Source organism: Arenibacter flavimaris (assembly GCF_030291335.1).
GTDB lineage: Bacteria > Bacteroidota > Bacteroidia > Flavobacteriales > Flavobacteriaceae > Arenibacter.
Genome location: NZ_JASWIM010000018.1, coordinates 57,672 through 115,342 on the forward strand (window position 1 = coordinate 57,672; position 57,671 = coordinate 115,342).

Genomic DNA, 57,671 nt, shown 5'->3' on the forward strand with positions numbered 1-57,671 from the left:
CGTTGTAATTACTGGTATTGGAAACAGAATTAACCCCAATAAACTCACGTACATCCCTAAAGTGGATTCCGTTGTACAAACGAACATCTGCCCCGAAATTGAAATTAAGGTTTTCATTGATCTGCTTATTGAAGTTGGTTACCAAACCTCCCCAGTTATGGTTGTTGTTGGAACCCCTGGCATAAAGGGCCTCACCAGAGCTCGTTATCAACTGTGCAAAACTTCCCCTACCTATTGAACCGTACAATACGGTAGACAAAGAGGCCGTATCGTTAAAAGTCAAGTCCCAGCTCAAGTTGGCTACCGGTTTGTGGTAAATATTTCTACCACCAGGGTAAGCGCCTCCATTTAACGTATTTGGGCTGTTAACGTTTGCTGTATTCCAGGAATTGTACTTTCTACCATTGTCCAAAAATGTCCTAAGATCATCAGATCCAGCAGCAGCATGCCATTGTGGAGCACCAGTAAGAATAAAGTTGAAAATGTTATTTTCATTGGGCACATACCCAAAGGACAAGAAATAGGTTTGACCTTGACCTCCGGTATTATTCACATAACCATCTCCTTGCCAATGACCCAACATTGCAGCAACGGACAGGCCGTTATCCATTAAACCGGTAGAGTAATATCCGGTAGTCTTAATATAATTGTCATTGCCAAGCATCGTTTGAAAAAAGCCTCCTTCACGTTTGTCCAAGGTTTTGGTCACAATGTTTACGGTACCTCCAACAGATGAAATGGCCAATTTGGAAGATCCCAATCCTCTCTGTACCTGAACAGCATTGGCAATATCCAATACCCCGGACCAGTTGGACCAGTACATTTTCCCATCTTCCATTCCGTTGATGGGCTGTCCGTTTAGCAGGAATGCCGTATTGGTCTGGTCAAATCCCCTCAAGAACATTTGACCATCCCCAAAGGCACCTCCCTTGACGTTCTGTACGGAAGGGGTTGACTTTAACAATTCGGGTAAATCCCAATTTCCTGTTTTCTCCCTTATTTCCCTTGCTTTTATGGTAGACACTGCTATGGGCGTTTGTCTGTCGTCGGCCAAATCTATAATTCCGGAACCTACAATAACCACCCCTTCCAACTCCTGTGCGTCCGGTTGAAGGGTTATAGTACCAATATTGCCGGCCGCGGTGAAATTTACTTTCTTACTTATAAATCCGATATAGGAAATTACCAAAGTTCCTGAACTTTGGGATACCTCGATGGTAAAGTTTCCATCAAAATCTGCGGCAACCCCGTTTGTAGTGCCCTGAACCGTAATATTCGCCCCCGGCAAGGGATCGCCAAAATCGCCATCTACTACGGAACCAGTAATAGTTCCTTGAGAAAATCCTGTTGCCGTTAACAAAAATGCGGCAATAACGAAGTACATTTTTTTCATTTTTCTAAGAGTTAATTAGTTACAAATAATCGCCGCAAAAGTGAGTATATTTTTACAACAATACATTACTATAATGTTAAATTAGCATATGCAAATTTAACACTAAAAACCTTAATAACTCCTGAAAGACAATAAGTTAATGTCGTTTATTAGGATTTAGCAAAATTGCCAATTATTTCTTAAATAAATTTAATAGATTTAACGTAGAAGCATCATGATTCGCAATGGCAGGCCCTTCAATATCGTTTAATATGGCAGTAGCCAACTGCTTGCCCAATTCCACACCCCATTGATCATAACTGTAAATATTCCAAACTATGCCCTGTACAAATATTTTATGTTCGTACATGGCTATAAGGGACCCCAAACTACTGGGAGTCAGCTTGTCTATAAACAAGGTGTTGGTAGGTTTGTTCCCTTCAAAAACCTTAAATGGCATGATTTGGGCAATCTCTTTTTCTGAAATATTTTTATTCTCCAATTCCTTTTTAACCTCTTCAGCAGACTTTCCGTTCATTAAAGCCTCGGTCTGGGCAAAGAAATTGGCCATTAATTTATTGTGATGGTCCTTGTCCCCATGTAAGGATTCCTTAAACCCAATAAAATCGGTAGGGATCAATTTAGTCCCTTGATGGATCAATTGAAAAAAGGCATGCTGGGAATTGGTACCGGGCTCTCCCCAGATTATGGTTCCTGTTTCATAGGAAACCCTATTGCCTTTCCTGTCCACACTTTTTCCATTACTTTCCATGATCCCTTGCTGCAGATAGGCAGAAAACCTACTTAAGTATTGGGTATAGGGTATAATGGCTTCTGTCTCGGCACCGTAAAAATTATTATACCAAACACTTATAAGTGCTAGAATTACCGGGATGTTCCCCTCAAAATCAGCAGTTGCAAAATGGTGGTCCATTTCATTGGCACCAGTTAGCATGGCCTCAAAATTATCGTATCCTACTGCCAAGCCAATGGATAGCCCAACGGCACTCCACAGTGAAAATCTTCCTCCAACCCAATCCCACATAGGGAATACATTATCTGCATCAATTCCAAATTCCGAAATTTTCTCGGCATTGGTAGAGACGGCGGCAAAGTGCTTGGACACATCCGCTTGCTTAGCGTGTTTTAGAAACCATTTCTTTATGGTAGTAGCATTACTAAGGGTTTCTTGGGTAGTAAATGTTTTGGATACCACCACGAACAATGTTGTTTCCGGATTTAAACCTTTAAGTGTTTCATAAACATGATCGCCATCCACATTGCTTACAAAATGCATTTTTAAATGGTTGCCGTAAAATTTTAAGGCTTCCACTACCATGGCAGGACCGAGATCCGAACCTCCAATACCAATATTGACCACATCGGTAAAGGCCTTGCCTGTAAACCCTTTTTTTGATCCGGAAATTACGGAGTCCGTAAAGGATTTTATCTTCTTTTTAACCTCGTAAACTTCTGGGACGATATTTACCCCGTCTACTTTGATGATATCCGATTTCTTAGCTCTCAAGGCCGTATGAAGAACAGCCCTTCCCTCCGTTTTATTTATAATATCGCCTTCAAACTGTTTCTTGATAGCATCCTTCAAACCAACCTCACTTGCCAATTGTAGAAGTAGTTCAAGGGTTTCTTGGGTAATCCTATTCTTTGAGAAATCTACAAAAAAATCATTCCAGCGAATGCTGTGTTTCTTAGCCCTCTCGGAATCCTTTGCAAATAAGTCCTTTATGGAAATACTCTTATTCTCTTTAAAATGTTGTGAAAGTTTATTCCAAGCCTCTGTTTTGGTCGGGTCGGTATTCTGTAAAGCCATGTTATTCGTTGAGTGTTAGCAAATCTTCTTCCGGTAATTCTATGTATTCAATACAATCCAATTGACTTTTCTTAGGCCCAACAAAATCCAAGTAAGCTGTTTTAAGGCTATCGGCTATGGGTTCGGCAGCCGGTAATTTTTCCCTTAACGGATCTACCTGTCGCCCATTTTTCCAGAAACGATAACATACGTGCGGACCTCCAGTATTACCGGTCATTCCGATCCAACCTATAACATCGCCCTGTTTCACAAAATCCCCTTTCTTCACCTTCTGGTTCTTCATATGGAGATACTGGGTGCTATAGGTGCCATTGTGCTGAATCTTAACATATTTACCATTGCCGCCTCTTCTGGTAGATTCTATAACGGTACCATTGGCGGTAGCTAGGATGGGGGTCCCAATGGGAGCTGCATAATCCGTTCCTTTATGGGGCCTTACCTTATATCCATAGTAGGCTATCCTTCTGTTTAAATTATACCTGGAAGATATTCTACTGAACTGAACAGGTGACTGTAGAAATGTACGTCTCAGGTTTTTGGCCTGATCATCGTAATAATCATTGATATTCTTTGTGGAATCCGACACAAAATTAAAGGCGTAAAATGGCTCACCATTGTGCTCAAAATAAGCCGCCTCTATACCACTTGCACCGGCATATATAGTATCGTTTATATACTTTTCCTTATAGATGACCTTGAACCTGTCACCCTTCTGAAGTCTAAAGAAATCTATGGTCCATGCGTAAATTTCAGAAAGACTATTGGTGACGTTGTAATCAATACCCTGTTTTAATATTGCTTCGGACAACGAGGATTCAATAATCCCGGAAGCTTCCCGTTCCACATATTTTACCTTCTGTTTTTTCTTATAGGCCAAGACACTGTCCCTAAAATCGACCACCGTATAGTTAATGGGATCATTTTGATATATAAAAACCTGTGCATTATTAATGGTGTCCTTGGACTTTAAAATAAGGTAAGGCTTGCCAACAACTATTTTCCTAACATCAAAAGTATCCCGGAAGTGTTCCGATACTCTCGCAATTTTTGGGTATTCCACACTATTTCTCAACATTAGCTCACCAAAGCTGTCCCCGTTTTTGACGGTGTCCCGTAAGACCTCAAAATCATCCAGATTAAATCCGAACTCTTTTACCACAACAGGTTTTTCTATGGTTACCACCTCTGCAATTTCCTCTGTAACCGTCTTATCCTCCTTACATGAAACAATAAATAATAAACTAAAAAATAGGCCCCAATATTTTTGCATGGTTATTCTAAACTTTTTCTGGGTTAAAGATATGGTCTACCCATTGTTTTCCCCAATTATTTAACTCTTGTTTTGTATACAATTCTGGAAAAAATACAACTTTCTGAAAACTTGGAGGCAAATATTCCTTCCAATTTGTTCCTCCAGTAGCATCAATTTGCGCATCGTCTTTCGTCAAATAGCGATATGCCGACCCCATGTGCATCAAGGGCCAATTTATGTTGGCATTAACGTCCAATGCCTTTAACGCTTCAACCAAGGTTTTATTATCCTTACTTTTTTGAGGCAATTGCTGGTATTTATGGTATATGGTACTGTTCTGAACCTCATTGGCGATACGTATCAACCTGGGCGTGTAACGATATTCGAACTGCTTTAAGGTTAATGTTTTCTCCCCTGTAACCACATCCGTAGCCCCTTTTTTCCAATATATATGCTCGTACAATTCCTCAATTGAATTCTTTGAGGATAATTTACCCCTTTCCGAAAAATGTGCAAGGTTCTCCATGGGGGTCGCATAAAGCTCGATCATTCTATATTGGGCAGATTGGAATCCACTGGCCGGAAGCAGTGCCATTCTGTACTGCATAAATTGTTCCCGCTGCATACCCTTGATCATCACACTAAATGAAGATATCAAAACTTTGTAGTAACTATTGATCCTCTCTGCCTTCTCTATAAAGAAATCCACATCCTGGGTCTTATCGTCCACAATTTGCTTTTGCTCGTGCAGGATAAGCTTAAAATACAATTCAGTAATCTGATGGTACATTATGAAGATTTCCTCGTCAGGAAAATGGGTCCTGGGCACTTGGATACTGAGAAGGGTATCTAGATGGATGTAATCCCAATAAGTAAGATAGCGCTGATATAAAAGACCGTCCAAATAAGAGCTTAAGTCCTGTCCAGAATCCTTATATTTTTCTTCTAGTTTGGAAATCTGGGAATCAATATGCTCTTTATTCATTTTAATCCATTATTATTTTAAATTGATGTTTAAGTCCGTTATATCCGTCCAAATCCGCCTTTATGGAGCCAACACTCAATTCTGCCTGTATCCTAATGGGAATTCTATTATCGTCGTTGGAGACCCAAAGGGACAAACTTTCCTGTTCCTTGAACACCCTTCCGGATTGCACATAAGGCCTGAACTTTAAACATTCCACCTTCCCGTACTTGGTCCTTAAAACCTCCTTGCCCAAGTATTTAAGTTTAAACTTAAAAACCCCATCATCATCATACAAAAGATTTAATTCTATGGACTTCCCTTCAACCAGTTCTTCAACTTTATAGTTGTTACGGAGAAAATAAAAGGCCGAAACCAAATCCTGAATACCCTCTTGAATGGTAAAATTAAACTTTTTATCCTTTTTTTTATCGTTTAATACCGCAATATCCTTCTCGTGGTCAAAATTTACCTCAATATCCTTGGTATATCCACCTTCATCTATCTTTCTTATAAATTTATAGGGCTTGCCATCCTTTTTATCAAAATAGCTTTCATAGGTGTCATCTACCTTAAAAAATATACTGGCAAAACCGGTTGTTTTTCCATTCCCTACTACGTGATAGACAGGAACACCGTCCAATTCATGGGATTTTACTTGAAGCGTAGCGTAACTGGCATTTAGAAATCCATAATGTATCCTAAACTTTAACCATTCCCCTATTTTAAAGGCAGATGTGTTTTCGTTATTTTCAGGCAAGTGGACCTCCCCTTCATTTTCCAGCTGTTGAACCTGGGAATTGATTGTAAAACCAAAAATTAAAACCAGTACAATGCAAATCTTTTTCATCTGTATAAATTCATCTGATTACCGTAGGCATTGATGTACTTACTGCCTATCAAATGCATAGGCGATCTTGATTTTGATGGCTATGCCATAAATGGCAATAGCCTATGTAACACCTTATTACTACTGTAAAATTAATAAAAACGATTTTACTTTTCGTTTATTTGATATTACTAAAACAAAATTTGTTCCAAAAATTAGCTCACAAAAAAAGCCCAGTCGCAAAACTGGGCTTTTCCTAAATAACCAACCAAACTTTAAATTATGAAAAACCAATACTTAAAGTTGTAAGGGAACCACCCCTTACGAGTACAAATTTAATACAAGATTCGCTTTAAAAATAAGATTTAACTTACTTTAACGATTCTGTTAACACTATTTAATAATTAGATAGTCAAAATTGGCAAAAAGTTAAGAAAAGGGGCCGTTTATAACGTTCCTCGGGACTCTTGTTCCCTCTCTATTGCTTCAAACAATGCCTTAAAATTTCCCTTCCCAAAAGATCTTGCACCTTTCCTCTGGATTATTTCAATAAACATGGTTGGCCTGTCTAAAATTGGCTTGGTAAATATTTGGAGCAAATACCCCTCATCATCCCGATCTATTAGTATCCCCAGCTCCCTTAAAGGCGCCAAATCCTCGTCTATTGCACCAACTCTATCCAGCACGTCCTCATAATAACTTGAAGGTACGTTTAGGAACTCGACTCCCCTATTTTTTAGGGCGGTCACCGTTTCAATAATATTGTCGGTTGCCAATGCCATATGTTGTACCCCCGCACCGTTATAAAATTCTATATACTCCTCAATTTGGGATTTCTTTTTTCCATCCGCAGGCTCATTTATAGGAAATTTAATCCTACCGTTCCCATTGCTCATTACCTTGCTCATTAAGGCGGTGTATTCCGTTGAAATATCTTTGTCATCAAAAGAGACCAATTGGGCAAACCCCATCACTTTAGCGTAGAACTGGCACCATTTGTTCATTTCGTTCCAACCTACATTCCCTACCATGTGGTCTATATATTTCAATCCAACATCCGTTGGTCTATAAAAAGGATTCCAAGGCCTAAACCCCGGCATAAACGCTCCTTTGTAGTTTTTGCGCTCCACGAAGACATGCACCGTTTCCCCATAGGTATGGATCCCGGATACAACCACTTCCCCATCCTTATCCCTTTTGGCTCTGGGCTCAAAATAACTTTCGGCCCCACGTTTCATTGTTTCCACATAACTCTCCCTGGCATCATCTACCCACAATGCAATTACCTTTACCCCATCACCATGGGCATCTATATGCCTATTGATATCCCCACCAGATTTTAATGGTGAAGTCAAGACCAGTCTAATCTTGTCCTGTTGTACCACATAGGAAACCCTATCCTTTATTCCTGTTTCCAATCCAGAATATGCCAAGGGCTGAAAACCCCATGCGGCCATATAGTAATATGCAGCCTGTTTTGCATTGCCTACATATAATTCTACATAGTCGGTGCCAAGAAGTGGCAGAAAATCCTGGGCATCCAGATTTTCCTTTGTTAATTTTAACGATGTTTTATCGGTAGTTGCCATAGAAATAGATTTTTGAATTGATATAATACATAAGTAGCCAAATCCTTGGCCAATAGTGGAAAGTAGCCCAAAAGCTTCAAAACAACCTGGGCTACATCCAAATACCGTTTAATTACCACATAGCCCTGAGATGGGCCATAATATCTATTCTAAATTGTAGCATGATCAAAATCCTGTATAACAAATATCGGAATAAATCTTGGCTTAAAGTGTTAAGAATTATCGCTTTGATTACAAAAAAACCCAAAGACGATATTAAAACCAATAGCCAATACTAAAAAAGAAGTGGTTTTCCTTAATTTCAGGGGAATAGGAATATATCACCTGAATCGGTCCAATAAAGGATTCGAACCCATAACCAAGTGCATAACCGGAAAACTGGGGCGCTTTGAACCAATCTGCCGTTCTAAAAAGGTCATCGCCCACATTGGCAAAATTTGCCGCGAACAACATATGGTTCTTAGGGACAAACTCAAAATCCAGTCTGCCATAGGCCTTAACATAACTATTCCCTACCAAGCTTAAAAAATCGTATCCATAAAAGGGCACAAAATTATTTATTAAATGGTTCCCAAAGCCTCCCAACACAAAATCGAGGGAGGTAATGGGCGATATGCCCCACTTAAACCCTCCTTCTGTTTCCAGGTTAAGATATAGGTTTTTAGTCAAAGAAAATGCTCCGCCCATCTTGGCCTTACCAATAGAAAATTCCTTGAAATTATCGTTAAAATCGGATGATAGCACGTAAAAATGAAAGTCCCCGTCAAAGAATAATCCTTTGGTGGGGAAATAGATATCATCATAGGTATCAAAGGTAAGCTGTCCGTAGGTACTGTAATAATTACTATTTTCAAAATAGGTTCTCTTATTTGCCGAGATAGGTGCACTAATGGAGTCTAGCTGGCCTAATGTTTTGGTGCTTAATTTCTGTAGTTTATGTTCCAGCCCAATGGTAAAGGCAAACTCTTCCTCTATTACGGTCTGTAAATACACCTGATTGGTCAGATCTGAAGCGCTTAGGTTTATTTTTCTAATATTGGAACTATTATCAACATCAAAATTGGATTTTATCAGATCAAAATTTATTTCCTTATTAAAATCGTCGAACCTTGAATTTATTCCAAAACTCCAATAAAAACCTTTATCCACATAATATTCCAAATTATACCTTAGGTTGTCCCCAATAACAAAATCTACCGAGGCTACATCATCATCCATTAAAACATTCTTCCTGGTGAGGTTTACAATTCCCGCACTTTTGTAGAGATCATCAAAGTGAACCCCAAGGCGTATGAACATTTTATCCGGATTTTCCTTAACGTTCAACAATAACCCTACGCCTTCCCCATTATCGAGCAATTCGTACTTAATGGATCTAAAGTTTCCGGTAGCGGACAAATTGTTGATTCCCTGCTGTAATTTTTTAAAGGTTATCTTATCATCTACATTAAATCTCAATTTACCCTTTATATAGGCCCTGGAATAATTATAATTCCCTTGGATTGTTAATTCATTGATCAACAGCGTATCCTTTATCCCCGCAGCAATAATTTGCGGTCTCCTAAGATTGGGGTCTTTGGAAATTTTCAACAATTCGTCCATACGCAATCTAGCCGCTTCCTCTCCCTTGTCTATAATTGCACTTCCCATATCAAAATCGATTACCGAGTAATCCTTGATATCCGGGGTAATATAAATATCTGTAAGGGCCGATTTCTTTTGCATATCCCTAACCGTCCTATAATTATTGATCTGCAGAAGTATTTCCGTTGCGCTCAACAAAGATTCCCTATCGGACAGCCCATGCTGTACATCTACCCCAATAACTACATCGGCCCCCATCTTCTTCAATTCACCTATGGGATAATTATTTACCACACCGCCGTCTATCAACACTCGTCCATTAATCTCCACAGGTCTAAAAAGTGAGGGAAAGGTACCACTGGCTAAAATTGCCTCGGGCAAATAGCCTTTATCCAACAATATCTGATCACCTGTCTCTACATCAGTGGCAACACACAAAAAAGGGATTGGAAGTTTACTAAAATCATTAACATCCTTAACATGGTACAACAGCCTAACAAACTCGTTGTAAATACTTTGCCCTCCCGATATGGCCTGGGGAATTGAAATTTTAAACTTGTTGAAAGGAAGTGTCAGGGCATATCTTTCAGAATCTTCCTTCTCATAAAAAGTTTTGGCACTCCTGGGTACATTATCTTGAATCAATGACTCAAAATCCGTATTTTTAAAAATAGAATCCAGCTCTTTTGCAGAATAACCCGAGGCGTAAAGTGCCCCGACAATAGCACCCATACTGGTTCCTGTTATGTAATCTATTTTTACCCCAGCCTCTTCAATTACCTTTAGGGCACCAATATGTGCCAATCCTTTGGCACCGCCCCCACTCAAGACCAGTCCAACTTTTACATCCTCATTGGCCAACCGTTCCTGGGAAAGGATCAGCAGGGGAAAGATCAACGCACAATATATAAGAAGCGACTTTAACATAAGGTTATTACAACTGTTTAATGAAAGGTTCCATAAATCTTCTTGGCTTTAGACATTCCAATGGCTTGGGCCAAATTCTCCAAACTGGCTTCTTTTATCCTTTTTACGGATTTAAAGTTTTTCAACAACTCTTCCACGGTTTTACCCCCTATCCCTTCAATACTTTCCAATTCCGAATTAATGGCGGCCTTACTTCTCTTGTTTCTGTGAAAGCTGATCCCAAATCTATGGGCTTCATTTCGCAATTGTTGAATTATTTTCAAAGATTCGGACTTTTTATCCAAATATAAAGGAATAGGATCTTCGGGGAAGTAAATTTCCTCCAATCTTTTGGCAATGCCAATAATGGCTATCTTTCTCCTTAACCCAAGGGCATCCAAACTTTTAAGGGCGGATGACAGCTGGCCCTTACCCCCATCAATAACAATAAGTTGGGGCAATGACCGCCCCTCGTCCAAAAGTCTCCTATACCGTCTAAAAACAACTTCCTCCATGGAGGCAAAGTCATCCGGACCCTCTACGGTCTTAATATTGTAATGTCGGTACTCCTTTTTTGAAGGTTTTCCATCCTTAAACACCACACACGCCGCCACAGGGTAGGTACCTTGAATATTGGAATTATCAAAACACTCAATATGCCTCGGCTCCACGGAAAGTCGCAAATCCTTTTTCATTTGTCCCATTATCCTATTGGTATGCCTGTCCGGATCAATAATCTTTATTTGTTTAAACCTATCCTGTCTAAAGAATTTAGCGTTGCGTTCCGATAGTTCCAGTATCTTTTTTTTATCCCCCAATTTAGGCACTACTACCTTAAGGTGCTGTTCCAAAGTAACCTCAAACGGCACGTAGATCTCCGTTGAACGGGAATTGAAGCGCTGTCTTATTTCAATTATAGCCAATTGAAGCAAATCCTCATCCGTTTCATCCAATTTTTTCTTGATTTCCATGGTATGGGAGCGTATAATGGAGCCATGGGACAATTGCAGAAAATTAACATAAGCAAAAACCTCATCGGAAATTATGGTAAACACATCCACATTATTGATCTTGGGATTTACAATAGTGGTCTTAACCTGATAATTTTCCAGGACATCTATCTTTTCCTTTATAAGCTGTGCCTCTTCAAATTTCATCTCCTGGGCCAAGAGTTTCATCCTACTTTTAAAGTATTGGAGGGAGGACTTAAAATTACCTTTTATAATTTCCCTTATTTCCTGTATTTGACGATTATATTCCTCCTCCAGTTGATATCCTTCACAAGGACCCTTACAATTTCCCAAATGGTATTCCAAGCAAACCTTGTATTTCCCGGCGGCCACTTTATCTTGGGCAAGATCATAATTACAGGTGCGCAGAGGGTAAACACTCTTAATCAGGTCCAGTAAGGTATGAATGGTTTTCATACTGGTATACGGTCCAAAATATTCGGACCCATCCTTAATAAATTTCCTGGTAGGAAAAATTCTCGGGAACTTTTCGTTTTTTATGCAAATCCACGGAAATGTCTTGTCATCCTTGAGCAAAACATTGTACCTGGGACGGTATTTTTTAATTAGATTATTCTCCAACAGCAGCGCATCGGATTCGGTAGGCACAACTATATGCCTAATACTTCTAATTTTCTTTACCAGTACACGGGTCTTACCTTGCTCATGAATTTTATTGAAATAGGAGCTAACCCTTTTTTTTAAATTTTTCGCCTTTCCAACATATAATATCTTGTCCTCCAAATCATAAAATTGGTATACCCCGGGAGTAGTAGGAAGCGAACTTAATTGTACTTCAATTGGTATATGGGACATGTATTTGGTCAAATTTTACTTTACTAAGGAAAATTACTGTGTTTTTCCCAAAGGACATAAAGATTATAGTTTTTTAACTCCCAGACCAGTTTCACCGCTATAAAGTTTTTGTAAATGTACCATTTGGAAATTGTACCTCCATTGCCAAAAAACAAACCCGGCCCCTAGGTTAAAATTAACATTCAATCCAATAAAATTCGATATGTCCAAAAAAAACATCGATTAAATACCCGATTCCCAAAAATTAACGTTAGCCATCGCTGTTTTGCAATTTACTGATAAACAACATTTTATATGAAATTAACATGAATTCAAAATCAACAAATAAATCAAAATCCAAAATATTTGTTAAAAATGATGTATTTCGTCGATAAAACGATACCCTTTGTGGAGCATTTCATATTTTTTTATTTATATTTAGAAAATTAAAATTTATTTAACGCATGGACAACTATATAATAACCTTGGGAACATATTTAATTCTTATGCTTTTTTTCAAAATTTATTATGCAGTGGCCTCCAAGGAATAGTTCTCCTATTAAACCCTGCCCCCAAAAGCCCCGATTCAGCCCATCCTTATGTTGAAAAAAGATTTGCGTTTAATCTACTCTGAACGTCGAAAAAATCTTACTTCACAAATTGTATCAGATTCAAGTTTACTGATAGCCAACCAACTGCTTCAATTGCCCATTTGGAGTTATTCCTATTATCATCTATTCCTTTCCATTACGAAAAAAATGGAAGTAGACACCAGTTTTATCATGTCCATTTTACAGGGCAAGGACAAAAATATCCTTCTTCCAAAAATGTTGGACGATCAAAATCTTGTCAATTATTTGCTTACCGATAGTACGCCCATAAAAAAAAATAGCTGGAACATCCCCGAACCGGTAGATGGAATAGAAGTGTCTCCTGAAAAAATAGATGTTGTTTTTCTACCATTAATGGCTTTTGACGAAGAAGGCCACAGAGTTGGTTACGGCAAAGGGTTTTATGATGTACTACTTAACAAGTGCAGGCCCGATGTTATTAAAGTAGGTCTCTCATTTTTTAAGGCAGAAAAAAAAATTGAGGACATAGATAAGCACGATGTTCCCATGAACTTTTGCGTTACCCCTGATCGGATATATTCGTTTTAACTTCTTCCGAACTTTCCCCAAAAGCCTTTTTATTAAATACAATTAGTATCCCTACACCAGTACTAATCGCCGTATCGGCAATATTAAAAACGGGTTCGAAAAAACGAAAATTGTTCCCCCCAACCACTGGCACCCAATCTGGCCATACGGAATCTATCATAGGAAAGTAGAGCATATCCACCACCTTTCCATGAAAAAGGCTACCATAAGGCTCCGAGGAAAATGCAGTAGCTACTTGTGAATAGCTATCGTTGAAGATCATTCCGTAAAAAACCGAATCCAAAATATTTCCCAGTGCCCCCGCGAATATGAGGGATACCGCCAATATCAAGGTCTTGGAAGAATTCTTTTTTATGGTATCGAACAACCAATAACCTATCCCAATTATCGCAAACAATCTGAATATGGTAAGCACCAATTTCCCTATTTCATCGGATATAGGGAGTAAATCACTTAGTTTGGTTCCCCAAGCAGCACCTTCGTTTTCTATAAACAGAATCTTGAACCAACTAAAGACATCTAAGGACTCGCCCAATACAAAATTAGTCTTTATATATACTTTGCTTATCTGGTCTATTGCCAGGATTAGGATAACGATTACTAGGGATTTCTTTAAACTCATTATTCAAAAATAGATTCGGCAAAAATAAACATATTATTCGGTTTTCCTGATGTTGATATTTCCAGTGACGGAATTAAGCGTAAAATGATCATCCCCGGTGGCAAATGACTCCCGTTTAATTTTGCCGTATTTTGTAGAAGCCAAAATTTGCGCCTTTGTTGCAAATACCTCTATATTTCCACTCTGGGTATTGACAACTACATTCTCGCCCCTTCCGTTTAAGGTACATGTACCATCGGACAAACTGATTTTAAGGTTGGCATATTGCCCTTTAACCCCAACATTGGTGCTTGTGCCGTAAACAGTAACATTAAGATTTTTGGGAATCGATATTTTTAAGGAAATGGAAATAACCTTGTGAGCGCTTAATTTATCATTTGGAATTATAAAATTGGGTTGAAAACCGGTATTGACCCATACGGTTGCCCCTTCTTGATTTACATTCACCAATAATTCCTGAAAATACTCGCCGTCTATTGATGCCGCAACAGTTATCCTTGGAATATCCACGGTCTCCAAAGCCAAGGCATAACAATTATTGCCATTGATCTGAACAAAGGATACATCTGGATTTTCTATGGTTTTGACAACCATTTTTTGAGCCTGTAAAATACAACTGCCCATAAGGAAGATAACAACGACAACAAGTCTCATTGAATAAAAAAACGCCTTGAAGGCGTTTTATTTTTACGACTGCATATTTTTCGCTTCAATACTCAGCGTTGCGTGCGGCACAAGTTTTAGTCGCTCTTTACTGATCAGCTTTCCCGTAACCCTGCAGATGCCATAGGTCTTGTTCTCTATACGCAACAATGCATTCTTTAGATCCCTGATAAATTTCTCCTGACGAATGGCCAATTGGGTATTTGCTTCCTTGCTCATTGTTTCAGAGCCTTCTTCAAAAGCCTTAAATGTCGGCGATGTATCGTCCGTGCCATTATTGCCATCATTCATATAAGAACTCTTTAATAGTTCCAAGTGACTTTTTGCTTTTTCAATTTTCTCCTCGATCAGGACTTTAAACTCGTTTAAATCCTTATCGGCATACCTTACTTTTAATTCTTCAGCCATAATCTTAGTGTTTTACTATAAACAATCTGGTATTAACTTCATCGAAAGCTATTACTATTCCCATGTCCAAGCTCTCTTCAAAATTAAGTTCTGCTGCCAAGGTCTCGGTTTTAATATATGCCATATTACTTTCTACCGCGTCCTGGACAAATCCATTTTTCAATAATTTAATATCTATTTTATCTGTCACTTCAAAACCCGATTCCTTTCTCAGGTTCTGAATTCTATTGACTAGTTCCCTAGCAATACCTTCCTTTCTAAGGTCCTCATTGATAGAAACATCCAAGGCCACTGTTATTGGACCTGAACTTGCTACCAACCAACCTTCTATATCCTGGGAGGAAATTTCTACATCCTGTAACTGTAAAGTAATACTTTTATTATCCAAATGCAGCAAAATTTCGCCTTCCTGTTCAATTTTTTGGATATCATCCTGTTGCAATTGCGCTACAGCACTGGCAATCAACTTCATATCCTTCCCAAACTTAGGCCCTAAGGTTTTAAAGTTTGGCTTAATTTGTTTTACAAGTATTCCGGAAGCATCATCCAACAATTCTATCTCTTTCACATTCACTTCGGACTTTATCAACTCTGCAACCGCTTCAATTTCCAACCTCTGTTTTTCATCCAATACGGGAATCATAATCTTTTGCAAGGGCTGACGTACCTTGATCTTCTCTTTCTGGCGAATGGATAGAACCAAGGATGATATGGTCTGCGCCTTGGCCATTTTACTTTCCAATTGCTTATTCACCAATGCGGCATCATATTCAGGGAAATCGGCCAAATGTACACTTTCAAAAGGCTCCTTACGTGTCGTATTGGTTAAATCCTTGTATAATCTGTCCATGTAAAACGGCGCTACCGGTGCAGAAAGTTTTGCCACGGTGGTTAAACAGGTATACAGTGTTTGGTAAGCCGATATCTTATCTTTCTGATAGTCGCCCTTCCAAAAACGCCTTCTGCTCAAGCGCACATACCAATTACTTAAGTTTTCCTGCACATAGTCCGATATGGCCCTAGTTGCCTTGGTAGGTTCGTAATCTTCATAAGCCTCGTCCACAGTTTGGATAAGGGAGTGCAATTCCGAAATAATCCATTGATCTATTTCTGGTCTTTCATGTAATGGTATATCCGCTTCCGAATAATCAAAACCATCAATGTTGGTATACAGGGCAAAGAAAGAGTAGGTATTGTACAAGGTGCCAAAAAACTTGCGTTTCACCTCTGCAATACCCTCCACATCGAACTTTAAATTATCCCATGGATTTGCATTGGATATCATATACCATCGAGTGGCATCGGCCCCAAACTCATCCATGGTTTCAAATGGGTCTACTGCATTGCCCAGACGCTTGGACATTTTCTTACCTTCCTTGTCCAACACCAGACCATTGGAAACCACATTTTTATAAGCCACAGAATCAAAAACCATCGTGGCAATAGCATGTAGGGTGTAAAACCAACCACGGGTCTGATCGACACCTTCCGCTATAAAATCGGCTGGAAAAGTCTTTCCTTCATCTATTAAATCCTTATTTTCAAATGGGTAGTGCCATTGTGCATAGGGCATAGAACCACTATCGAACCAAACATCTATCAAGTCACTTTCCCTCCTCATTGGTTTTCCCGTGGCAGACACCAAGATTATCTGATCCACAATATTCTTATGAAGGTCAATTTTATCATAATTGGCCTCGCTCATATCACCTACAACAAAATCGTCAAAAATGTCTTTTTCAAGAACTCCTGCTGTTAAGGCTTTTTGCATTTCTTCCTTGAGTTCGGCCACAGAACCGATCATCAGTTCTTCCTTGCCATCTTCCGTACGCCAAATAGGCAAGGGAATGCCCCAATAACGGGAACGGGACAAGTTCCAATCATTGGCATTGGCCAGCCAATTTCCAAATCTTCCTTCTCCTGTAGCCTTGGGTTTCCAATTAATGGTTTGGTTAAGATTGAACATCCTATCCTTGACATCGGTGACCTTTATAAACCAAGAATCCAAAGGATAGTAAAGGATTGGTTTATCCGTACGCCAGCAGTTGGGATAACTGTGAACGTATTTTTCCACCTTAAAGGCCCTGTTTTCTTCTTTAAGTTTAATAGCGATCTCTACATCTACCGACCGTTCCGGAGCCTCACCATCATCATAGTATTCATTTTTAACATACTTACCGGCATACTCTCCCATTTCGGGTCTAAACCTCCCTTGTAGGTCTACTAAAGGAACTGGATTGTTATTTTCATCCAAAACCAACATAGGCGGTATTTCCGGTTCTGCCAATTTTGCCACCAGGGCATCATCCGCTCCAAAAGTTGGCGCCGTATGTACAATACCCGTACCGTCTTCTGTGGTAACAAAATCACCTGCAATTACCCTAAAGGCATTCTCTGGATTTTGATATGGTAGCGCATACCCCAACAATTGCTCATATTTTATTCCAACAAGTTCCTGGCCCGTGGCACTTTCTATAATTTTATAGGGTATTTTCTTATCTGCAGAGGAGTATTTTTCAAAATCGGCATCGCTTTCCGCTTCATAAAATTTACCCCCAAATTGCTTTCCTACCAGGGATTTGGCCAAGACAACATGTATGGGTTCAAAGGTATATTGATTGAAGGTTTTAACAACAACATACTCAATCTTGGGGCCTACGGTCAATGCCGTATTGGATGGCAATGTCCAAGGCGTGGTCGTCCATGCCAAAAAGAACATCTCTCCTGGCACCTCCCTAAAGTTTGGTGGTAGTGTTTCCTTGATCGTCCTAAATTGGGCCACCACAGTTGTATCGGTAACGTCTTGATAGGTTCCTGGCTGATTTAGCTCATGGGAACTTAATCCGGTCCCTGCTTTTGGCGAATAAGGTTGTATGGTGTATCCTTTATAAATAAGTCCTTTGTCGTAAATCTGCTTAAGCAGCCACCAAACAGATTCCATGTATTTGGATTTGTAGGTAATGTATGGGTCCTCCATATCCACCCAATAGCCAACTCTTTCGGTCATGGAGTTCCACACATCCGTATACCGCATCACGGCCTTCTTACAGGCTGCATTGTATTCTTCAACGGATATTTTGGTGCCGATATCTTCCTTGGTGATTCCCAATTCCTTCTCCACACCCAACTCTATAGGGAGTCCGTGGGTATCCCATCCGGCCTTGCGTTTTACCTGAAACCCCTTCATGGTCTTATAACGCGGAAAAATATCCTTAATGGTCCTGGCCATTACATGGTGAATACCGGGCAATCCGTTTGCAGAAGGTGGCCCTTCAAAGAAAACAAAACTATCCCTGCCTTCCCTGCTTGTAACACTTTTCTCAAAAACATTGTTCTCCTTCCAATAGCGCAATACTTCCTCAGCGACTTTCGGTAAATCTAAACCCTTGTATTCTGCAAACTTCATAATAACAGCTTCTAATGCTACATTTTAAGTTTGCAAAACTAATGATTTTTAGCGTAAAATGATTCTGTTAAAAGCAAAAAGCCCCTTCGAAAAGGAGCTTTTTAAAATTTTTGTATGTTGTTGAAATTATTTTGTCCCGGTTACGGTAACATTTGCGCTTATTTGGAGGGCAGATCTTACCTCTATAGCCCCTAAATTAAGCCCTGTGGTAGACTCCACATTCAACAAAGCATTGAAGTAGAACTCGCTGTTGTCATCTTCTTTATAGGAAGCAAAAATCAATTCGTATTCCCCTTCCTCCAAAAAATCCAGACTAATAGGATCTCCACTTAGGCCTTTTACTTCCGCACTGCTTAGGGCATTGGCAAAGACAACTTCGCCCTCCCCTTTTTCCTGTGTTTCAAGATCGGCATTAAAGGTTCCTTTTCCACAGGCTTATACAATAATCCCGTCCAATGTATTGTTGGCATTGGCCAACCCTTTAAAGGTATCATGAAAAGTGTTCTTGTTGGAGGAGGCCATCAAGTTCAGTCTTCCCCAACTTACAAAATCGTCCTAAAATTGAATTCTTGTCTATAATCCTGATTTACAGAATCCTAAATGATTGATTTTCTTATATATTTTTAGCCTTTGGGCGATAAATATGGTCTTTATGCCCAATTCATCCGTATATACTGGTATCAGATTCAAATTAATTTCTAAAACTAACAACATGAAAAAAGTAATTTTAAGTTCAATTTTGATGATTGCCCTCAGCGTTTCGTTTGTATCCTGTAGGGAAACAAAGGACAAGGCCAAGGATGCCATGGAAGAAACCAATGAAGCTCTAAAGGAAGTTGGTGACGATATGAAAAAAGTTGGGGAAGAGGTTAAAGGAGCTGCCTCAGAAGCCATGGACAGTGCAAAAGAAATGGGCGATGACATGAAAGAGGCCGGAAGCGAAGCTATGGATAAGGCCGGTGATGCTGCCAAGGAAGTAGGTGAGGATATTAAGGGTGCCGCTACCAATGCAGTAGACAAAACCAAAACTGCTGCCAAGGAGGTAGGTGACGAGGTAAAAGATGCCGCAACCAAAGCTGCAGAGAAGACCAAGGCAGCTGCCAAGGAAGCAAAAGAGAAAGTACAGGAATAATCTTCCCTACTTTCATTGAAATAAAAGTCCGATATATGAATATCGGACTTTTTTTTTAAAACGAATAGCCCACTCCCAAAATTAAATTAATTCCGGGCGCCACTATTCCGGAGGAATAGGAACGGTACCTCTGGTCCGTGATATTTTCCAAATTCGCGGTAAGCTTAAAAGCGTTGGAGAATTGGTATTGCGATCTAAGATTTAAGGTATACCAGGATGGTGAGTAAGGATTGCCGTCTGAATCTACTGCATATATATAGTCCTTTGTTTTTTCGGACATTGACATATCCTCATAGCTTATTTCCCCATTGAAGTTGGCAAAGAGATCGGTTTTCAATTTTTGACCCTTCCAGACTATGTGAAAATCGCCAAAAGTTGGGGCCACATGTCTTCCCGGGGTATCGGTACCATCCTGCTCTTCCTCTATCCCTTGGGTGAGGGTAAGGTTGGCATTCACCGATAGGCTTTCGGTTAAAAAGGCGTCCACACCAAATTCAAAACCATAAACATAGGCCTTTGCCGCATTCTGTATTGCCTGGACATTATGCAATTCCCCATTGTAAACTATTTGGCTATTCCCATTAAATTGAAAGTCCCGACGAACAAGGGCATCTACCAAATAAGTATAGAAGGAGGCCGCTTTTAACATCCATCTATCATTAAAGTTTTTCTGGATCCCAACTTCTAAGTTATAGGCATACTCCGGCTCCAAATCTGGGTTGGGAACTACTACGGACCCTGGCTCAGAATCAAATATCTTACCAACATCATCTACGTTCGGGGCCCTAAATCCTGTTGATCCATTAAAGGTCAATTGCAGATCCGCTTTAGGGAACCAACTAAATCCCAAGCTTCCGGTTAAGGCGCCAGTACTGAGATCGGCATCATTAAAGGGAAAAGAATAAAAAGTTTGATCAAAAACTGCATCTATCCACACATGGCTATATCTCAACCCGGATAGAAAAGTAAAATTGGGTTTGGCCCGTAGTTCACCACTAACATAACCGGCAAGAGTTTGCCAGGTGGAATTGTCAGGATATCTGGATGCGCCAGGTAAAGTAACCCTGGTCTCTATGTTATACTCATTAGCTGTGGAACCAATTTTATTATATATGTATTCCCCCCCATAGTAAAGCCTAAGATTACCAATGCGCTTATTCTCAAAATCCACGTTCGTGGAAATAGCATCCACATTCTCCTTGGTCCCATACCTAATGACCTCGCCAAAACCCCTGTCGTTCCTACTTTCCCCAAAATTCTGATAGGCAGTGTTTATTTTTAATCCGTCATAAAACTTTCCCTTGCCATTTTTATAGAATTGCAGGTTCCCCATAAACCATTTCTGCGGGCCATAGTACCATTCAGCGGAACGCAGGCCAAGCCCGTCCTTGGATGGCCTAATAAGCCTATCATATCTGGAATAATCGGAAGTTTCGGAATAATATGCGCTTAGATTTATATTCCAATTGCTATTGGGCCTAAAGAGCACTTTTTGCATTATATTAATTTGATCATAACCCGAGGGTACCTGGTTTTTAGGGTTTTTATTTTCCCTTAGCCCATCCTGTCCATTTTCGGTAACAACGTAACTTTTCCTTAAATAGGAAGTTGGCCCATGGGTCCCCATTTTTAGATCTCCAAAGTTGTTATAGGTAAGACTGCTCAAAAACGCCCATTCCCTTTTGCCAAAATTGAAATCCACATGAACGGTATTTTCGTTATTGGCCGAGGAGTATCTGTAATTTGATTTCCCCGAGAACTGTATGCTATCGGTCTTGGAAAATTGAGGATTGTTGGTGTAAAAATTCATGACCCCCCCAATAGCATCGGAACCATAAATTACTGAGCCAGGACCAAAAATAACCTCGGTACTTTTAATGGTAAAGGGATCAATTGAAATCACATTTTGAACATTACCCCCCCTAAAAATGGCATTGTTCATGCGAACGCCGTCTACGGAAAGCAATAATCTATTGGTTGCAAAACCTCTTATCATAGGACTTCCGCCCCCAAGCTGACTTTTCTGTACAAAGACTTTTCCACTATTTTGAAGGAGGTCTGCCGAGGTTTGGGAGGCTGTAAATTCTATGGTTTTGGCGTTCATTAGGGATATTTTCTGAGGAATGTCCTTTTTTTGCTGCTCCCATTTTGAGATAGACATCACCACCTCATCCAACTGTTCCGCAATCAATGCAAGGTAAAGTTTTCCTTTTCTAAGCAATTGGGACTTGGTGCCTTTATAGCTCTGATAGCCAATATGTGTGAAGGTAATCCTTTCGTTATGATCAAAATTAGAAAGATCGCATATGCCGTCAAAATCGGAAAGGGCCGTTTTGGATTTATCCAAATTATAAACAATTACGTTGGGTATCGGCTGATGGTCCTCCTCGTCCATAATTACAATTTCCTGCCCCAATACACCTTTAAATAATAGGAGGACAACTATGAGAACAATCTTTTGCATATCAGCTAAAAACTTCATTTAACACGGCCAATGACTTTGGTTTTCTAAATCCCTGCAAATGTAATTCAAAATATAGGACAAGATTTTTCAAGAGTTCCTGACGGTTCTTTTTGTTAAGTTTAATAGTATGTAGTGTATCAAAATTTATGCCCAAAAGCTCTTTAAAGTGTTTTAAATTCTCCCCATCCAGAATAGGGTTTAAGGATGGCGATTTTACAAACTCCCCCTCCAAAAGGTCAAAGTACAAATTATCCATATTATTGGTGTCCGGGTAAAAACCAAAATACTTGGTCAATGACAGTACAAAATAGAGATGAAAATTAGCAAATTCGTTATGGGCATCCAACCACTGAAGGGCCGCTTCAATAAAGTGGAACAAACTTTCATTGGCCTCTTCCTCGTGTATACTGTTGCCCAACATTTCTGCCAAAAAAAATGTTAGGGCATTCTTGGCAATATCCGTATGTAGTGACTGGTAATGATAACCCACCTTGGCTTCGGTAATGCTTTCCAAAGTTCCCTTATTCTTATGGGAGGCAATCAGATCCAATTGAAGCAAAGGTTGAAAGTAGGCTGTTTTTAACTTGCCTTTTTTTGAAGCAAGAATCCCTCTCAACAGATAAGACTTCATTCCATCAGAAAACGTAAATATCCGGACTATTAAACTAGTATCCCCATATTTAATGGATGTTAAAACAATTCCTTTGGTAGCAACCTGCATTACATTTATATCTTGGAACAAAGATAACACAAAGAGACCCTTAAGGCCATGAAAACCATAAGGGTCCCGAAAAACATTTACACGTTAATTCCCAAGTTCCATTTATATCGACATACAAGTCTTAAATTACTCCCTGTGCCAACATGGCGTCGGCAACTTTTACGAACCCGGCAATATTAGCTCCCTTTACATAGTTGCAATATCCATCGTCGTCCATTCCATATTCTATACAGGAATCGTGAATATCCTTCATTATTTTTTGAAGCCGCTCATCCACTTCTTCCCGGGTCCAACTAATCCGCAAGGAGTTCTGTGACATTTCCAAACCTGAGGTGGCCACCCCACCGGCATTGGACGCCTTTCCCGGGGCAAATAGTACTCTAGCTTCATGAAAGGCATGTATCGCCTCTGGGGTAGATGGCATATTGGCTCCTTCGGCCACACAGATACATCCATTTTTCAGCAAGGTCTTGGCATCCTTCCCATCCAATTCATTTTGGGTTGCACAGGGTAAGGCTATTTTACATGGCACCTCCCATGGTGTTTTGCCTTTATGAAATTCTGCGGATGTATATTTTTCCAGATAATCGGATATCCTTCCGCGTTTTCTGTTTTTAATATCCATAATAAAGGCCAGTTTTTCCTCATCAATACCATCCTTATCGTAGATATAGCCTCCAGAATCCGAAAGGGTAACTACCTTGCCCCCCAATTGAATTACTTTTTCAGCGGCATATTGCGCTACATTTCCAGAACCGGAAATTACTACCGTCTTGCCCTTAACATCATCATTTTTGGATTGCAACATATTTTGCGCGAAATAAACGGCACCATAACCTGTTGCTTCTGGACGTATTTTAGATCCTCCCCAAGAAAGACCCTTCCCAGTTAAAACCCCGGTAAATTCATTTCTGATCTTTTTATACATTCCGAACAAGAATCCTATTTCCCTTGCGCCAACACCTATATCCCCCGCAGGAACGTCCGTATTGGGCCCAATGTGCCTAGAAAGTTCCGTCATAAACGCATGGCAAAACCGCATTACTTCATCGTCCGATTTTCCTTTTGGATCAAAATCAGACCCTCCTTTCCCTCCCCCCATAGGCAGGGTAGTTAGGCTATTTTTAAAAACTTGCTCAAAGGCCAGGAATTTTAGAACACTTGCATTTACGGTAGGATGAAACCTAAGCCCGCCTTTATATGGACCAATCGCGGAATTCATTTGAATCCTATAGCCTCTATTTACATGTATTTGACCACCATCATCCACCCAGGAAACCCTAAAGGATATTAACCTTTCCGGCTCCACCATTCTTAAAAGTATATTCTTGCCATTGTAAATTTCATTATTACTAATGTAGGGAATAACGGTTTCTGCCACTTCTTGCACAGCTTGTATGAATTCCGGCTCATGACTATTACGCCCTTTTACCTCCTCCATAAAGGCATTTATCTTGTCTTCCATAAAATCTGATTTATTGCTAATTGTTGATAAATATTGAGTTTAAGGGCAAAATTATATTATTTCTATAATGTAACCCCTGTTTTTTTTAAAATTTGATAACATATTTATTCTATAGCTTGGCGCAAGTCCTCAATTAAATCTTCCTTATCCTCTATACCCACACTAAGTCTTATCAAGGCATCTACCACCCCACTTTTTTCCCTTACCTCCTTCGGAATGCTGGCATGTGTCATACTAGCCGGATGACCTGCCAAACTTTCCACCCCGCCTAAGGATTCCGCAAGGGTAAATAGCTGTAGTTTTTCAACAATTTTAATGGCTTCTTGATAATGCCCCCCTTTTGGAACAAAGGAGATCATGCCCCCAAAATCCTTCATTTGCCTTTTTGCCACTTCATGATTGGGATGATCTGGAAACCCTGGCCAAAATACATTTTCAATTTTTGGATGATTTGCCAAAAATTCCGCTATTGCCCTCGCATTTTCGCAATGCCTCTGCATCCTTACGTGCAGGGTTTTTATTCCACGAAGCACCAAAAAACTATCCATCGGCCCACACACGGCCCCACTTGCATTTTGAATAAAATACAATTGTTCTGCCAGTTCCTTATCCCTGACCACCAATGCCCCTAGGACTACATCACTATGACCCCCAAGATATTTGGTGGCGGAGTGCATTACAATATCGGCCCCTAAATCCAAAGGCAGCTGCAGATAGGGCGTCGCAAAAGTATTGTCCACTGCAAGTAGGATTTTGTGTTTTCTTGCCAATTGGGAAACCGACTTAATATCAATAATATTCATCATTGGGTTCGTGGGGGTCTCCACCCAAATAAGCTTGGTTTTAACGCTAATGTGTTTGGCTATTTCTACAGTATCCTGCATCCCCACAAAGTGGAAAACGATTCCGTATTTTTCAAAAATCGTTTTAAAAATCCGATAACTACCTCCGTACAGGTCACTGGTGGAAATAACCTCATCCCCAGGACTCAATAATTTAATAACCGCATCAATGGCGGCCAATCCACTACCAAAAGCCAAACCATAATTCCCGTTCTCTATACTGGCCAAGGAACTCTCCAAAGCCGTCCTTGTTGGGTTGGCACTTCTGGAATATTCATATCCCTTATGGCCTCCCGGAGTACTTTGGGCATAGGTAGAGGTTTGATAGATGGGAGGCATAACCGCACCATAGGCCGCATCTGGAGCCTGTCCTCCATGAATTGTCCTGCTATTGAATTTTAATTGTTTTTTACCCATATCTAAATTTCTATACACAAAAGTACCTTTATCTTTTTGGGAATACAATGATATTGTAGCTTTGCACTTATCTTAAGTAATTACTTTTATGAAGATTGGATTCGCCTATTTATTGATTGCTTTACTTTTATGGAATTGTGAAAAGGACAATCGGCTCACTTTTGAACCCTTTGAGCTTATATCGGAAAATTGCATCAATTGCCCAAAAGTTACTATCCACATTCCCAAGGCCTTGGATGATACACCCATTAGCCACATCATAAACACCTCGGTACAGGAAGAAGTAATATCCTTGCTTATTTATGATGATGAAGTGGAAGCTACCAACATGGAGGAGGCCATCCAATCCTTTAAAAATGGATATTTGGAATTAAAAAAAATGTATCCCGATGAGCCGGTTGGCTGGGAGGCCGATGTTGACGGCAAAGTAACCTATGAGGATAAAAACATACTGACCACTCAGGTCAATTCCTATTCCTTTACCGGTGGGGCCCACGGTTTTTCCTCTACCCGATTTTTAAATTTTGATAAGATAAAAGAGGTGGAAATGGAACCCATGGAAATATTCAAGGACCCCTTGGAATTCCAGAGTTTTGCTGAGCGCAAATTTAGGGACCAAGAGAAAATTCCAGCAAGCGGCTCCTTAAATGCCACTGGGTTTATGTTTGAGGGCGATGAATTTTATCTTCCTAAAAACATAGGGTTTACACAAGAAGGCCTACAACTGTTCTACGAGCAATATGAGATTGCGTCCTACGCGGACGGCCCAATTGTTTTAACCTTATCATATAAGGAATTGGAACCCTACTTAAAATTTAAGCAGGAATTATAGCTGCCGCACCTGGGATACCACCTTTAGCAAGGATAAAATAGCCCCAAGATGAAATCCTTCGTGATACACATTGAAAATAATGGCATCTTCCACAGAACTTAAAGTTACATTGGCACTAGTAGTATATTCCGTATAGCTGTCAAATAGCCCATTCCCATAGTCTTCCTGCATCCATTCAACAGTGGATAATAATAAATCCGCCACTTGACTGATTTCCTCTTCTATACCGGTACCATCGGGTATGGTACCCTTTTTAAATTTCTCTACCAGAACCTCGTTTATCCGAATGGGCTGTCCACTAAATTTGTACACCAAAAGTTGTTGGGTAACTACCACATGGGCAATATTCCACCAAATATTGTTACGAAAGCCCTGGGGGATTTGTAGAAGAACCTCCTTAGGAGTCTCCTTTAAAAGTTTATAAAGCTTTTTCCTGTTTTGAAGCGTTACATCGAATGCGTTTTCCAAAGTTGACATATTTTTGGGTTGATATTTTTTACAATTGCCGCTAAAAATAGTACAATTCAATGTAATTGGGTTTCTTTGCAAAGCGAAAATATTTGGAGGAACATTTATACAATATGTAACCAACATGATTACATTAACCATTTCGTTGGACATTTTGTAAATATCTATGCATAAAAAATTACATATGATCTCCATAAACAATACAAAATACACATGAAAAAGATATTTTATCTGAGCACTTGTGATACTTGCCAAAGAATTTTGAAAGAGCTGGAACCACCCTCGGATTTTAAGCTTCAAGATATAAAGGCCGAGGCCATTACGCTGGACCAATTGGAAAGCATGGCCCGATTGTCAGGAAGCTACGAGAGCTTGTTCAGCAAGCGGGCGCGACTGTATAAAGAGCGAAATTTAAAAGAACAAAAATTATCCGAAGCTGATTATAAGGCACTTATCCTTGAACACTATACTTTCTTAAAACGCCCAGTTATCATTATTGACAACGAAATTTTTGTGGGAAATAGCAAAGCTGTTGTGGCTGCAGCCAAAGCAAGAATAAATTCGTGAGTAGAAGAACCCTTGCCATCTTGGCCGCCTTGGGGGCAACAACCATTTATGGCATAAACCACACCATCGCCAAAGGGGTGATGCCCACCTATGTAAAGCCATTTGGGTTTATTTTCCTGCGACTTTTTGGCGCAACCCTGCTATTCTGGGGCATTTCATTTTTCGGTCCAAAAGAAAAGCTGGAACGGCGGGATTGGGGCAGATTACTTGTATGTGCCTTCTTTGGAATGGGAATCAATATGCTATCGTTCTTTAAGGGGCTGGACCTTTCCACCCCAATCAACAGTGCTGTGCTCATTACCATTACCCCAATCCTTGTGGTAATATTATCTGCATTATTTATCAAAGAAAAAATTACCCTTCAGCGGGGCATTGGAGTTTTTTTGGGCCTGATAGGAGCACTTGCATTAGTTTTATTTGGTGCCGAAATTAGACGGGATGCCACCAACATACCACTGGGGAACCTTCTATTTATAGTAAACGCCACTTCTTATGGACTCTACCTAATACTAGTGAAAAAACTCCTCGAAAAATACCATCCCTTTACCCTTATGAAATGGATGTTCGGAATTGGATTTATCCTTACACTTCCCATAACATATCCAGAATTTGCAGAGATACAATGGCACCATCTTCCCGTGGAAGCTCTTGGATCCATTGCTTTTGTAATCATTGGGACTACCTTTTTGACCTATTTGTTCAATGTATTTGCCCTTACCCAATTAAAAGCTTCCACTGTAGGTGTTTTTATGTACCTGCAACCCTTGATAGGAATTATATTTGCCATAGCAGCCGGCAAGGACCATCTTACTTTGGTCAAGTTTTTTGCAATAGTCCTGGTACTGATCGGTGTATATCTGGTAAGCAAAAAAGTTAGACCAAGTCCTTAGGCCGTACCGAAAACTTTCTTGTATCCTCTTTGGTAAGTACCTTAAATCCATCTCCTTTTGGCACCTTGTTAAATGCTTCTAAAAACTCCTTGCCCAAACCGGTCAGGGTTCTTGCTTTTAGGTCTATCCATGCACCCATAATCTGACAATGGGCAAAATTCTTTCCATTTCCATCATAAAAATTATGATGAAACTCAAAGAACATCCCGTCCTCACTAAGCCCCACCAATTCCAAGGAAACCCTTACAGGTTTCCCTAAAAATGCTTCCCTAAAATAATAGACATGCTCATGGAAAACCACGGGACCGATATTGTTCCTTGACATAGTCTTTTGGTTAAAGCCGATTTCCATCAAGAAGGACATCCTTGTGTGGCTCATAAAGTTTAAATAGGCGGAATTGGCCATATGGCGATTGGCATCCACATCGCTCCATCGAATCTCGAATTCTTTTAAATACATCCCTTTTATTTAGTACATTTGAATTATTATGCATGCATAATAATTCAAATGTACTATTTTTTATAAAAATTTAAATATTTTAGTTATATACTTTTAGGTTGTCCAAATATTTCCAATCGTTAAAACCCAATGTCAAAATGAGCAAAAAAGCCACTTTTATAAAAGATCTAGCACTGCCCGTGGTGGCAGCACCCATGTTTTTAATATCCGGCCCTAAATTGGTCATTGAATGTTGTAAAAATGGCATAGTGGGAACCTTCCCTGCCCTTAATCAGCGTACCACTGAAGGTTTTGAGGACTGGTTGGCAGAAATTGAAACCGAATTAAAAAAATTTGAAAAAGAGACTGGTAAGAAAGCAGCCCCTTATGGCGTGAATCTAATTGTGCATCCTACCAATCCAAGATTGGAAGCCGATTTAAAGGTTTGTATAAAACATAAAGTACCTCTAATAATTACCTCTTTAGGTGCCGTAGCCCAGGTAGTGAACACAATACATAGTTATGGCGGCCTGGTCTTTCATGATATTATTAAAAAAAGACACGCCGAAAAAGCTGCGGAAGCAGGGGTAGACGGATTAATCCTGGTCTCTGCGGGTGCGGGAGGCCATGCAGGTACCATAAACCCAATGTCCTTGGTGGCGGAAATTAAGAAATTCTACAACAAAACCATTTTACTTTCCGGCTGCATCAGTACCGGAAGGGATATAGCATCGGCTTTACAAATGGGAGCGGACTTGGCCTATATGGGTACTAGGTTTATTAATACCCAAGAAAGCATGGCCCCCGAGGAATATCGAAAAATGATAATAAGCTCCGGGGCTAGCGATGTGGTCTACACTGCGGCAATATCCGGTGTACATGCCAATTTTTTGGGAGCCAGCCTAAAGGCAGCCGGAATTACGGAAGAAGATTTAAAAAAAGACAGAAAGATAGATTTTGGGAAAGAACTGAATACGGAGGCCAAAGCATGGAAAACAATTTGGTCTGCTGGCCAGGGGGTCACCACCATAGACAATGTGGAATCCGTTTCAGAATTGATATCGAACCTAAAAGCCGAATTTAAATTGGCCATTGAAGAACAGATAAAAGTATTGGAAACCTATCCCAAATAATTACTTTCCACCAGCTAATAATTTTTAGGAGTACCTTTTCAAAATAGGCAACAAATTATTATTTATAATAACTCTTCTAACCGCCTCATTCCCAGAATATAACTAAAAATACCGCTTTTAGACAAAACCTTGCCCAATTATATTTATGGCATAGCCAACGTGCCATAAAATTCATACTATTCCTACATGTCATTTCTTACGCAGGACCTGTAAACACTATACATTCCACCCATAATTACCTGCTTTTTTACGAATTAAAAAATTAAGTTAATTTATGTTAATAAATAGTAATTATTCATTAAAGTCCCATATATATTGGGCAATTACAATATTTAACATGAAAAATTTACAAAAATCCTAACATGTATAAAATATATTACTATATTCGTTAACGTTAACGAATAATACGTTACGTTTTATGTTTAACTAACTCTCAAAACTCTAATTATGAAAAAACAATTTAATGAAGCAATTCATTCACCTCAGGGTGTTCCTGTTTGGAAGAAAATCTTCCTGCAACTATGCTTGGTGTCCTGCCTGGGGATGTTCACCGCATCCCATGCCAAAGCGGATTCCGGCTTAACTGTACAACAGCAGGTAAGTGGTACCGTGACCGATGATTCCGGTGTGCCCTTACCAGGTGCCAGTATTGTTGTAAAGGGAACTACAACAGGTACCGTAGCAGATTTCGATGGCAATTACACAATAAATGTTGCCTCAAATGGTGTATTGGTATTCAGTTATGTTGGTTTTACACCAAAAGAAATTGCCGTAAACGGCAAAACTACCGTTAACGCTTCCCTTGAAATCGATTCCAGCTTATTGGACGAAGTGGTCGTTGTGGGTTACGGTACTCAAAAGAAGGGAGAGGTTACTGCCGCCATTGCATCTGTAGATGCCGAACAACTAGGTATTGTCCAGACTTCGAGCAGTATAGATGCCGTTAAAGGGCAAATTTCCGGGGTAGACATCCAAGCTTCGGGTGGAAGACCGGGACAAACCTCAACCGTGCGGATTAGGGGAAGACGTTCTATTACTGCATCAAATGACCCACTGTATGTGGTGGATGGAATTCCACTAATTGACGGTTCGGAATCCATGTCCGATATCAATCCACAGGACATTGCATCCATGCAAATATTAAAAGATGCAGCAGCAACGGCTGTTTACGGATCTCGTGGAGCCAATGGGGTGGTTTTGGTTACCACGAACCGTGGTAAAGTCGGAAAGACCCAAGTACGATACAGTAGCCAAGTCGGGTTAACATCCGCAGCACAATTGGTAGATATGATGAACGGCGCAGAGTATGCAGCTCTTAAGAGAGAGGCCAGACGTTCTTCATGGAACGGTACGATACCTGATGATGCCGCCGTATTTTTTGACCCTGTAGAACTAGAATCTTTGGCTTTGGGCCGTTCAACGGATTACCTAGATTTAGTGGTAGGCAATGGATACCAGACCAACCATCAGTTAGGAGTGAGTGGGGGATCTGAAAATACAACCTTTAATTCTTCCATAGGTTATTTTAAAGAACAAGGAATAATCAAAAATCAAGACTATGAAAGATTTACCGGTAGGCTAAATATTGATCATCGTATCAACAAAACTTTTAAAATAGGGGCCTCTTTTATGGTTTCCAATTCCGTACAAAATTGGGGATCTAATGCAACTATTGGTGAAGCATTGGCGAATAATCCGTTAGGAGTTCCCTATGATGTTGATGGTGAGCTATTATTTTTACCTACCAATGATGGAATTCGAACAAATCCGCTAAACGAGCTGGTAGACGGAGCTTATATTGATGAAAGAAAGTGGACCCGTATTTTTGCGCCCATTTTTTTAGATATAGATATTGCCGAAGGTCTTCAGTGGAGAACTTTGTTCGGTCCTGATATCCGATTGGGCAGAAGAGGTCAATTTAGAGGTAGTTTAACCAATGACAACCGTGGTGGCCCAGGTGATGCATCTATAGAACATTCCGATAACTTTGCATATACCATTGAAAACTTATTGACCTACGATAAGGCTATTGCCGATAAACATAATTTGAAGGTAACCTTGCTCTACAAAGTACCCAGAGTTCCAAAACCGAATATTCCCTTGCATCGGTGACAGGGATTCCATATGAGTCGCAATCCTTTTATAATTTAGGTTCTGCAGACAATAGCCTAGCTCAATCTAGATTGACAGAATGGACATTGAACTCATTTATGGGTAGAATAAATTATGATATTGCGGGCAAATATTTGTTCCAAGCCTCCTTAAGGGCCGATGGCTCGTCAAGATTGGCCGAAGGAAACAAATGGAATTATTTTCCAGGGGCTTCCCTAGGTTGGAGATTATCCGAAGAGGCTTTCTTGAAAGAATCGTCTGTCTCACAGTTAATGTTGAGGGCATCCTATGGAGAAGTGGGCAATACGTCTGTTGCGCCCTATCAAACTGCAGGTAGGTTGGCCCCATCGGTTTATGCTTGGGGCGAAGACAATGCTCTTGGAAGGGCACTTTCTGAAATTCCAAATCCAGATTTGGGCTGGGAAGTTTCCAAAACCTTGGACATTGGTGTTGATTATGGTTTATTCAATGGTCGTGTCAATGGTGCAATCGATTGGTTTAAGACCAATACGGTAGACATCCTGCTAGATAGAAGTCTCCCATTTACATCGGGATACAGTAGTATTTTGCAGAATATTGGTGCCACACGTACTAAAGGACTTGAATTTGCCATCAGTACCAAAATTTTTGACAACCCAAACGCATTTTCATGGAAAATAGATTTCAACATAGCAGGTTATACAGAGGAGATTGTTGAACTGGCCTTAAAAGACGAAAATGGCAATCCAATAGATGATATTGGTAACAATTGGTTTATTGGTCAGCCGATCAAAGTTTTCTATGACTATGAAAAAATAGGTATTTACCAAGCGGACGAAGTGGCCTTGGCTACTTCCCAGGAACAAAAGGTGCCCGGAGAGATTCGACTTAATGATTTGGATGGGGATGGACTTATTACCCCAGAGGATCGTAAGGTACTGGGAACGGACACACCTGATTATTATGGTGGTTTAACCAACAAATTCTCTTATAAAGGTTTGGAATTGGGTGTTTTCTTTTACTTCCGACAAGGACAAACCATACAATCCGACTTCCATGGGGGCAATAACTCTTTGTTTGCCAGATACAACAACCTTGATGTTGATTACTGGACCATAGATAATCCTACCAATGCCAATCCTAGGCCCAACGAAAATCAAGAGAGTCCTAGAAACGGATCTACGTTGCGATATTTTGATGGCAGTTTTATTAAATTAAGAAACGTGTCTTTGAGTTATAAACTTCCAGATTCATTTGTTGACAAACTGGGTATGGAAGAACTAAAACTTTCAATAGCCGGTCAAAATCTGTGGTTCATTACCAATTATGATACTTTTGACCCTGAAGTTTCCGAAGATGCAGGCTCTTTGGGGTCTGGTATAGTACCAAGCAATAAAATGTATTCATTGAGCTTGAGTGCTAAGTTTTAAGGAGTTTAAAAATCAGATTAAAATGATAATTGAAAATATTATGAAAAGAAAAATATATTGTATTTGGTTTTTGACCTTGGGGTTCATAATCAATTCATGCGATAAATCTTTGGAAGAAGAGCTTGTGACAGACGTTTCGGCTGCTTCATATTACACAACTGAAAAAGGTTTTCAGGATGCCGTGAATGCCACTTATTCACTCTTAAAACCTTTTTATGGACAGGAAATTGGCTTTACAATGACAGTCTTCGGAACGGATACTTATAATAATGGGGCGGATGGTAGCCATAAATTTTTTAATTTCTATGACACCAGTTTGAACGCATCATCTTCAATGGTACGAGATGCCTGGGCCACTTGGTACAGAGGTATCAACCAAGCCAATGGCGTTATCAACCGTTCGGCCGGAATAGAAATGGATGAAGCGGAAAAAACTTCGCGTATAGCGGAGGTGCGTTTCCTAAGGGCTCTTTATTACTTTAATATTGTGACCACTTATGGGGATGCACATCTTAGTCTAGAGGAAACAGAAGGGATAGAAGTGGAAGCGAATAAAACTCCTCAGGCAGAAATTTATAACCAGGCCATCATTCCTGATCTCGAGTTTGCTATAGCCACCTTACCTAACTCGCAATCCGATTATGGTCGTGCCACAAAGGCTGCGGCAGAGTTTTTATTGGGTAAAGTGCTATTAACCCGCAGCTACAAATCATTTGCTGACGGAAGTGACGCTTCAAGATCCGAAACATTGTTCAGTAATGTAATCAACAATTATGGTTTTTCACTTTTGGACGATTTTGCTGATTTATGGGATATTAACAACCAAGAAAACAGTGAAATGGTCTTTGTTGTTACTAATGCAAAGTCACAAGTTGATAGTGGAATTGACCCCTACGGACATAGAGGGCACCTTTATTTCCTACAGGAATACGATGTACGTCGTGGAATGACCCGAGATACGGAGAATGGAAGACCTTGGAAAAGATTTAGACCTACCGATTTTACACTAGGTTTATGGGATAGGGATATAGATACGCGTTACGATAAATCATTTAAACATGTATGGTATGCCAATAAAAATGAACCTGCCACACCGGCAAACCCGGAGAATGGTGAACCGGCAAGGGCGGCATTGGCCATTGGCGATACTGCTATTTTTATTCCTGGCCCTGGAAAAGACATCGATTGGCCACAATCTAGACAGGACACGAAGCCCTATATTACTATAACAAACGACGAATATTCAGAACGTTTGTTCCCTTCCATGAACAAATGGATCGACCCTACTAGACCCGATCGCCAGAAAGAACAAGGGCAACGCGATTTTATTTTAATGCGCTTGGCCGATGCCTACTTATTGCGTGCCGAAGCAAGGTTAAAGCAAAATAATGCTCCCGGTGCCGCCGATGACATTAATGTTGTACGGATAAGATCGGCAGTTCCCGGACAAGAGGCCACAATTGAAATTACTGCTGGTGATGTTGATATAGATTTTATTTTAGACGAGCGTGCACGTGAATTAATAGGTGAAGGATGGCGCTGGTGGGATTTGACCAGAACCGGAAAATTGGTAGAGCGCACTAGGTTATATAATCCTACTGCGGCGCCCAATATTCAGGATTACCATGTGTTAAGGCCCATTCCACAGGAACAAATAGACCGGACTTTGGGAGGTTATCCCCAAAACCCAGGCTATCCACAATAATTTTTAGTTAATTAATTTTAGTTTGTTTAGAGGCCTCCAAATTTAATGGAGGCCTTTTTTTAATGGAAGTGGGGGCAGGTGGGATTGCAATAATTGAATCCTATTCCCAACTTGGAACTTAAAAAGACTCGCAATTTTCCTGTACAATTATTTCTACAGGGACATCCATATTTAAATCTGAGGGGTCCTGTTCCGTAAGATACTTGAACATGCCCTTAATAGCGGTATAACCTTGATATTCCGGCTTTTGATTGATAAGGAAGTTAATTTCCTGCTTTTTTAGACATTCAAGATTATCATGGTGTAGATCAAACCCCACCACTGAGACATTGGAAACGTTATAGGTTTTCAGTATCCCTGGAATTAAATAAGATCTTGCATTGGTAACAAAAATTCCCTTTCGTCTGGGATCCTTAAACCATTCTTCTATTTCAGGATTAATTTCAAAAGGCCTATCTATTGGGTGATTAATGGTCATGATGGAGATTGGCTTACCCTTGAAATTCGTTGCAAAGAATTCCCTAAAGCCATTTTCCCTTTGTTGATTATTGGCATGTAATCCCCTTTCCGTTACTATATTGATAACAGAATAGAGCCCTTCGGTTCCTACCAACCCGTGTAAAAGCCTTCCGGCAACCTTTCCGGCATTATGTGAATTCTGGCGAATAAAATAAGAAGGATAGTCCAATTTGATCTCTGTATCCATAAAGACCACTGGCATTTTTTCGGCCTTGGCCTTACTTAAAAGATTGTTACATTCCACCATAAAAAATGGGACCGTCACCAAGGCATCATATTTTTTATTCAAAACAACATCGCCCATTTCTATAAAGGAGAAGGGATCTGTAAAATAGTAATAGGAAACAACAATGCCCATCTCACTTAATTCCTCCACAGCCTTCTCGATACCTTTTTTAGGAAGTTCCCAATAACTCCAATTACTGGAAACCTCCGGTATAAGCACGGCTATTTTCAATTTCTTCCGTCCTGCCAAATTAAGGCGACTGGCCACCGTGTTCTTTTTATATCCGGTCTCTTTGATGATAGTCTTTATCTTGTCCCTTGTGGCTTTGGACACCCCAGGCCTATTATGCAACACCCTATCTACCGTACCAATGGAGACATTGGCAAGTCTGGCAATTTGTTTGATTCCAATAGTATTGTCCATAGACCAGCTTCCTTAGATTAACATTGTAAGGGCATTACAAAAAGGTGCTAAAATTACAACTTGATTCCGTTTAAAGCTTGCCTATAACTACTTTTTTAAAATGTATTTCCATTTCCCTCCCCGGATGCAATTGGATTCCGATCGGGCCTTGCAAATTGGCATTATCCAAAGTATAGTTCATTACTTCCTCTCCATTTAGCCAAACGGTGTATTTATTGTTCACTGCACGGGCCCTGATAGTATTCCACCCCTTTAAACGGAGTAATCTGTTTATATTCTTCGCTTCCACGGGATAACCGGCACCAGGTACGTAAGGCGATCCGGTCATATCCCTTTTAAGGGAGCCCGATACTCCAATTTGGATCTGTGGGTTGTTTTTATCCTCTCCCCGCATAAATATGCCAGAATCTATGTTCCCCTTTATCATTTTAAAATCCAACTGTACCACAAAGTCATTATAACTTTCATTGGTCCAAAGTATGGAACCTTTTTTACCAGGATTATTCTTGGCTATTATTTTACCCTTTTTTACTGTCCATTCCCCTCCATCCGGTATTTTCCAAGACTCCAATGTTTTTCCATCAAACAAGGTGTACATGGTTGTCCTATCCAAAACCTGGGACATTCCACTTGTGCCAAAAGTTAGAAAAAGTAATAAAACCATAGCATGTTTCATAGCCGCTGTATTAATTTTCGCTAAAATCGGAAAAATATCCGTTCAGTGAATCTGGTGTCAATTGGTCTCCGTTGTGAACCAGGATGGAATATTTGAAGGTTACGGACTCCCCTTTGGCCAAAGTGAAATTCAATTTTTCCTTTCCTTCCGAAAACACCTCTTGTCCCAATGGATTAGCTGCAAAAAGTCCGTAACCACGGGCATGCCAATAGGTAGGATAACCAACATTATTTGGATGATCCATTATGGTCACCGAAACGGGCTCCTCATCTACCTTACCGTATAGAGTAGTCCATTTGGCCCGGGTTCCCCAGGCTTCCTCACCAGTCTTTCCTTCACTGGTTAAATAATTCCCATTAACACCCTCATTGTTCAAGGCCTCGACTTCGGTAGGTATCCCGTTGGCATCCATAAATATAGATGGTTTATCGGAAGGAAGCTCCAGCCCCCTTGTTACCCGAATAGCGATCATTCCTTCTTTATTATCCTTAAAGGATACATCTTCCAAGGCTTTTAAGGTAGTGGTTCTTACAATTTTCCTAGTATTCCCATCTTGGCTAAAGGCAAATTCCGTTGTTTCCTCCAATAGATTTTTATTGTCCGATGTATCCCAACTAGCCTTGGCAATTAGGGTGCCCTTTTCCGCATTGGCTTCTACAATTTGCCGATGGTTTATGGTTCCGTATTTATGTTTATCCTCCGCCTTTATGGCATAGGAATTGTTCCAAAAATCCAAGCCGTTTACGTCTCCATAATTAAACCATATCCCAACATGGTGAGGATGATCCACCCTTTCCCCCTTTACAGGTTCTATGGGAAATCCCCTGGTTATTTTATTACCACTTTTAGTAATTACCGGATAAAGCACGGGTTTGGGGGTTTTACCATCGTAGACATAACTGGTAAACAAATCTCCATCTATTAACACATCTACCTTTTTGTTCTTTTCGTCCTTTACAAAGGTAACCTGATCCATCTTTGGCGAAGGTTCTGCAACATTCCCCTTTTCCACCTTATCCTTACAGGAGGAAATCACCATAAGAATGAGTATATAACTGAAATTTATTTTATTCATATCATTATCGATTTTAAAATTAATACGTGAAAACCTTATCCCCCGCCAAAACATCTTGAGCCTTCTCATCGAAAGTGGATTTTAATCCCGTCCTAAGGGCTGCGGTGGTCATTATATTGGCAATGGAATGATTGTAGGCTGCATCTATTGGACCATTTGTTTCCTTTCTGCTCCTCACGCATTCCATCCAATTCAACATATGCATTGAGGTCATATTATCGGCACCGGTATCGGCAGAGGTAACCACCTGAACGGCACTGTCCGATAGATCAAATTCTGACAATTGATTTTCCTGCATACCCATTTTATTGGCATGGGAAGCTTTTAACCCACCATTGGGGCTTACTTTATTGGTGTCTAGGTTTAATTCCCCTCCATTGGAATAATAAATTTCCTTGATACCCCCTGCAGAATTGGTAAACCTGGAAGAATATACTACCTGGAAACCTTTGGAAAGGTCATCCAATGGGCCATAATCGAATACAGCTGTCATGGTATCGTAATTCTTTCTTCCATCTTTCCAAAGATAGATTCCTCCATTGGCAGCAACACTTCTTGGATGGTTCAGTCCCGTAAACCAATGTACGGTATCAATCTGGTGGGACATCCACTGTCCGGGGATTCCGGAAGAAAATGGCCAAAACAATCTATACTCCAAGTACTTTCGGGGATCCCATGGCTCATAAGGCCTGTTCATTAAATAACGCTTCCAATCGGTATCCGATTCCTTAATTTGACCGGTCAATTCTGGCAAGCGCCATCTGTCCGGTTGATTAACATTCCAACTCATTTCAACCATTACGATATCTCCAAATTTACCGGACTTAATATAATCGTTGGCTGCGTGGTAATTCTTTCCACTTCGTCTTTGCGAACCAATTTGAAACACAATTCCGGAATCCTGGACCGCCTTTTTACCAACCCTTGCATCATCCATTGTTTCGGCAAAGGGTTTTTCTACATAAACATCCTTTTTGGCATTGGCCGCTTGCACGGTATGCAGGGCATGTTGAAAATCTGGCGTGGAAATTATAACGGCATCAATTTTATTTTCATCATACATTTCATCATGGTTTCTCCAAACCTTCATCTTTTCCCCAGTTTTCTCCTTCAGGAAGGCCGCTCCTTCATCCCTTCTTCGGTTCCAAATATCGGAAACCCCCACAATTTCAAAATTCTGTTTTTTGTGATGCCCCAAAAATGCCGGAATCAAGGCCCCTTTGGCCCTATTGGAAAATCCCGCAATCCCTACTCTTACACGGTCATTGGCTCCAATGATCTTACTGTAACTTTTAGCACTCATAGAGTTGACCCCCAAAGCTATTCCCCCTGAGGCCAATGCTGTTTTTTTAATAAAATTTCTACGTCCTTCACCCATAATCTTAGTGTTTTGAATTGAACCTATTTTAAAACTCACGAATTTTTATACTTCTAAAGGAAACATGGTCCCCGTGATCCTGCAATAGGATCCTCCCTGATGGGATCGTTCCAAAGTTTTCCCATTTTTCATACTTACTTTTTTCCACCAATGCCTTAAACATCTGGCTAAACCGGTCGTATTCCACCACCTTTACATTATTGAGCCAATGTTCAACATGTCCACCCTTAACAACAATCCGGGCATTGTTCCATTTACCTACCCCATTAAAGTTCTTGCCCCTTGAATTTTCAAAATTTTCCGCGCGGATCAGATCGTATAGGGACCCCACGGTCCTATTGCCATTTTTTCCTTTTTTGGCATCCGGATGTTCCTTATCGTCCAACACCTGAAACTCCAGACCAATGGCAGAACCTTCACCCATGTTAAGATTGGGATCAACAAAATATTTAATGCCGCTATTGGCCCCTTTGGTCAATTTAAAGTCTATACTTAATTCAAAATTGCTAAAAGCCTCCGTTGTCACAATATCCCCACCATTTCTAGATTCCGCACCTCCGGACGACAGAACACTTAGTACACCGTCTTCCATAATCCAACCTTTATCTGGAAACGCACTTAGTTTGGCACCGCGCCAACCTTCAGAAGTGGCTCCATCCCACAATAATCGCCAGCCTTTCCTAACTTCATTTGGGGTCAACCGATTTTGCAAATAACTTATTTCGGGGGCATATAACGCCACCGGCCTCCGTTCCTTTTCCAAGTCGGATGTTTTTATTCTAATATTCTTCCATTTCACTATTTTGCCTTCCAAACTAGGGTCGTGTATGGAATGAACCTGAAAAGCAATAAATCCTTTTGCCGTAGCATCATCTACCAGATTGGCACATTGTATCCCGTTTATCCAAGTTCTAATATTATTGCCTATGGCCTCAATTCTATAATGGTTCCATTCCCCAGGTTTAAAAGCATTTTGTCCTTTGGTATTTCTGGACAAAGGATATAACCATCCCCTTCTTGCCTCATCATATATTCCACCGGCCCATTTTCTATCACTGGTTTCAATTTCACATTGATATCCATGCACCCTACCATCCATATACTCGGGAAGGCTCAAGCTTCGAAATTGAACTCCGGAATTAAGTCCATTTTCAACAAATACATCAAATTCCAAAATAAAATCGCCATAGGCCTTTTTAGTGGCCATAAAACTATTGGGGGTATTCAGCCTAGAGGTTCCGATCATTTCCCCTTTTTCAATTTTATACTTTGCGTTTCCGTTCAATTGTTCAAAATTGGAAAAATCCTTACCATTTAAAAGTGATTCCCATCCTTCTTGGGCAAAAGAGTTGCAAATAGCAAAATGAAGCAGTAATACCAAGATTGACTTGGTTAATTTTCTATTGATCATAACATTTAAAAATTAATTTTCGTTAACGTTAACGAAAATATAAAAATATGTTGAAACAACACCATAATGATTAACAAATCATTATATTTAATTTGCCTCTAGCACTAATTAACTAAAATTTTCAACAATTTTATGCCATATTCCAAAAAAAATAAAATACCTATGTTCCCCTCCTTTTACACAGAGGCAACCGATCTTTGAAAAATTATAGGATAAGCTTATCTTGCTGCCAAATGCTTTTAATGCTACAACCCCTTTAGAAAATTCCCAATGTCCTTAATACCTTCAAGATACAATCCTCCATTCCCCTTTAAAAATGGACATTTCTCAACTATCTATGCCGGATTGATTAGAAAGGTGGATGGACTGGACCAAACAAGGGAACGTATAGAGCTGAACGATGGGGATTTTTTGGATTTGGATTGGAGTTATGCCACCCACCCTACCACCTCAGTGGTAGTCCTTTTACACGGGCTGGAAGGCAATGCCCAAAGACCATATATAACAGGCAGTGCAAAACAGTTCAACATCCATGGCATTGACGCCTGTGCCGTAAATTATAGAGGGTGCAGTGGTGAACCCAATAGACTTTACCGATCTTATCATTCCGGGGCCACGGAAGATTTGGCAGCCGTAATTAACCACCTGCTCACCGAAAAAAAATATACCAATATCTACATAAAGGGATTTAGCCTAGGCGGTAATATGACCCTAAAATATTTGGGAGAAGACAGGTCGGTTCCTAAAGAAATTAAGGGAGCGGTCGCAGTATCGGTTCCATGCAACTTATACAGTTCACTCTTGGAACTTCTAAAACCTAAGAACACATTGTACGCCACACGATTTAAGAAACATCTAATAGCAAAACTGCGGACAAAACAGGATCTTTTTCCAGAGAAGATAAGTAATTTGGAAATTTCAAAGATAAAAACCCTAAAGGATTTTGATGACATTTATACCAGCCGGGCCCATGGATTTAGGGATGCCTTGGATTATTACCAGAAATCCAGCTCCCAACAATTCATCCATGCCATTAAAACCCCCACCCTAATAATAAATGCACAAAATGATTCCTTTTTAGGGGAACAATGTTATCCATCCAAAGAAGCTGGGGAAAATAGTTACGTACAATTTGAACAGCCATTGTACGGGGGCCATGTAGGCTTTTATGACGAGAAAAATATTACCTATACTGAAAAAAGGGCATTAAAATTCGTTGAAGAACTTTAATAAAATAATCTATTTGCTATCTTAGTGCAATAATTTAAAAAAACGATGAGAAAATTATTTATGCCTTTGGCCCTAGTTGCTTTGATTGTTAGCTGTGGCGAAAAAAAAGAAGAAAAGAAGGAAGGTTTTGAAATGAACCGTACCAAAAAAGAAGTGAAAGCGGAACCTGTAAGCGAAGGTGTGCCGGTAGACATGAACAATAAAGGCGTTGGCCCTATTGAATCTGTAACCTTTGCGGATGAAATAGATACCGAGCTGGCTGCCAAAGGACAAAAAACATTCAGTACCATTTGTGTGGCTTGCCATATGGCAGAGCAACGTTTAATTGGGCCGGCATTAAAAGGTGTTTTTGAAAGAAGAAGCCCGGAATGGGTTATGAACATGATCCTGAACCCAGATGGTATGCTTAAGGAAGATCCAATAGCGAAGGCCTTGCTAAAGGAATACAACAATGCGGTTATGCTAAACCAGAATCTTTCAGAAGATGACGCCCGTGCGGTGGCCGAGTATTTAAGAACTTTATAGTATCCCAACAACAAATACAAAAAAGCGTTTGAAGCAACTTTAGGGTTGATTCAAACGCTTTTCCTTTTTTATTATTTGTAAATACCTTAATACTAAACCTTATCTACAACCACTTTATAGGTTGGGTCCTCGATTACATTTACATCTATAATTTCGTCGGCATTCTCCAATAACCTTATACAGTCGCGACTTAAATGCTTTAGATGCACTTTTTTACCCACCTTGGCGTAGCGTTCCGTTAATTTGTTTAGTGCCTCAATTCCCGACATATCTGCAACCCTACTTTCCTTAAAGTCGATAATCACTTCCTTGGGATCGTTCTGTATATCAAACTTTTCAGCAAAAGCCGTAGTAGACCCAAAAAACAATGGTCCGTATATTTCATAATGTTTTACCCCATTTTCATCGACAGTCTTTCTGGCCCTAATACGCTTGGCATTTTCCCATGAATAGGCCAAGGCAGAAATAACTACCCCAAACAAAACGGCAACGGCCAAATTATGGGTAATGGCCGTTATTAATGTAACCAAAACCATAACAACCACATCGGAAGAAGGCATTTTTCTAAACGTCTTAAAACTGGCCCATTCAAATGTACCAATTGCCACCATGAACATAAGTCCAACCAAAGCGGCCATCGGTAACTGTTCTATTAAATTGGAACCGAACATTATAAATACCAACAACATTACGGCAGCGGTTATTCCCGATAATCGGGCCCTGGCACCAGCCGAAGTATTGATCAAACTTTGTCCGATCATGGCACAACCGCCCATCCCTGATAGGAATCCCGAGAAAATATTAGCTGTTCCCTGTGCTATACATTCTTTATTTCCACTACCTCGAGTATCGGTAATTTCATCTATTATATTTAAGGTAAGTAAACTCTCTATTAATCCAACCCCTGCGACAATGGCCGCAAAAGGAAAGATTATTTTAAATGTTTCCAGCGTTAAAGGGATGTTTGGAATGGACAAAGGTGGAAAGCCCCCACTAATACTCTGCCCTTCGGCCATGGTATCTGCCACTGTAAGTGTGTCTATTCCAAAACCCAAAACTATTGCCGACACCACTACAATGGCCAATAAGGAAGAAGGAACCGCTTTGGTTAATTTAGGCAGGCCCCAAATGATAAACATAGTTAAAAGCGTTAACCCCAACATAGTCCAAAATGCCGGACCCGACAACAGATCCGTGGTGCCCTTCACATAGAAATTAGGGAACTGGGCCATAAAAATAATAATGGCCAAGCCATTTACAAATCCAAACATTACAGGGTGGGGTACCAAGCGTATGAATTTCCCCAACCGTAAAACTCCTGCCATTATTTGTAAAAGCCCGGCAATAATAACGGTGGCAAATACATAATTTAAAATAGTTTCCGGACTAATCCCGGGAAACGTATTCTTCAATTCCAAAATTAACCCAATAAATATAACGGCCACTGCCCCTGTAGCACCGGAAATCATTCCCGGCCTACCTCCTAAAATAGAAGTCACCAAGGCCAATACGAAGGCCGCATATAATCCTGTTAAGGGTGAAAACCCTGGGATCAAGGCAAAGGCTATTGCTTCAGGAACCAAAGCTAGGGCAACTGTTAAGCCTGATAATATCTCGGTCTTATAATCTACTTTTTGTTTAAAATCGAATAGATTTAAATACTTCTTCACGTCTTTGTTTTTGAGGGGGCAAAAGTAGTGGATTTTCTTGTTTTAAGGATCATGTTATGCCTAAATGTGACATTTACAACAAAATACCCGCTTAAAAGAACCAATAGTTTCGTCCCCAAATTATTCCAATACGCGCAATATTAATTGCTGACACCCAAATTATTAAGGGACATATTGATATACTGTGCAACATCCATCCCCTATATCTATTAGGCTTAGATATACAATGGATCTATGGAACTCATTGAAATGGAATAATCTTGGGCAATATGCAGGAAATGACATATCCCTCTTTGAAAATAATATAATGAAGGTAATTAAAAAACCGCCTTAGGTAATTACTCCAAGACGGTCTTTAACTAAATAACCAACCAAAAACTTCTTTATATTGATACCGCAAAACCTTACGGCAATAATTACAACTTTCTTTTATTGACCAACTTCACGGAGCCGTATTCGGTTTTTACTCTCTTCCGGTCCCATTGCAGTTTAACAGATTTCAAATAGATAATAAATCCCTTACCCCAAACCTGTAAAACGTTCCACTTTTGCAATGATACAACTCTGTGCTACTATCATTAATAACGTACAATTCAAAGTAATCATTGCCCGTGAAGTCCTAATCCAGTGTTAAAGTTTGAGCGTTTCATCGTTATAAACATCAAATAGGGAATATTTCCCCCAATTATCCCATAAAACATCGTTGAAATGCATCCCACTGGGGTCTACCGAGGAATTAAAGATAGATATGTTACCATCATATTAGAACTGCAGGTAATTTTCGGAAGCGAAATGGTTTACCACTCCCTCCCCACTCTTTGTAATCTTTTCCCAAACTTCATATCCCTACAGCAAGTCTTCAATATTGTCCTAAGATACCATGTCATAATCAAAGTTATTTCATTCATATCCCTCCAAAAATATGAGGTTTGCCTATCGGAATCATATAACTCAATAGTGATCTTGTCCACAATGAATACTTCCAAGCTCAATTAGCCGTCCACCTCATTGTTAATATATATCCCGCCATTAGCAATTTAACAACTCTCATATCCTATGGTTCAGAGATTACTAATTCATGTAAATACAAACACTATAAACTACTGATAATTAATTCATTACCTGCCATTATAGATAAACAACACCTTTACAGTGAAAAATATGGCTTCATGATTAGGTCAAAACCTATTACCGTTGGTATATAATTCTTGTTTTGAATCTCCAAAAAACAGTCCTACATTGCCATGGATTTTATTAAACAATGTGCTCTTCTAAATTGATATTGGACAATTTATTGGCCATTGACGTTTTTTAAAGCCAATATCCTAAACATTGGGTATTGGCCGTACAACAAGAAATTTTAAATAGATGAAAAACAAAATGAAATTTGCCATGTTGGGAGGGGGTAGCTGGGCAACTGCCATTGTAAAAATGTTGACAGAGAATGCCGATGTGGTTAATTGGTACATGAGAAATACGGATGCTATAGAACACATTAGAACACAGAAACACAACCCCAATTACCTAAGTTCGGTAGAGTTTAATACAGAACAATTAAACCTGACGGACAATATCAACGTGGCTGTTGCTGATGCCGATATCCTTATTTTTGCAATTCCCTCCGCTTTTTTAGAGAACGAATTGAAACAATTGACCGTAGATATAAAGAATAAAATCATTTTTTCGGCCATTAAAGGTATTGTACCGGAATCCAGTTTGATAGTCGGGGAACATTTTCACGTCAACTATAAAGTTCCCTTTGAAAATATTGGGGTCATTACAGGACCATGCCATGCCGAGGAAGTAGCATTGGAACGATTGTCCTATTTAACCATAGCCTGTGCGGACACCGAAAAAGCCAAAATAGTGGCCAAACACCTTAGTAGCGACTATATAAAAACCAAAATATCAGACGATATTATCGGGACGGAATATGCGGCTATGCTAAAGAATATTTATGCCATTGCTGCCGGTATTGCACATGGTTTGGGCTATGGCGACAACTTTCAAAGCGTATTGATGAGCAATTCCATAAGAGAGATGAAACGGTTTATAAAACGGGTACATAAAATGAAGCGCAACATCAACGATTCAGCCTATTTAGGAGACCTTCTGGTAACCGGCTACTCTGTTTTTAGTCGTAACCGTATGTTTGGGAATATGATCGGTAAAGGTTATACTGTAAAAAGCGCTATGATGGAAATGAAAATGGTAGCGGAGGGATATTATGCCACCAATAGTGCCCATCTTATTGTTTCAAAACACAAGAAGAAATCAAAAACTCCAATTCTAAATGCCGTTTACGAAGTACTTTATGAAAATAAAAATCCAAAAAAAGTCTTTAAGGAGCTGACAGAAAAGCTGGATTAACCCTAAGGTTTAACTCCTTGGGGCCTCACAACACCACTTTTGCCACTATCCTTAAATTCGGTCCAGTGAAAAATTGGAATGCTCTTCTATTTCTTCTTTCAGGGTTTTCCGATAGGAGCCGATAATCCCATCATCCAATTTGTAAATAGTTTTGAACTCGGCCAAGATGGGTTCCATCAATTTTCTTACACTATCTATATCGAAGTACAATCTTCCAGTTCTACGTATAAAAAAATCCATGGGAGTTTGTACCATTTCATTTTCAATAGTAAATTTTAACTCGGCCTTTGCCATGCCCAACACGTGATCATCTTCCTTCTGTTTTGCATAGTACTGCAATATTGTTTCGGTTTGCTTTCCATAATTGGTTACCAAATACCAGGCTTCATATTTCGAAAATCCCTCAGGGGTCAATCTTTCATGGATTTCAGTAATATATTTCTTTACGTATTTATACTTTTTAAAATCGTTTCCACATAAGGGAATATGCTCAGTATCAGAATTTTTTACACTAATTCCATAATCCTCCTCCATTTTTTTGGCTACTCTGTTTACTACGCGTTCTGCCATTTTACGATAGCCCGTTAGCTTTCCACCTGCAATACTTATGAGGCCGGTATCTGAAGTGAAAATTTCATCTTTTCGCGATAATTCAGAGGCAGACTTACCTTCTTCGTGTATAAGCGGGCGCAATCCTGCCCATGAGGAGATTATATCTTCCATTTCCAAATTAATCTTGGGAAACATATTATTTACGGCAGATATTAAATAAATAGCATCGGCCACATCCGTTTTAACGCTATCCTTATTCTCATTAAAATTTGTGTCCGTAGTTCCAACATACGTAATCTTGCCCCTTGGAATCGCAAACATCATGCGCCCATCCGGAATATCAAAATAAACGGATTGCTTTATAGGTAATTTTTCAAAAGGGAAAACCAAATGTACCCCTTTCGTTAAGTGCAATCGCTTTCCTTTTTTGGAATTGTTGATGCCCCTAAGTTCATCTACCCAAGGTCCTGCAGCGCTTATTACATATTTGGACTTTATATGGAAGTTGGTATCCAAGACCATATCCTTTACTATGACCCCAGCAACCATATCCTCTTCGTAAATAAAATCGGTTACCATAGTATAGTTGATAGGCATGGCGCCATATTGCAGACTGGTCTTTATAGTCTCCATAGTGAGCCTGGCATCATCTGTCCTGTACTCTGCATAATATCCTGCTCCTTTCAATATCTTTTTGGGCAGCAAAGGTTCCAATTTAAGAGCCTCTTTCTTCTCCAACATTTTACGTTTATCATCTCCTGCCACCTGGGCCAAAATATCATAAACCTTTAACCCTATGGAAGTAAGCCATTTGCCATAAGACCCATTTTCTATCAACGGCAACAACATTTTCTCCGGCAACACTAAATGTGGCGCCAAATTATGTACTATGGCCCTTTCCGAACCCACTTCCTTTACCAGCCAGAAATCAAATTGTTTTAGATATCTCAGTCCACCATGGATCAATTTCGTTGATTTGCTACTGGTTCCAGACGCAAAATCATTTTTTTCCACCAAGGCCACCTTCAAACCTCTGGATGCAGCATCCAAGGCAATTCCACCCCCTGTAATACCGCCACCAATAACCACCAGATCAAAGGTCTCCTCCCTTAGTTTGGCAATTGTTTTTTTTCTATCCAAATTTGAAAATCGAATATTTTTTGTCATCTTTTTAAAGGGTATCCGTTTATTGTGGCCGAATATATTTTACTTTGACCGTCATTAAAGGTAACTGATTATAGGCCCAAATCAAAAAGGTAATTGTTACTCTATCGTTATCATTAGGGCAACTTCGTTACCTAGGGCATCAACTGCCGTAATTCCATGCTTTCCAGGCGGGGGCATCAATCCCATTTCATGGTAGTCCGTGGTTTGCCCCATAAATTTCCCGTCCAAATACCAATAAACCGGTGTTGCGGGTTTAACATGGGCCAACTTAATTATCAACTCATTCTTTTTACCTTCAAAATTTCTTGCCAAGGTTATTCTACTTCCGTTGCTTGGGTATATAAACTCCATTGCCGCCACATTGGTTTCCTTACAATTTTCCATTAAAGGTGGTAATGTTTTATAGGAGGGATGTCCCTTTTTATAATAGTATTCCATTAAAGGGGGCAATACAAACCAAGATTGGCTCACTGTCCGTGACAAATCTGCACAGGAGGAATTGACCCTAAATTGCTTTTGAGAGTCTAAATGCACCCATTGGTGATACCCACATGGCTTTATAAAATTTTGTTTTTTGGGGATGGATATTACTTTTTTGGGACAAATTTCAGTAGCCAGGTAACCACTTTCCGAACATACTTTTATTTCCGTAAACTCATCCTCTGGTTTTTGAAACCACGAAGACCTGGGCAAAACATCGAACACATTAAATAAAATTGGTGCCGCACTAGTGAGTCCGGTTACATTTGGCCGTCCTTCACCATCGGCATTACCCGTCCAAACCCCAACTACGTAATCTTTGGTAATACCAATGGCCCAGGCATCCTTATTGCCAAAACTGGTTCCCGTCTTCCATGCTATCTGTTTGGAAGAATCAAAAAACTCCCAGGATTCGCTTCCCTCGGGACGGTTTACTTTCTTCATGGCCTCAAAGGCAAGATAGATGCTCGCGGCATCAAAAATAGTCGGCTCGGTAGACTTAGCACCAAAATCTACCCTAGTATCCACTGTAAGGTTTGGCTCTACGAATTCCTTGGTATAGTACTCACTTGAGGTGGCGTTAAAATGGTTTACGGTTGATGCTAGGGAGGCATAGGTCTTGCACAAATCCCATAGATTACTTTCTGCCCCGCCAAGAATTAATGTTAGACCATAATGATCGGCCGGTTTATCAAGGCCCCTTAGGTTAAACAAATCCAGTTGATCCCGAAATTTTTCCAAGCCATAGGAACGCAACAACCGTACTGCAGGAATATTTAAGGACTTGGCCAAGGCCTTATCGGCCTCTACCGCGCCACTATAGCTTTCGTTGAAATTCTCGGGTGTATAACCTGCTATCTGGGTTGGAACATCCGGTATTAGCATCCCGGGCAACAATTCGCCCGCATTCATCATGGCGGTATACAATAAAGGCTTTAGAACACTTCCTGTACTGCGATTGGCCTGTACCATATCCACATCCTTTTCGTGTTCATTGTCCGTTGGCGTATTGCCCACATATGATAGTACTTTACGTGTTTTAACATCCATCAACAATACTGCCGCATTATACACCTGATTCTGCCTTAAGTTTTTATAATGTGTATTTACAATGCTATTTATATTGGCTTGTAGATTTTGGTCCACATGGGTCAAGATTCTCTTCCCCTTATATTTTTTGGCCAAATATTGTACCAAATGTGGTGCTGTATCCGGAAGTTGAAAAGGTTTTTGGGGCAATTCTTCCAAAAGTGAAAGCTGGTAGGTAGTACTATCTATATGGTTATTATTCCATAATTTATGAAGTAACCTATTTCTCTTGTTCAGCAGTTTCGTTGCATTCTTTCCAGGGTATATTAAACTTGGAGCATTGGGCAATACGGCCAAAGTAGCTGCTTCGGCCCATGACAATTGACTGGGCTGCATCCCGAAGTAACGCCAAGCCGCCGCCTCCAATCCTACCACGTTTCCACCAAAGGGAGCATGACTGGCATATAATTTTAATATATATTTCTTGGAAAATTTCAGCTCCAATCTCGTAGCCAAAACCAGTTCCCTTACTTTTTCCCAATAAGTACGCCTTTTGTTATTACGGGATAAACGTATCACTTGTTGGGTTAGGGTACTACCTCCCCTAACCGTTTTCCCTGCCAAAATATTTGCTATAAAGGCTTTGCTTATGGAAACTGGATTAAAACCGGGATGTTGATAAAAATGGGCATCCTCAAAATTTAATATACATGCCTCAAATTTGTAGGGCACACTATCCACCATAGGGAATCTCCATTGACCATCCTCGGCAATAACGGCTCCCAAAAGCTTGCCCGATTTACTCTCAACCACGGTAGCATGAGGGGTATGGAATAGTTGATTGGGCAAACAAAAATAATAGGCTACCAACAGTAAAACAAGAATAAGAATCTTCTTAGGATGCCTTTGAACTAGCCCCCACAACCGTTGATAGGTTTTTACTCCCTTGCCTGGACCCTTATCCTTTCCCAAATTCATATTCCCTTTCCACCATGCAAACACGGACCTTATACCATTTGTACCATTCTTCCTTACCTTTTTTTTGGGCAAACAAATGATCGGCCTGCATTTTCCAATCCGCTATGGCACCCAGACTATCCCAATAACTTACACTGATCCCTATTTGATCCCTTGCACTTTCAAAGCCCAAAAAACCTTCCTGTCTCCGGGCCAAAGCCTCCATCCATTCGGCCATTTCCTTATACCCATTAATATCTTCCGCTGTTATAGAAGTAAATATTACGGCGTAATAGGGTTTTTTAGGTTCCATATCTATATAATGTATTTCTTTTCCAAGAAGTAGCTCACCAAGGCTTCCTTCATCAATACAGATTGTTCACCGGCTTTTAATGGGGGCAACTCTTCCTTAATATTATAATGTGGCCACCCATCTTCATCAAAAAAATCGAACTCATAATACCCATAAGGCTCCAACAGCCTGCAGATGGCTATATGCATAAGATTTAATTTTTCATCCTTCTTAAAGGTTTTATGAATTTGTCCCAGTTCCTGGACTCCTACCAAATATATGATGGCATCCAATTCCATGGGGTCGTTGTCCGCAAATTGGGAAGATAGCTTTTTTACCAAAATCTCCCATCTATCTTTTAATTGTGTATCTCTAGACATTGTAATTTATCCTAATTTATATCTAATGTTGGATTTACCATCCAAACAGAATAGAATTGTTCAAAGGTACAAATCAAAGTTTTATATTTGTCAAAAGACTTCTGTATGGGTATATTGGATATTATTATTGGACTGCTGTTACTTTATGGCCTTTACAAAGGAGTTAAAAATGGTCTCTTTGTAGAATTGGCCTCCTTGGTCGCCCTTGTGGCAGGTTTGTACGGGGCCATTCACTTCTCCTACATTGTTGGGGAATATCTTTCCAAAAATATGGAATGGAACGAACGATATATGAACACCGCCTCCTTCTTGCTTACCTTTATAATTATTGTCCTCGTAGTTAATATGGCCGGACGTTTGTTGACCAAGATTGCCGATTTTGCCATGCTGGGGTTACTAAATAAAATAGCAGGAGGAATCTTTGGCTTACTGAAGGTTGCCGTAATCCTAGGGGCCCTATTGATATTTTTCGACAAGACCAATAATCAACTTGGATTTGTTAAGCAGGAAGCAATTGACGAATCCAAACTATATACCCCTGTGAAGGAAATAGGGGCCCTTGTTTTTAGTAAGGTATTAAAGGAGAATAAAGCCTTGGAGAAGGAACCTCCCCAAAACGAAAATGAAAAAAATACCTTCATTAAGGTAAGTGGCTAATTATAATATCCCATGGCACCAAAAAAATTAGCCACCATGGGATGATATTATTTTACACCGCAATGCCGTTTATTCGGTGGCTTCCACTTTTGTATAAGTAAATTTTACGTCTGTTTGAATGGTTGCCCCGTTTACATCTGTTATGTTATAATTGGAAGTAGTGCTAAATTCAGATTTGTCCTCATTGAAAACAATTTTTAAATTTTGACTTGAACAATTACCAATTAAACCCAATATGTCACTGGATAGTTTCCAGCTTCCCTCAATCTTAAGCTTATTACTACAGTTTGAAGCATGCTGCCCTTGGGCAAATTTGTAGGTTCGACCTGGCCCGAAGGTATACTCGCCATCCTTTTCACAGTCCGTATATTGTGCATAAATATCCTTTTTGGGATTCTGCTCGTCGTCTTTTGTAAGATCTACTTCTTTTTCCGCCAATATTGCCGACAATTCCCAAGTTCCGAGCAACCCATTTTCCTCCTCAACGAGTGCCCCTTCGTAATCCGCAGGGCATTCAACGGTATTATCCGTACTACAACCTGCCAATAGGATGCTAAATGCAATGGCCCCAAAAAGCCCAAACCAAATTGTTTTTTTCATGTGATGCTATTTATATTTTTATTTATAAATGCGAAAAACACAAAATGGTTGCGTTAAACGAGGTACATTTTTTAGGCCCAACAGGAGCCATTACCTCACAACTTCTACCCATTGGCCTTTGGTACGCACGGCATAATCATTGTTATACATAGCCTCTGCCTGTATACCTGGCAAATAATATTTTCCCAAATAAGAGGCATTCAACAGTACTCTAAATGTTTTTGTTTCGTTCTTCTTCAGGTCAAAATAAAAATTGGCCCTATCATCCCTTATATCGGTATAAGTAACCTCGTTTTCAGCAAAATCACCAAATTCCGTGAACCTGGTATTTACTATTTCCCATCCACTAGGGAATATTTCTGACAATGCTACATTTTTAATTACTTCTGACTTGGTATTGGTAAGCGATACTTCTGCAACAAAATCCGCGCCTTGCATTATGGAAGATGGATCCAATTTAATACCGTTCCTTCCCTTAAAGATGATATTGGCCACTAAATTGCGTTGCAATTCCCTTTCCTCCCCCACCGGTAAAATTCCACTGTTGACAATGCTCACATAAAGCAAATTATTACCCGTATTTTCTATATTGATGGTATTGGTCCCTGTTCCAATGGCCAGTCCCGTATTGGCCAAGGTTTTATCGGTATTTATTGCAATATTATCTCCATTAACAGTGATGTTGGCCTTAATTCCCTTACCCCCTATCATATCGGCAAATTTTGCCATTGCCAGCAGGCAATAGGCGGTACTTTGGGTACTCATCCATTCATCGGAACTTAAACGCTGTGCTAAGTTTCGAGCCATTTCCTGCGCTTTTGCCTTATCATTAAAAAGCACATAGGTTTCCAGAGCCATAGCCCTATTGCGATCGGAAGACCCGTAGGTTTGATGGTAATTTTTACCTCCGGAAAAATCGTAATTAGCAGATTTAATTATTTGTTGGGCCACAGGTTCCTGGCCAACAAGTCCATAGGCAGCCGCCAGGCGGAATTTACCCTCGTTGGACAAATTGGGCATCTCCCTTAACCTGTTCATTGAAGCAATATCCGCATTTCCCGAGAGTGCCAAGGTGTATAGTCTATATGCCTGGGCCAAATCCGAATGCCCTGTGCCAGGTCTCCATTGTCTGGCTATATTCTGTTGGTAATTAAGCCAGGAAGACCTAAATCCTAGAGGCAAAACATATCCCTTTTTCTCGGCCTCCAATAAAAAGTGTCCTACATAGGATGAACTCCAATCATCTGCATAATTTTGTCCTGGCCAATAGGCGAAACCACCACTCGGTGTTTGATAGCCGCCAACCCTTTTGATGGCACTTTCAACATTTTGCTGTATCTCTCTTTTCTTTGCTGCATTAATATCGAAGATATCCGAAATATATAATTGTGGAAATGCACTGGAGGTGGTCTGCTCCAAACACCCGTGCGGATATTGGATCAGATATTGCATTCTTCCATTAAAATTCATTGGAGGAAGGGTAGAAAATTCCACCTCTGCATTATTACTGCCGGGGATGCCAAAAGTTTCAAGATCAATTTTACTACTACTGGCGGCCTCCAAGACAATATTTTCTGTAACCGTCGTCAATGGATTGGGATTCACCACATCAATCGGCACCTCAAAAGAGGCCCTTTCCCCATTGCCTGAAGCCTCTACCACTACTTTACCAATACCTTTAAAATCGGCCACTTTCAATTGAAAATAGGCCATTTTTTCATCAGGTTCGGTAAAAGAAACGTTTTGCACGGTCTTACCTTCAATACTAAAGGCAGGGTCCGGTTTAATTTTTAGGGTCACCTCCTTTACTTTGTCCTCCATAGCAAAAACCGTAACCGGTAAGGTCACCGTTTCCCCTGGGGTAATTTTCCTTGGCAAGGAAGCCAATACCATAAGTGGTTTTCTTACAGGGGTAGTTTTCTCTGCCATACCATATGCGGCTTCCCCAGAATTTCCGGCTATGACCATGGTCCGTACGGAACCAACATATTTGGGGATGTTTATTTTGTGTGATATTGTCTCTCCTTTATTCAGGCTAAAAGGACCCAGATAAACCACCATGGGTTCAAAGCGATTGGCCTTTTTATTTTGGGCCCCTGCCAATTCCCCGTCACCACCAATGGCGAAGACCTGATTTATTCTCCCGCCAAAGGCCCCGATTACATCATCGTATACATCCCAACTCTTGACCCCCAATGCTTCCCGGGCATAAAAAGTATTCCACGGGTTTGGGGTCTTATAACGCGTTAGGTCCAGCAACCCTTCATCCACCATGGCAATGCTATAGGTCATGGCCCTACCTTGTTTCTCTTTTACTTTGAGAGTTATACTTTCCTCGGGCCTTAAGACATTTGGTATGGCAATTTCCGGTTGTAATTTTGTAAAAGGATCTTCAACCGATATAGGAACTACCCCGTACATTCGAATGGGGGAATCGTTTAAGGTAGTGGCATGTGGCTGCAGCAAACTAATATTGATGTAAACATTGGGCGCATACAATTCCGATATAGGGATTTCAAATTTTGTTTCCCCTTTTTCTGATTCCACCCATTGTGAATGCAGTACTTCACTTCCATTTTCAACGGTAACCAATGCCCTACCGCCTTCCGAACCAGGAAAGGTAACGGTGGCCGTTTCCCCTACATTATAGACTTCCTTATCCGTGGAAAACATTAACATGGTGGCGGAAGAAGGGTCGTTTTTCATCGATTTTCCCGCCCATCCAGGCCAATCTACATATATGGTTTTACCTGTTGCATGGCCTCCCTTCGGATCTTCCACTCTAACCAAATATCGGCCCCATTCGGGATATTTTAGCTCAAAATTAAATGATGCCTTCCCACTGGAATTAGTGCTTATGGTTTTTTCCAGTACTTTTTCTTGATACTCACTGCTGCTAAAGTTGGAAAGATTATCGGCAGAAGTCTCCCACCACCATCTCCAACCTACTTTATAAATAGCAACTTTTAAATTACTGGTGGCTTTGGCATTGCCCATTTCATCTACCGTTACCACTTCAAAGCTATGGGTCTCATCTGTGAGCAACATTCCCCTAGTTTTATCGCCTTTAGGTACATTAAGGCCTACATAGGTGTCAAATGGAGAATATTGCTTTGTAAAAACATCCGTACTAAAATCGCCCCCATTTTCATAAACCTTGGTAATAAATGCTGCCGTAAGCATTCCCGGAGCCTGACTGTTAATTTGTGGATTTAATGAAAAGGCTGCTTTACCTTCAGCATTGATGGTACTATTGAAAACAATTTGGTCCTCTGCTGTAAACGCCCTTGTGGGATCATCAAAAACATACGCCGGAAAGTTCTTAAAGGTTGTAGTCTGTACATTGAACCTGGCAGTGATATCCGCTTTCAGGTTTTTTGCAACCGCACCGTGAAGCCAAGTGGCCTCCAGCATCCCTTTAATGGGTTTACCTCCCGATAACACCTCATTCTCAAACGCTGTTTTAATCTTTAATCTATTTGGCTTGATCGTTTCAATTTTAATGTTCTTTGTGAAGCTTGCCCCTCCTACAGAAACTTTCGCCAACCAATTGCCCGTAGGTGCATTCTCATCTGTACTTACAACAAAACTATAAAAATTGTTAAGTGAATTTGTCCTTACTTCCCTAAGGACCACCTTGTTATAGGGGTCTATCAATTCCAGTTTTACCGGATGCCCTACCGGGAGTTTATTGGCCTTATCGTTTAACATAAACGAAAGAAAAAGTTTGTCACCAGGTCGCCATACACCCCTTTCCCCAAAAATATAACCTTTTATTCCCTTTTGTAGTGCAACCCCATCAACATTAAACTTACTAACGGAAAGGGCATTTCCGTCATTTAATTTAACATAGGTCTTTTGACCATTGCTCTCCGCTACGGCAAAATACGCCATATGATCGGTATCAAAGAGAGAGGTTCCATCCATCGCTGTTATTACCTGACCAATGGGCTGTTGTTGGTAATTATAGAAAGTTACCTTGGCCCCTGCAATGGGTTCAGTACTTACAATATTATTGACCGCTACAAAATAACTCTTGTTCACCCCTTGTTTTACGGTTATCCCTAGATCGGAGGCCAAGACATTGGTGCCTACCGTTTTGTCATAGTAATAAGAAGTATGGCAAGGGTTATCACGTTGATTCCAGTCATAGTTAAAGTAATAATCTTCATAATAGGATTCCACGCCGTCCCATGAACTGTTTTCTGTTTCTTGATCAAAATCATCCTCTGACAAGACTTCATTATCAAAATTGGTACTGTCACATTTAAATAGGCTATACGAAGGTTTAAAACTAAATTCAACTCTATAAATAGCCCCTATTTCAGGAGTAATGAGCGTTCTTAAATCGATGGCATGTGCCGACCATTTACCATTGGTATTGCCAAGGCCGGTTTCCAATTCCAATTTCTTTGTGGCTATGGGCCTTGCCACCGTTTTTAGGTTGTAACTCCCGTTAAGATCATTGCCTTGCAAGAACTGTAGAATATTGCTCTCGAAAATTTTATAGACGGTTAGGTTTACCGACTTCAGATTTACCGCTTCAAAATTGATTTTCAGATTATTGGAAGAGGGTAAAATTGTTCCATTTGATAACAGGCGGACCTCGGGTTTTATTTGTTCGAACGCAACCCGCTCTGTAAGCCTTGTTTTAAGTTTGTACCCATCAACGCTTTCAATACCCTCAAAAACCTCGAGCCTTAAGGTTGTGCTCATCTCTTTGGAAGGATATACCTTTAGGGTATTCCCCACCACATCAAATTTCAGCTTGCCATCCCCTTCCAAAACCACCAAGCCCTTAAAGTTTTGACCTTTTTTTAAGGGATCCGAAAAATTGATATTTATGATTTGATTTTCCCCTGTTTCCAAGCCAACATCAAGAATGGTAAAATTACTCTTGCCCGGTATTTTTATACTATTTTTCCCAACACTTTCAATGTCCAAAACACCACCGTCCCACCTAACCTCCAAGTCCGTATCCTCGGTGAATCGCTGAATACTATCGATCTTAAAATAAAATTGGGTTCCTTCAGCTATGGATGAATCAAATTTAACAGGGACATTTTT

44 protein-coding genes (2 of these 44 cut by a window edge) are annotated in these 57,671 nt (G+C 40.1%); 13 read left to right on the plus strand and 31 right to left on the minus strand.

Annotated features, from left to right (window positions below; translation table 11 throughout):
• The 8 genes from QSE00_RS14225 to uvrC form a co-directional block, all read right to left on the minus strand.
• On the minus strand, positions 1–1,393 hold the 5' portion of the coding sequence (locus QSE00_RS14225) for a TonB-dependent receptor (RefSeq protein ID WP_286106455.1). Its footprint begins 1,172 nt before the window's first position; only the first 1,393 of its 2,565 coding nucleotides appear in the window; the start codon lies at positions 1,391–1,393; its stop codon lies off the left edge, out of view.
• Positions 1,394–1,565: 172 nt separating this feature from the next.
• Positions 1,566–3,203, minus strand: a complete 1,638-nt coding sequence (gene pgi / locus QSE00_RS14230; protein WP_286106456.1) for a glucose-6-phosphate isomerase — start codon at positions 3,201–3,203, stop codon at positions 1,566–1,568.
• A gap of 1 nt (position 3,204) precedes the next feature.
• Positions 3,205–4,473 carry a peptidoglycan DD-metalloendopeptidase family protein gene (locus tag QSE00_RS14235; RefSeq protein ID WP_110354436.1) on the minus strand — a complete coding sequence of 423 codons (1,269 nt, stop codon included), beginning with the start codon at positions 4,471–4,473 and terminating at the stop codon, positions 3,205–3,207.
• Between the two features lie 7 nt (positions 4,474–4,480).
• Positions 4,481–5,440, minus strand: coding sequence for a tryptophan 2,3-dioxygenase family protein (locus tag QSE00_RS14240; RefSeq protein WP_110354435.1), 960 nt, complete (start codon positions 5,438–5,440; stop codon positions 4,481–4,483).
• Between the two features lies 1 nt (position 5,441).
• On the minus strand, positions 5,442–6,269 hold the full coding sequence (locus tag QSE00_RS14245) for a DUF3108 domain-containing protein (protein ID WP_286106457.1): 828 nt from the start codon (positions 6,267–6,269) through the stop codon (positions 5,442–5,444).
• Between the two features lie 425 nt (positions 6,270–6,694).
• A complete protein-coding gene (hppD, locus tag QSE00_RS14250) occupies positions 6,695–7,837 on the minus strand; it encodes a 4-hydroxyphenylpyruvate dioxygenase (RefSeq protein WP_286106458.1) in 1,143 nt (380 codons plus the stop codon).
• Positions 7,838–8,092: 255 nt separating this feature from the next.
• Positions 8,093–10,348, minus strand: a complete 2,256-nt coding sequence (locus QSE00_RS14255) for a patatin-like phospholipase family protein (protein WP_286106459.1) — start codon at positions 10,346–10,348, stop codon at positions 8,093–8,095.
• Positions 10,349–10,365: 17 nt separating this feature from the next.
• On the minus strand, positions 10,366–12,153 hold the full coding sequence (gene uvrC / locus QSE00_RS14260; RefSeq protein ID WP_286106460.1) for an excinuclease ABC subunit UvrC: 1,788 nt from the start codon (positions 12,151–12,153) through the stop codon (positions 10,366–10,368).
• Positions 12,154–12,731: 578 nt separating this feature from the next.
• Here uvrC and QSE00_RS14265 point away from each other — a divergent pair.
• Positions 12,732–13,292 carry a 5-formyltetrahydrofolate cyclo-ligase gene (locus QSE00_RS14265; protein ID WP_286106461.1) on the plus strand — a complete coding sequence of 187 codons (561 nt, stop codon included), beginning with the start codon at positions 12,732–12,734 and terminating at the stop codon, positions 13,290–13,292.
• Here the strand turns inward: QSE00_RS14265 and QSE00_RS14270 are convergent.
• From QSE00_RS14270 to QSE00_RS14290, 5 genes are all read right to left on the minus strand, one after another.
• Complete coding sequence (locus QSE00_RS14270) at positions 13,264–13,914, minus strand: lipoprotein signal peptidase (protein ID WP_286106462.1); 651 nt, start codon at positions 13,912–13,914, stop codon at positions 13,264–13,266. The genes QSE00_RS14265 and QSE00_RS14270 overlap by 29 nt on opposite strands.
• A gap of 33 nt (positions 13,915–13,947) precedes the next feature.
• On the minus strand, positions 13,948–14,508 hold the full coding sequence (locus tag QSE00_RS14275) for a hypothetical protein (protein WP_181422794.1): 561 nt from the start codon (positions 14,506–14,508) through the stop codon (positions 13,948–13,950).
• A 93-nt stretch (positions 14,509–14,601) separates the two neighbouring features.
• Positions 14,602–14,985 (minus strand): TraR/DksA family transcriptional regulator, encoded by a 384-nt coding sequence (locus QSE00_RS14280; RefSeq protein WP_031445713.1) that lies wholly within the window; start codon positions 14,983–14,985, stop codon positions 14,602–14,604.
• Between the two features lie 4 nt (positions 14,986–14,989).
• Positions 14,990–18,391 carry an isoleucine--tRNA ligase gene (gene ileS, locus QSE00_RS14285; RefSeq protein ID WP_286106463.1) on the minus strand — a complete coding sequence of 1,134 codons (3,402 nt, stop codon included), beginning with the start codon at positions 18,389–18,391 and terminating at the stop codon, positions 14,990–14,992.
• Between the two features lie 126 nt (positions 18,392–18,517).
• Positions 18,518–18,694, minus strand: coding sequence for a hypothetical protein (locus tag QSE00_RS14290; protein WP_286106464.1), 177 nt, complete (start codon positions 18,692–18,694; stop codon positions 18,518–18,520).
• A 409-nt stretch (positions 18,695–19,103) separates the two neighbouring features.
• On the opposite strand from QSE00_RS14290, the gene QSE00_RS14295 reads away from it, so the two are divergent.
• Positions 19,104–19,523: a hypothetical protein gene (locus tag QSE00_RS14295; protein ID WP_110354425.1), complete on the plus strand. Its 420-nt coding sequence runs from the start codon at positions 19,104–19,106 to the stop codon at positions 19,521–19,523.
• Between the two features lie 55 nt (positions 19,524–19,578).
• Here the strand turns inward: QSE00_RS14295 and QSE00_RS14300 are convergent, their stop codons facing one another.
• The 4 genes from QSE00_RS14300 to QSE00_RS14315 all read right to left on the minus strand — a co-directional run bounded on the left by QSE00_RS14300 (position 19,579) and on the right by QSE00_RS14315 (position 25,432).
• Positions 19,579–21,987 (minus strand): TonB-dependent receptor, encoded by a 2,409-nt coding sequence (locus QSE00_RS14300; protein ID WP_286106465.1) that lies wholly within the window; start codon positions 21,985–21,987, stop codon positions 19,579–19,581.
• A gap of 1 nt (position 21,988) precedes the next feature.
• Positions 21,989–22,708, minus strand: coding sequence for a DNA repair protein RecO (recO, locus tag QSE00_RS14305; protein ID WP_110354424.1), 720 nt, complete (start codon positions 22,706–22,708; stop codon positions 21,989–21,991).
• A gap of 121 nt (positions 22,709–22,829) precedes the next feature.
• On the minus strand, positions 22,830–24,173 hold the full coding sequence (gene gdhA, locus QSE00_RS14310; RefSeq protein ID WP_110354423.1) for an NADP-specific glutamate dehydrogenase: 1,344 nt from the start codon (positions 24,171–24,173) through the stop codon (positions 22,830–22,832).
• A gap of 104 nt (positions 24,174–24,277) precedes the next feature.
• Positions 24,278–25,432: a cystathionine gamma-synthase gene (locus QSE00_RS14315; RefSeq protein ID WP_110354787.1), complete on the minus strand. Its 1,155-nt coding sequence runs from the start codon at positions 25,430–25,432 to the stop codon at positions 24,278–24,280.
• Between the two features lie 88 nt (positions 25,433–25,520).
• On the opposite strand from QSE00_RS14315, the gene QSE00_RS14320 reads away from it, so the two are divergent.
• The gene (locus tag QSE00_RS14320) at positions 25,521–26,264 is read left to right on the plus strand and encodes a DUF3298 and DUF4163 domain-containing protein (protein WP_286106466.1); all 744 of its coding nucleotides are present in this window, start codon (positions 25,521–25,523) and stop codon (positions 26,262–26,264) included.
• On the opposite strand, the gene QSE00_RS14325 is transcribed toward QSE00_RS14320, so the two are convergent.
• Positions 26,259–26,741 carry a DinB family protein gene (locus QSE00_RS14325; RefSeq protein WP_459076842.1) on the minus strand — a complete coding sequence of 161 codons (483 nt, stop codon included), beginning with the start codon at positions 26,739–26,741 and terminating at the stop codon, positions 26,259–26,261. The genes QSE00_RS14320 and QSE00_RS14325 overlap by 6 nt on opposite strands.
• 204 nt (positions 26,742–26,945) lie before the next feature.
• On the opposite strand from QSE00_RS14325, the gene QSE00_RS14330 reads away from it, so the two are divergent.
• Both QSE00_RS14330 and QSE00_RS14335 read left to right on the plus strand, forming a co-directional pair.
• Positions 26,946–27,299 (plus strand): arsenate reductase family protein, encoded by a 354-nt coding sequence (locus tag QSE00_RS14330; RefSeq protein ID WP_286106468.1) that lies wholly within the window; start codon positions 26,946–26,948, stop codon positions 27,297–27,299.
• Positions 27,296–28,189, plus strand: a complete 894-nt coding sequence (locus QSE00_RS14335) for a DMT family transporter (protein ID WP_110354420.1) — start codon at positions 27,296–27,298, stop codon at positions 28,187–28,189. Before QSE00_RS14330 ends, QSE00_RS14335 begins: the two co-directional genes overlap by 4 nt.
• On the opposite strand, the gene QSE00_RS14340 is transcribed toward QSE00_RS14335, so the two are convergent.
• Positions 28,173–28,649, minus strand: a complete 477-nt coding sequence (locus QSE00_RS14340; RefSeq protein WP_110354419.1) for an acyl-CoA thioesterase — start codon at positions 28,647–28,649, stop codon at positions 28,173–28,175. The genes QSE00_RS14335 and QSE00_RS14340 overlap by 17 nt on opposite strands.
• A 137-nt stretch (positions 28,650–28,786) precedes the next feature.
• Here QSE00_RS14340 and QSE00_RS14345 point away from each other — a divergent pair, with 137 nt between their 5' ends.
• The 4 genes from QSE00_RS14345 (at position 28,787) to QSE00_RS14360 (ending at position 34,987) form a co-directional block, all read left to right on the plus strand.
• Positions 28,787–29,761, plus strand: a complete 975-nt coding sequence (locus tag QSE00_RS14345; RefSeq protein ID WP_286106470.1) for an NAD(P)H-dependent flavin oxidoreductase — start codon at positions 28,787–28,789, stop codon at positions 29,759–29,761.
• Positions 29,762–30,208: 447 nt separating this feature from the next.
• Entirely contained in the window at positions 30,209–31,873 is a 1,665-nt protein-coding gene (locus tag QSE00_RS14350) for a SusC/RagA family TonB-linked outer membrane protein (protein WP_286106471.1), read from the plus strand.
• A complete protein-coding gene (locus tag QSE00_RS14355; protein ID WP_286106472.1) occupies positions 31,870–33,282 on the plus strand; it encodes a SusC/RagA family TonB-linked outer membrane protein in 1,413 nt (470 codons plus the stop codon). Before QSE00_RS14350 ends, QSE00_RS14355 begins: the two co-directional genes overlap by 4 nt.
• Before the next feature lie 40 nt (positions 33,283–33,322).
• The gene (locus tag QSE00_RS14360) at positions 33,323–34,987 is read left to right on the plus strand and encodes a RagB/SusD family nutrient uptake outer membrane protein (RefSeq protein WP_286106473.1); all 1,665 of its coding nucleotides are present in this window, start codon (positions 33,323–33,325) and stop codon (positions 34,985–34,987) included.
• A gap of 118 nt (positions 34,988–35,105) precedes the next feature.
• Here the strand turns inward: QSE00_RS14360 and QSE00_RS14365 are convergent, their stop codons facing one another.
• From QSE00_RS14365 to QSE00_RS14385, 5 genes are all read right to left on the minus strand, one after another.
• Positions 35,106–36,155 carry a LacI family DNA-binding transcriptional regulator gene (locus tag QSE00_RS14365; protein WP_110354416.1) on the minus strand — a complete coding sequence of 350 codons (1,050 nt, stop codon included), beginning with the start codon at positions 36,153–36,155 and terminating at the stop codon, positions 35,106–35,108.
• Between the two features lie 70 nt (positions 36,156–36,225).
• The gene (locus QSE00_RS14370) at positions 36,226–36,831 is read right to left on the minus strand and encodes a 3-keto-disaccharide hydrolase (protein ID WP_286106474.1); all 606 of its coding nucleotides are present in this window, start codon (positions 36,829–36,831) and stop codon (positions 36,226–36,228) included.
• Positions 36,832–36,841: 10 nt separating this feature from the next.
• On the minus strand, positions 36,842–37,906 hold the full coding sequence (locus QSE00_RS14375) for a DUF6807 domain-containing protein (protein ID WP_286106475.1): 1,065 nt from the start codon (positions 37,904–37,906) through the stop codon (positions 36,842–36,844).
• A gap of 19 nt (positions 37,907–37,925) precedes the next feature.
• A complete protein-coding gene (locus tag QSE00_RS14380) occupies positions 37,926–39,284 on the minus strand; it encodes a Gfo/Idh/MocA family protein (protein WP_110354783.1) in 1,359 nt (452 codons plus the stop codon).
• Positions 39,285–39,312: 28 nt separating this feature from the next.
• On the minus strand, positions 39,313–40,695 hold the full coding sequence (locus QSE00_RS14385) for a 3-keto-disaccharide hydrolase (protein ID WP_110354414.1): 1,383 nt from the start codon (positions 40,693–40,695) through the stop codon (positions 39,313–39,315).
• 270 nt (positions 40,696–40,965) lie between these two features.
• Between QSE00_RS14385 and QSE00_RS14390 the strand changes: the two genes are divergently transcribed.
• Positions 40,966–41,925 (plus strand): YheT family hydrolase, encoded by a 960-nt coding sequence (locus QSE00_RS14390; protein ID WP_286106476.1) that lies wholly within the window; start codon positions 40,966–40,968, stop codon positions 41,923–41,925.
• A gap of 45 nt (positions 41,926–41,970) precedes the next feature.
• The gene (locus QSE00_RS14395) at positions 41,971–42,450 is read left to right on the plus strand and encodes a c-type cytochrome (RefSeq protein WP_110354412.1); all 480 of its coding nucleotides are present in this window, start codon (positions 41,971–41,973) and stop codon (positions 42,448–42,450) included.
• Positions 42,451–42,542: 92 nt separating this feature from the next.
• Here the strand turns inward: QSE00_RS14395 and QSE00_RS14400 are convergent, their stop codons facing one another.
• Positions 42,543–44,120 carry a SulP family inorganic anion transporter gene (locus tag QSE00_RS14400; protein ID WP_110354411.1) on the minus strand — a complete coding sequence of 526 codons (1,578 nt, stop codon included), beginning with the start codon at positions 44,118–44,120 and terminating at the stop codon, positions 42,543–42,545.
• A 1,368-nt stretch (positions 44,121–45,488) separates the two neighbouring features.
• On the opposite strand from QSE00_RS14400, the gene QSE00_RS14405 reads away from it, so the two are divergent.
• Complete coding sequence (locus QSE00_RS14405; RefSeq protein WP_110354410.1) at positions 45,489–46,490, plus strand: NAD(P)H-dependent glycerol-3-phosphate dehydrogenase; 1,002 nt, start codon at positions 45,489–45,491, stop codon at positions 46,488–46,490.
• A 51-nt stretch (positions 46,491–46,541) separates the two neighbouring features.
• On the opposite strand, the gene QSE00_RS14410 is transcribed toward QSE00_RS14405, so the two are convergent.
• The 4 genes from QSE00_RS14410 to QSE00_RS14425 all read right to left on the minus strand — a co-directional run bounded on the left by QSE00_RS14410 (position 46,542) and on the right by QSE00_RS14425 (position 51,347).
• Positions 46,542–48,209, minus strand: a complete 1,668-nt coding sequence (locus QSE00_RS14410) for a glycerol-3-phosphate dehydrogenase/oxidase (RefSeq protein ID WP_110354409.1) — start codon at positions 48,207–48,209, stop codon at positions 46,542–46,544.
• Between the two features lie 96 nt (positions 48,210–48,305).
• Positions 48,306–50,696: a penicillin-binding protein 1C gene (pbpC, locus tag QSE00_RS14415; protein WP_286106477.1), complete on the minus strand. Its 2,391-nt coding sequence runs from the start codon at positions 50,694–50,696 to the stop codon at positions 48,306–48,308.
• The gene (locus tag QSE00_RS14420) at positions 50,677–50,988 is read right to left on the minus strand and encodes an antibiotic biosynthesis monooxygenase family protein (protein WP_286106478.1); all 312 of its coding nucleotides are present in this window, start codon (positions 50,986–50,988) and stop codon (positions 50,677–50,679) included. The genes pbpC and QSE00_RS14420 overlap by 20 nt, the downstream gene beginning before the upstream one ends.
• Positions 50,989–50,990: 2 nt before the next feature.
• Positions 50,991–51,347 (minus strand): hypothetical protein, encoded by a 357-nt coding sequence (locus QSE00_RS14425; RefSeq protein WP_110354406.1) that lies wholly within the window; start codon positions 51,345–51,347, stop codon positions 50,991–50,993.
• Between the two features lie 105 nt (positions 51,348–51,452).
• Here QSE00_RS14425 and QSE00_RS14430 point away from each other — a divergent pair, with 105 nt between their 5' ends.
• Entirely contained in the window at positions 51,453–52,004 is a 552-nt protein-coding gene (locus QSE00_RS14430) for a CvpA family protein (RefSeq protein WP_110354405.1), read from the plus strand.
• A gap of 69 nt (positions 52,005–52,073) precedes the next feature.
• Here QSE00_RS14430 and QSE00_RS14435 read toward each other — a convergent pair whose 3' ends face one another.
• Both QSE00_RS14435 and QSE00_RS14440 read right to left on the minus strand, forming a co-directional pair.
• Positions 52,074–52,604, minus strand: a complete 531-nt coding sequence (locus tag QSE00_RS14435) for a DUF5004 domain-containing protein (RefSeq protein WP_286106479.1) — start codon at positions 52,602–52,604, stop codon at positions 52,074–52,076.
• A gap of 90 nt (positions 52,605–52,694) precedes the next feature.
• A protein-coding gene (locus QSE00_RS14440; protein ID WP_286106480.1) for an alpha-2-macroglobulin family protein crosses the window boundary here: on the minus strand, positions 52,695–57,671 show its 3' portion. Its footprint extends 534 nt past the window's final position; 4,977 of the gene's 5,511 nt are visible here — the last part of the coding sequence; the start codon falls outside the window, past its right edge; it ends in the stop codon at positions 52,695–52,697.

Bases quoted from the DNA above. Each gene is read 5' to 3' on its own strand.
- pgi (WP_286106456.1), bottom strand. From the start codon at position 3,203: ATGGCTTTACAGAATACCGACCCGACCAAAACAGAGGCTTGGAATAAA.
- QSE00_RS14235 (WP_110354436.1), bottom strand. From the start codon at position 4,473: ATGCAAAAATATTGGGGCCTATTTTTTAGTTTATTATTTATTGTTTCA.
- QSE00_RS14240 (WP_110354435.1), bottom strand. From the start codon at position 5,440: ATGAATAAAGAGCATATTGATTCCCAGATTTCCAAACTAGAAGAAAAA.
- QSE00_RS14245 (WP_286106457.1), bottom strand. From the start codon at position 6,269: ATGAAAAAGATTTGCATTGTACTGGTTTTAATTTTTGGTTTTACAATC.
- hppD (WP_286106458.1), bottom strand. From the start codon at position 7,837: ATGGCAACTACCGATAAAACATCGTTAAAATTAACAAAGGAAAATCTG.
- QSE00_RS14255 (WP_286106459.1), bottom strand. From the start codon at position 10,348: ATGTTAAAGTCGCTTCTTATATATTGTGCGTTGATCTTTCCCCTGCTG.
- uvrC (WP_286106460.1), bottom strand. From the start codon at position 12,153: ATGTCCCATATACCAATTGAAGTACAATTAAGTTCGCTTCCTACTACT.
- QSE00_RS14265 (WP_286106461.1), top strand. From the start codon at position 12,732: ATGTTGAAAAAAGATTTGCGTTTAATCTACTCTGAACGTCGAAAAAAT.
- QSE00_RS14270 (WP_286106462.1), bottom strand. From the start codon at position 13,914: ATGAGTTTAAAGAAATCCCTAGTAATCGTTATCCTAATCCTGGCAATA.
- QSE00_RS14275 (WP_181422794.1), bottom strand. From the start codon at position 14,508: ATGGTTGTCAAAACCATAGAAAATCCAGATGTATCCTTTGTTCAGATC.
- QSE00_RS14280 (WP_031445713.1), bottom strand. From the start codon at position 14,985: ATGGCTGAAGAATTAAAAGTAAGGTATGCCGATAAGGATTTAAACGAG.
- ileS (WP_286106463.1), bottom strand. From the start codon at position 18,391: ATGAAGTTTGCAGAATACAAGGGTTTAGATTTACCGAAAGTCGCTGAG.
- QSE00_RS14295 (WP_110354425.1), top strand. From the start codon at position 19,104: ATGAAAAAAGTAATTTTAAGTTCAATTTTGATGATTGCCCTCAGCGTT.
- QSE00_RS14300 (WP_286106465.1), bottom strand. From the start codon at position 21,987: ATGCAAAAGATTGTTCTCATAGTTGTCCTCCTATTATTTAAAGGTGTA.
- recO (WP_110354424.1), bottom strand. From the start codon at position 22,708: ATGCAGGTTGCTACCAAAGGAATTGTTTTAACATCCATTAAATATGGG.
- gdhA (WP_110354423.1), bottom strand. From the start codon at position 24,173: ATGGAAGACAAGATAAATGCCTTTATGGAGGAGGTAAAAGGGCGTAAT.
- QSE00_RS14315 (WP_110354787.1), bottom strand. From the start codon at position 25,432: ATGGGTAAAAAACAATTAAAATTCAATAGCAGGACAATTCATGGAGGA.
- QSE00_RS14320 (WP_286106466.1), top strand. From the start codon at position 25,521: ATGAAGATTGGATTCGCCTATTTATTGATTGCTTTACTTTTATGGAAT.
- QSE00_RS14325 (WP_459076842.1), bottom strand. From the start codon at position 26,741: ATGTCAACTTTGGAAAACGCATTCGATGTAACGCTTCAAAACAGGAAA.
- QSE00_RS14330 (WP_286106468.1), top strand. From the start codon at position 26,946: ATGAAAAAGATATTTTATCTGAGCACTTGTGATACTTGCCAAAGAATT.
- QSE00_RS14340 (WP_110354419.1), bottom strand. From the start codon at position 28,649: ATGTATTTAAAAGAATTCGAGATTCGATGGAGCGATGTGGATGCCAAT.
- QSE00_RS14345 (WP_286106470.1), top strand. From the start codon at position 28,787: ATGAGCAAAAAAGCCACTTTTATAAAAGATCTAGCACTGCCCGTGGTG.
- QSE00_RS14350 (WP_286106471.1), top strand. From the start codon at position 30,209: ATGAAAAAACAATTTAATGAAGCAATTCATTCACCTCAGGGTGTTCCT.
- QSE00_RS14360 (WP_286106473.1), top strand. From the start codon at position 33,323: ATGAAAAGAAAAATATATTGTATTTGGTTTTTGACCTTGGGGTTCATA.
- QSE00_RS14365 (WP_110354416.1), bottom strand. From the start codon at position 36,155: ATGGACAATACTATTGGAATCAAACAAATTGCCAGACTTGCCAATGTC.
- QSE00_RS14370 (WP_286106474.1), bottom strand. From the start codon at position 36,831: ATGAAACATGCTATGGTTTTATTACTTTTTCTAACTTTTGGCACAAGT.
- QSE00_RS14375 (WP_286106475.1), bottom strand. From the start codon at position 37,906: ATGAATAAAATAAATTTCAGTTATATACTCATTCTTATGGTGATTTCC.
- QSE00_RS14380 (WP_110354783.1), bottom strand. From the start codon at position 39,284: ATGGGTGAAGGACGTAGAAATTTTATTAAAAAAACAGCATTGGCCTCA.
- QSE00_RS14385 (WP_110354414.1), bottom strand. From the start codon at position 40,695: ATGATCAATAGAAAATTAACCAAGTCAATCTTGGTATTACTGCTTCAT.
- QSE00_RS14390 (WP_286106476.1), top strand. From the start codon at position 40,966: ATGTCCTTAATACCTTCAAGATACAATCCTCCATTCCCCTTTAAAAAT.
- QSE00_RS14395 (WP_110354412.1), top strand. From the start codon at position 41,971: ATGAGAAAATTATTTATGCCTTTGGCCCTAGTTGCTTTGATTGTTAGC.
- QSE00_RS14405 (WP_110354410.1), top strand. From the start codon at position 45,489: ATGAAAAACAAAATGAAATTTGCCATGTTGGGAGGGGGTAGCTGGGCA.
- QSE00_RS14410 (WP_110354409.1), bottom strand. From the start codon at position 48,209: ATGACAAAAAATATTCGATTTTCAAATTTGGATAGAAAAAAAACAATT.
- pbpC (WP_286106477.1), bottom strand. From the start codon at position 50,696: ATGAATTTGGGAAAGGATAAGGGTCCAGGCAAGGGAGTAAAAACCTAT.
- QSE00_RS14420 (WP_286106478.1), bottom strand. From the start codon at position 50,988: ATGGAACCTAAAAAACCCTATTACGCCGTAATATTTACTTCTATAACA.
- QSE00_RS14425 (WP_110354406.1), bottom strand. From the start codon at position 51,347: ATGTCTAGAGATACACAATTAAAAGATAGATGGGAGATTTTGGTAAAA.
- QSE00_RS14430 (WP_110354405.1), top strand. From the start codon at position 51,453: ATGGGTATATTGGATATTATTATTGGACTGCTGTTACTTTATGGCCTT.
- QSE00_RS14435 (WP_286106479.1), bottom strand. From the start codon at position 52,604: ATGAAAAAAACAATTTGGTTTGGGCTTTTTGGGGCCATTGCATTTAGC.